Origin of the sequence: Thermoactinomyces sp. CICC 10521 (assembly GCF_016055135.1) — a bacterium.
GTDB classification, from domain to species: domain Bacteria; phylum Bacillota; class Bacilli; order Thermoactinomycetales; family Thermoactinomycetaceae; genus Thermoactinomyces_A; species Thermoactinomyces_A daqus.
Window position 1 is genome coordinate 1 of the sequence record NZ_JAECVZ010000013.1, and the last position, 57,353, is coordinate 57,353.

Sequence of the window (57,353 nt, forward strand, 5' to 3'; positions counted from 1 at the left end):
ATAGGTCACATCAGGTTTACTTTATCTGTATATATCCTAGAAATATACAAAACCCCATTCCTTTTCCGAAGAAAAGGGTGGGGTTTGTCATCAATCTCAGCCGGTGAAAAACCGGCTGTTTTTTTATATCGAGCGTTAAAATTAAGATGACTTGCGAATAAAGTAAATAGAAATGCATTTATCCAGTAAAGGTGTTTTATTCCCGGGGTGGTTTTAAAGCGCCATCGGGGGAAACGGCCTTCGTCTGCGGCGCAATCCCTTTCCGTGAATGTGGCAGCGCGGGCGGGGGACAGCGGGGCAGCATTCTGTTCTTCCCGCATTCGATCAAGGGCACAGATACCCGATTTTCCGCTGTGTTTTCTCGGATTTTTCTGCCGGTTTGTGCCGTAAATCATGAGCAGTGATAATTTATGAAAATTCCATGAAAAGGAATGCTATTTGCGTGAAATGTTTAAAAAAACGTAACATCCAGTTGCCTGAACTCAGCAGATAATAGGAGTACCGGGAAATATTTTTCTTCCCAAAATCCACCATATAAAGAAAAAGACGTACGGTGGATCATCGTTTGTCTGAATCAGATTGAGAGCAATTTGCGCTGAACTGGCGTGTGAAGGATAACAATGAATCAAGGAGATATGGTTAAATGGAAGGAATGAGGCTGGCAGGGAGATACGAGATCCTTCACCTGTTGGGTGGAGGAGGAATGGCTGTAGTCTACAAGGCAAAAGATCTGCTGCTGGATCGGTTTGTGGCAGTAAAAGTGATGAACGACTCGTTGGGGCACGATCCCGACTTTGTGCGACGGTTCATTCGTGAAGCCAAGGCTGCAGGCAGTTTATCCCATGCTAATGTAGTAAGTATTTATGATGTCGGACGTGAAGGGGACATCTTTTACATGGTGATGGAATGTGTAGAAGGGCCGTCCCTCATAGAAGTGATTCGAAAGGAAGGAACGCTTACACCGGAAAAAACGGTGATGATCGCATCCCAAATCTGTGATGCTTTGGCGCATGCACACAAAAACGGAATTATTCATCGTGATATCAAGCCGCATAATATTCTTGTTTCCCCGGATGAGCTGTACAAGGTGACGGACTTTGGCATTTCCTATACTCCGCGCGCTTCCACCATCACGCAAAAAGGATACGTGATGGGCTCGGCGCATTATTTCTCTCCGGAGCAGGCTTCCGGCGGGGAGATCCACTTTTCTTCCGATCTCTATTCGCTGGGGATTGTGATTTATGAGATGCTGACTGGCTCAGTTCCTTTTGACGGAGAAAGTTCCATTTCCGTTGCACTCAAACATATTCATGACCCTGTGCCTGATCCGCGGGAGCTTAATCCGCGAATTCCGGAAGAGTTGTGCCAGGTGATAATGAAGGCACTGGAGAAAGATCCGTTAAAACGCTATCAAACAGCTCAGGAAATGAAACAGGCGCTGCAGCAGGCCGTCATGATATTTAATCCTCCGCAACATGATTACGTTTCCCAGGTTTCCCAGGAAATAAAGCAGCCGCCCCATCGGGGAAGGAAATATTGGCTCAGGGGCGTCGCGGCGGTATCCGGGGTGCTCCTGCTGTTTCTCGGTTACCAGGCATTTGGCGCAGGATATCTGGAGAGTGATCAGCCGACGAACGGCAGTCCCGTACAAGCCGTGCAGCAGGGCAAGCAAATTCCGAAAGAGCATGGAGACCATAAATGGTGGAAGGAGCTGCCCAAAGAGAGCAGAGAGGAAAATGAGGCTTTTCGCGATATCCGGGTATCAGGAAGCAACGGGAATTACAAAGTGACGCTGAAAGTGGGCGATTTTCCGGAAGACACTTTTTACTATGACCTTTTCGTCGTCGACAGTTACAGTTCCCAAAGAGTTGATCAGGGCATTTCCGTTCACATCAAACATAAACCAGACCAACGTTACACGACCAAAACGGTAACTGTAACAATCCCTGAGCAACACCTGCCGGATTGGGGAATTGCCAAGATCATGTTTTACCGGCTGGGAGAAAACGGGAGAAAGATTTATGCCACCGACAATCTGTTGCAGATGTGGGGGCCGCTTCCCAAGTCGGTCGAGGAAAAAAGAGACAGGTCGAGCGCTTTGTGAAAAGATATACAAGGAGTCGCATCAAGCGGCTCTTTTTTGTTTTTGCCCGTTTCTGGACAGACGAGACTGATAATCGATACAATAATAAAAATGACGAAATTTCGGCATATTTGATCACTTTTTGGCAGCTCGCGGATCGAGGTGAAATGGATGCCCATGAGGAATGAACCTGATCTTACCCGGGAAATCGTCTATGAATTTTTGGAGTGCCTGGATGAAGGAATCCATATCGTCAATGCAGATGGAATCACGGTATTTTACAATCGGGTTGCCTCCCGGTTGGACGGACTGTCCATCAAAGAGGTGATGGGGATGCATGTATTGGATGCGTTTCCTTCACTGACGAAAAAGACGAGCACACTGTTGAAAGTCCTGAAAACGGGTGAACCGATCGCCGAGCAGCACCAGACGTATATGAATCGCAAAGGGAAACAGATTAGCACAATCAACCGGACCATTCCGCTTCGCTCTGAAGGAAAGATCGTCGGAGCTGCTGAGATTTCCAAGGATATCACCCAGATCAAAGAGCTGGCGGAGCAAGTTCTTCAGCTGCAGGAAAGAATTCGCGAGCCACGGAGCAGGAAGGCGCAGAAGGAGAGCGCGTACTACTGTTTTGAGCAGATCGTGACGCAAAACTCACTCATGTTGAGGGAGATTGAAAAAGCAAAGCGGGCGGCCAGAACGGATTCCCCTGTTTTGGTAGTGGGGGAGACGGGAACGGGCAAAGAGCTGTTTGTACAATCGATCCACCGTGACTCGCCGAGAATGGGACGCCCCTTTATTGCCCAAAACTGTGCCGCCATTCCGTCCACTCTGCTGGAAGGGATTTTGTTCGGCACGGCCAAAGGGGCTTTTACCGGCGCTGAGGACCGGCCGGGCTTGTTTGAATTGGCAGACGGGGGAACCCTGTTTTTGGATGAGATCCATGCGATGCCGATTGATTTGCAGGCAAAATTGCTGCGCGTGCTGGAGGACGGCGGAGTGCGAAGGGTGGGAGGAACCCGGTTTCATTCCGTTGATGTGCGCATCATCGTCGCGACCAATGAAGACCCGCTGGAGAGTATTGAAAAGGGGCGCTTGCGGCGCGACCTCTTTCATCGGATCCACGTCGTCGGTCTCTATTTGCCTCCTCTCAGGGAACGAAAAGAAGATATTGAATGCCTGACGCACTATTTTTTCAGAAAATTAAAAGGACAATTGCCGACAACGGTTGAGGAAATTGCTGATGAGGTGATGGAAGCTTTTTTCCACTATGACTGGCCGGGGAATGTCAGGGAATTGGAACACACGCTGGAAGGCGCGCTAAATCTGGCAGAAGGGAAGGCAGTGAAACTGGAGCACCTCCCCCCGCATATGCAGAAAAAACAGAAAAAGGAGATGCTTCCGCTCCCAGGCCTTGACGGCAAGAGTTTGCGGGAAGTGCTCGGCGAATTGGAACAAAAGCTGATTTGCCTGGCGCTTGAAGAATCCGGAGGCAATGTGTTAAAAGCGGCCAAACTGCTGGGAATTCCGAGGCAAACCCTGCAATATAAACTGAAAAAGCGCGAAGGTTGATGTCGGTCGGAGATTTCCCCCGATTTTCTTGAATGTGAATGGATGGAATTTCAATCTTCGGGGGGGGTGGTACAGATTGGCCGCGTTTCCTTTCCTGCAAGGCGGCAAGCGCCCGGACGGAAGATTTGTTGCTTGGTGCCTCTTCACTCATGCAAATGCCATATTCTTGGTGTGCCCGATTCCGGGCACTTTTTTTCTGTTTGTGCGCTGAACGGCCGCCGGAAACAGGATTTGGTTATTGGCATGGTTATTGCATGAATAGTGAATGAATCCATCGGGAGGGGGATGGGGGTTTTGGACGGTCAAACAGGACATCCTTACGGACTGCACCGCGTGTTGGCGCCTGAGCGGGTTTTGCCGCAACCAGCCTGGAAACTGGATGCCGAAAGTGATCTTTATGACAATGAGCTCCTGATCGCCGTGGAACGATTAAATATTGATTCCGCATCGTTCATGCAGATGCGGGAAGAGTGCCGCGACGATGTGAACAAGATAAAACAGTGCATATTGGAGATTGTGGCTGAAAGGGGAAAGATGCAAAATCCAGTCACCGGATCGGGCGGCATGTTGATCGGTACAGTGGAAAAAACAGGGCCGCGTTATCCACATCGCCATGTACGGCCGGGGATGAAGATCGCGACGTTGGTCTCCCTGACCTTAACACCGCTCAAACTTGAACAGATTAACCGGGTTCATCTGGAGACGGGTCAAGTCGATGTAAAAGGCAAAGCGGTTCTTTTTGCCAGCGGTCCTTTTGCCATCCTGCCGGATGATCTCCCGGAAGCGGTGGCCCTGGCGGCTTTGGATGTTGCCGGTGCTCCGGCGCAGACAGCTCGACTCATCCGGGGGCGGGAGCGGATTGTGGTGATGGGAGCAGGCGGGAAGTCGGGGTTGCTGAGCCTCTGTCAGGCGTGGAAAAAGGCGGGGACAAACGGGCAAGTGATCGCATTGGAATCCCGGGCGGAAGCTTGCGCCGAAATCAGGCAGCTGGGATTGGCGCATCAGGTGCTGGAGGTGGATGCCACTGATCCGCTCGCCGTCTATGAGGCCGTGTCTGGTGCAACGGCTGGGGAAATGGCCGACCTTACGCTCAATTGTGTCAATGTGCCCGGAACGGAACTGCCGTCGATTCTGGCGACACGGGACGGGGGAACGATTTATTTCTTCAGTATGGCTGTCCGCTTTACGACTGCCGCGCTGGGAGCGGAAGGAATCGGCAAAGATGTGCAGATGATGATCGGGAATGGTTATGCTCCGGGACATGCGAAGTTGACATTGCAAACGCTTCGGGAGTGCCCGCCGCTCCTTGAATTGTTCCGGAAAAGGTATGGAAGCTGCTGACGGGATCATCAGAGAAGGGGGATTTGATCAAAGTGAAACGCGATTGGAAAGAGATTGAGCTGTGGAAAGATGTCACGGAGGAGCAGTGGAATGACTGGCTCTGGCAATTGACGCACACGATCCGCACGCTGGATGACCTGAGCAAGGTGATCAATTTGACCCCGGAAGAGATTGAAGGTGTCGGAATAAGCAAACAGACGATTCCGCTCAACATCACGCCGTACTACGCGCTGCTCATGGATCCGGATGACCCGAAGGATCCCATTCGCATGCAATCGGTTCCCGTCTCTTCCGAGCTGATTCGCACTCGATACGATATGGAAGATCCGCTGTTGGAGGATACGGACTCCCCGGTCAAGGGGCTGACCCATCGCTATCCGGACCGGGTGCTGTTTCTGATCACCAACCAATGTTCGATGTACTGTCGCTATTGTACACGCCGCCGCTTCTCCGGGCAAATCGGGATGGGTGTCCCGAAGAAGCAGATGGACGCCTGTATAGAGTATATCCGCAACACCCCGACGGTCAGGGATGTGCTTCTCTCCGGCGGGGACGGCCTCCTGGTCAATGACCGGATTCTCGAATATTTGCTCAGCAACCTGCGGGCCATCCCCCATGTGGAAATCATCCGTATCGGAACAAGGGCGCCGGTGGTCTTTCCCCAGCGGATTACGGAAAACCTGTGCAACATTTTGCGAAAATATCATCCCGTCTGGCTCAACACCCATTTCAACCATCCCAAGGAATTGACTCCGGAGGCCAGACGCGCCTGCGAGATGCTGGCTGACGCCGGAGTTCCGCTGGGAAATCAATCAGTCATTCTGGCCGGCATCAATGATTGTCCCCATGTGATGAAAAAGCTGATGCATGAACTGGTGAAAGTGCGTGTTCGCCCCTATTATATCTACCAGTGCGATTTGTCAGAAGGAATCGGCCATTTCCGCACACCGGTGTCGAAAGGGTTGGAGATTATCGAATATCTGCGCGGTCACACTTCCGGCTATGCCGTTCCGACCTTTGTCGTCGATGCTCCCGGCGGAGGAGGGAAAATTCCGCTCAGCCCCAATTATCTCATTTCGCAAAGCCCGTCCAAAACCGTTTTGCGCAACTTTGAAGGAGTGATTACCAGCTATCCGGAACCGAGCCAATACAAGCCGCATGATCCCGAGCATTGCGAGTACTGTCAGGCAGCCGGCAGCCAGACAGGGATTGCCGCATTGATGAGCGATCAGCGGATCAATCTTGAACCGAAACAGTTGTCCAGGGAAGACCGTCGCGCCGGACTGGAAGCAGATAAGGAAAAGCTGAAGCAATAGCAGGAGACGTCGCAAAACGATGAAGAGACCGGAAACCGTCGCGATTATCGGAATGTCCAAAAACGCCGGAAAAACAACGGTTCTAAACAGTCTCATCCGGCAGTTGTCCCGGCGAAAGCGCCTGGGAGTGCTGAGCATCGGTGTCGACGGAGAGGAACGTGACGCATGGAGCGGGAGAGAAAAGCCGGCCATTCGCTGTGATGAGGGGATGTTGGTTGCGTCGGCTGCTTCATGCTTTAACCTTTATCCCGGCAGTTTTGAAATGATCGGCTCCTGCGGTTTCCAATCGGCGATGGGGGAGATTTTGCTCGGCAAGGCGCGGCGGGGCAGCCGGATCAAACTGGCCGGGATCCCCGGCACCGGACAAGTGCAGGCAGCCATCCGCAAACTGAAGGGGGCGGGTGCGGAACTGGTCTTGGTCGATGGGGCCTATGACCGCAAGTCTCTTTCCAGCCCGCTCATCAGCGATGCCGTGATCCTCGTCGTCGGGGCCTGTTTGCACCGGAGTCTGCCGCAGGTGGTGAAAAAGGCGGCCGAATTGCTGGCCATTCTCCGCCTGCCTGCTGCTCCGTCCGCCGATCGTTTTTTTCATGAACAGGCGCAAACGGAAAAGAAAGTGATCGGTGTGGTTCAAGGCATGGGAGAACCGCTCCCCTTCTCCACCTTATTGGAATGGAAAGAAAAGAGAGAGGCATTTTCAAGCAAAAATTGGGAAGTGCTCATCATCCCCGGCTCACTGACAGACCGAATGCTCCGCATGCTGATGGAAGAAGGGGTGAAGGCGCGCTTGATCGTGCCGGATGCCACGCATTGCTTTTTTACACACAGCATGTTGCGCCGTTTTTTGCAGTGGGGCGGGGCGGTGGAAGTGGTTTATCCCACCCGGCTCCTGGGGGTGGCCGTGAACCCGGTTTCCCCCGACGGGTACGCGTTTCCTCCTTCGGAAATGAAAGAGCGAATCGCTGCAGTCGCCGCCCCGCTCCCGGTGTTTGATGTTGAACGCGATCCCTTGCTTGAAGGGGGATGGGAAGATGTTTTGCGATAAAGAGACAATGCGTGTTTTGCACTTGAACGAATGCCTGAATGTCTTTCAGCCGGTCACTCCGATGGGCAGAGAGACATGGCGCGAGCTGAAACCGTTTTTGCCCGGTGAGGAAGAAGCGTGGCAACGTTCTTTGGCCGAGCAGGCTGAATGGCAGCGCCTTCTGCCCGACGGGTCAAAGGAGCGCAATCAGGTGCTGCTTCACCTGGCCCGGATGCCGGATCCCGATCCCATCGTTGCGAAATTGAAACAGGGACGAGCGCTTCAGTTGACGGAATGGTTTCATATGAAGGTTTTCCTCTGGCACTTGTTTCGGCTTTCGGACTTATTGCCTCCTTTATGCTTATTGTCCGATGCGGACAGGCGGGATGTGCACACGCTATTGCGCGCGCTCAATCCGGGCGGTCCGCTCGTTCCTTCATTTTGGATTGATGATGCGTACGACCCGGCGCTGGCCGCAAACCGGAAGCTCTTGAAAAAATACGAGCGGGAACGGGAGAAAAGGAAGGAACAGAAAGCGGTCGATCTGGAAACTCGCTATTCCCTTCGCCGCAACCGCCTGGGGGAATGGGTCGTCGAACGCGGTTCCCCCCTCGATCTGGCGTTGCGGGAGGAGGCAGAGCTGATCCGGGTACGGGAAACAGTCTATGATGCCGTCTATCACTTGGCTGAACCGGAGCAGGAATCCAGGGAAGTCGGGGAATTGACGATGCGCGTGGAAGCGTTGGAACGGGAGATCCTTGAACGTTTGACTGCGTTTTTTCTTCCCTATGCGCCAAAACTGGAAGACTGGATCAACCGGGTGGCTCATTTTGATTTGCAGTTGGCGCGAATCCGTGCCGCGGAAACCTGGCGGGGGACGAAGCCTGTTCACGACCCGCACCGGATGGAGATCCGTGGCGGTTTTCACCCGTGGATGGCTCGCATGCTTGAAGCGGAGGGGAAGGAATGCACTCCGATTGACTGTGTACTGCACCAGGGGACGACCGTGGTGATCGGGGCCAATATGGGAGGAAAGACGGCAGCTCTGAAAACGATGGGGATGATTGCCCTTCTTTCACAGTATGGTTTTTTTGTGCCGGCTGCTTCCTGCAAACTCCCCCTGTTCGCCTGGGTCAGGGGAATCATCGGAGATTTGCAGGACGCAGAGGCCGGTTTAAGCAGTTTTGGCTCGGAGATTGCGCGCCTGCGGGACAGTATGGACTTGGGAGACGGCGGACTTCTGCTGTTGGACGAAATCGGAAGAGGAACCAATCCGGCAGAAGGAGCGGCCCTAGCGCGGGCGATTGCCGGACATTTTACCCGGCGCCGGTTGTGGAGCGTTCACGTGACCCATTATCAGGAAGTGCTTGAAGTCAAAGGGGTTCGCGGTTACCGCGTGGCCGGTTTTTCACGGTCACGGGAGCAGCAGGGGAGCCTTTTGCCGGAAGATCTGCAACAGGCAATCGCCGTGGGAATGGACTATCGTTTGCTCCCGCTGAAGCCTGGTGAAACCATTCCGCATGAGGCGCTGTGGATTGCTGAACGTTTGGGGCTTGATCCCGCAATCGTCGAAGAAGCGAAGAGTGGTTTGCGAAAGGAGGAGGAGTCCGGGTGGAAGAAAAATTGAGACTCGACCCGGTTCTGATCAGCAGGGCGAGGGAAGCGGCGGCGGCGATCGCTTCCAGCGTTGACAATTTTATCGCCCGGCGGACGACGGTAGCCGTGGAACGCACCAATCTCCGTTTAATGGGAATCGACGGGGTGGATGCCGACGGTGTCCCCTTGCCCAATGTCGTGGTTGATCACCTGCTCGAAAAGGGAGTGTTGGAGCTGGGGGCGTCCGGATGGGTGGTGAATGCCTCGCTCCAGTTGGGTCTGTCCCCGTGTGACGTGGCGGAAAAAGTGGCATGCGGTTCCCTGGACCTGACGGCGATCGGGCAGTCGGAACCGGCCCGGATCAGGGACGCTGCAAGGCAGCTGGCGCAGCAATGCCTCGACCGGATTCGGAACAACCGCTTGAAACGGGATCAGCTGATCCGGCGGCTGGGAGAAGGGAAAAAGCCGTATCTCTATGTGATCGTGGCCACCGGCGACATTTATGAGGACGTGGTGCAAGGGCGTTCCGCGGCAAGGCAGGGAGCGGATATTATTGCCGTCATTCGCAGCACGGGGCAGAGTTTGCTCGATTATGTTCCGTATGGCCCGACCAGAGAAGGGTACGGCGGTACGTATGCCACCCAGGAAAATTTCCGCATCATGCGCCAGGCGCTCGATGAAGTTGGCGAGGAAGTGGGCCGTTATATCCGTTTGTGCAATTACTGCTCCGGGCTGTGCATGCCGGAGATCGCCGCGATGGGAGCGATGGAGCGGCTGGATGTGATGCTGAACGATGCCCTATACGGGATTTTGTTCCGCGATATCAATATGCAGCGGACGTTGATTGATCAGGCTTTTTCACGAATGATCAACAGTTATGCCGGCATCATGATCAATACCGGGGAAGACAATTACCTGACTACGGCCGATGCGGTCGAAGCGGCGCATACGGTACTTGCTTCCCAGTTTATCAATGAGCAACTGGCGCTTTTGTCCGGACTGCCTCCGGAGCAGATGGGATTGGGTCATGCCTTTGAGATGAACCCCGATCTGGAGGACGGCTTTCTCATGGAGCTGGCGCAGGCGCAGATGGCCCGCCAGATTTTCCCCGACGCCCCGCTGAAATATATGCCCCCGACCAAGCATATGACCGGAAATATTTTTAAAGGGCATATTCAGGATGCGTTGTTCAACCTGGTCAGCATTATGACCGGGCAGGGAGTCCAGTTGCTCGGAATGATGACCGAAGCGATGCACACCCCGCACATCCACGACCGGCAGCTGGCGATAGAAAATGCGCAATATATCTTTCATAACGCCCGCCATCTCGGCGAGGAGATTCTCTTTAAGCCAGGGGGGAGATTGGAACGGCGGGCGCAGGAGGTGCTGTACAAGGCGGCGAAAATGCTGGAGGAAGTGAAGGAGATCGGGTTGTTCTCTGCTTTGGAACAAGGCATGTTCGCCGATGTGAAGCGCTCTTTTACCGGTGGGAAAGGGCTGGCCGGTGTACTCGAAAAGGCGGAGGGTTATTTCAATCCGTTTGAAGAGGAACTGAGAGCGCGGCTCGGTTTGCAGGCAAGGGAGGGGGATCGTGATGAGCGTGGATTTTACACGGGTTAAACCTTACGGGGATACACTGGACGACGGTGCGGTGCAGCTGAGCTTCACCCTGCCCGTTCCCTGTGGCGAAGAGGCGAGGGAAGCTGCCCGCCGGCTCACCGCCAAAATGGGGCTGGATGAACCTCAGGTCTACCATATGAAGGATTTGGGCGAGGGATACACCTTTTTCATCGTTTATGGCAAATGCCGGCATCACATCGATTTCACATCGATTAAGGTGGCAAAGGTGAAAAGCGAGGTAATGGACTTTTACGAAATCAATCGGTTCATCAAGGAGCGGATCGGGCGCAAAATCGTGGTGGTCGGAGCCTGTACGGGTACCGATGCCCATACGGTCGGTATCGATGCCATCATGAACATGAAAGGGTATAACGGGGAATACGGACTGGAGCGATATCCTGAAATCGACGCCTATAACCTCGGCAGCCAGGTGGAAAATGAGGTGCTGCTGGAAAAAGCGCTGGAGTTAAATGCCGATGTGTTGCTCGTATCGCAGATTGTCACGCAAAAGGGGGTCCATATCACCAACCTGACCGAGTTGGTGGAGCTGGTCGAAGCGGAAGGATTGCGGGATCGGTTTATCCTGATCTGCGGAGGTCCGCGCATCACTCATGAACTGGCGCTGGAATTAGGCTATGACGCCGGGTTCGGGCCGGGTACGCTGGCGCCGCAGGTGGCTTCTTACTTTGTGCAGGAAATCCATAACCGGATGACAAGGGGGATTGAAGCAAAATGAAGAAGACAAAACCTGGGAAGAGAACCATTCCCAGGTTTGACGAAAATCGACGGGATTATTTCATGTCCCAGTAGAAGTCTTGGTTGGCATAAGGCACTTCATTTTCGATCGGTTGATCATCAGGGACAATTTTCTTGATGTGGACGACATAATAGGTCTTGAATTCGGGATCATTGATCATGGAAATCTCAATCAGCCCTTTTTTCTCCAGGCTCTCAATCGCCAGCGCCGCTTTTGAGTAAGGATAGTCAAGTACTTTGGCGAGACGGTAATGGGAGGTGACCAATTCTCCCTTGGAAAGAGGAATTTTAAAATCTTCGTCTGTCATGTCCTCGTAGGCGGCGAGACGGCACAGTTCATAATAGACGAAGCGTTCCGCCGCAGGAAGTTTGTCGACAACCGAATATGGAATGCTTAACGTATGAGGTTTCATGCTGTTCTCCTCCCGTTATATGTTTCATTCTAAAAATCAAAGGGCATGCCGCTCGCCTTGATCTTTTCAAAGGCCACGGATAGATGGGGTGCCGCGCCCACGGAGGGATTGGCCGGAGAAGCGGATGCCGAAAGGGGTTGCGGGTTTAGCTGTCCCATACAATAAGCGAACAAAAGATTTTTCACCAATCCGGAAAAATTGATATCCTCCCGGTCGGCAAACCGGAGAAGTTCCAATTCGACCGCATCTTCCGTATTAAAGGAGACCTGGCGCCGTTCCCGTTTCTTGTAGTCTCTCATTCGCCGAGCGTCTCCTTTCCAAGCGCATAATAGCCGAGAGCATTGGCGAATTGGGGGTCTTCAAACGTTGTGGCAAACTGGAAGCCGACACGCTTAAACGGTTCTACCAAATCGTGTGCCTTTCCCCCAATCAGCTCAACCACATCGGTAATATTCCACATCCCGCCCAAATGGCCGACGATCATGGAGGCCATTTCCTCGGGATCCGCTTCCCGCACGTTGTCCCAGCCTTTGGGGATTGTTCCGCTCTCGCGGTCAATGAAGATGCCATCTTTGAACGTGGCGTAGTTGGTCGTTCGTGCCCCCGGGTCGACGATGCGCACCGTTCCCATCCGGCGGTGCACCCAGTAGGCCGCTCCTCCCTCAATTGTAATCGCCGCTTTTGTGATATGCAGTTTGCGATATGTACCATTTAAAATAATTTCATGTTCACCTTCCAACTTCGCCCGCAGCCGTGCACGTTCATCCTCTTTATACATATTGATCGGCACACCTGTCACCAGTTTGACCTCGCCGATTGCCCCTGCCTGAAACAGTGCCGTCAGAACAAGCAACACCGTCTCTATGTTCACCTTGCTCTCCGTCATCATCTGTCTTGTAAACGAGCCTTCTCTTTCCGCAAGCTGCCCGATAAAATAGTCCTTCCCCTGATAACGGATCTCCATATCCTCCTCCAGCGTCTGCACAAATGTGCGTTGCCGGGCTTTTGACACCTTGCTCGGAAACGAGAATTTTCTGTTGCCGGTAATGGTTTTGACATAGGCCCGCCCGGCATCAACTGCGACCAACATGCTTGAACCACCTTCCCAATGTTGAAGACGAATGTCATGACTGTTGTCACAGAACTTCATTAAATGATGACAGCAGTCAGTGCTTCGGTCGTCATAATATAAAAAAGAGAGGACAGAAGTACGTACAAAAGTACACAAAAATGCGATGAGTGATACATTGTACGGACTACTGTCCATTATAGTGGGATTAAAGCGGTATTTATATAGAAATATTTATATAAAAAATGAATTATTCATCAAAACAAAGATGTTTTCCCGCCAAAAACCAAAGCACATTCCAAGATTGAACATCTCGTTTGTCTTTCACTTTTCTCCATCTGTGATCCGAAAGCCCAGTTTGAAATTGATCGATAACATGGGCTGGTTGGCTTCATTCACATGGGTGCACATCATCTTGACCCCCTGATCCCGGCAATGAGAGATAGCGCGAAGTTTGAGCGAAGTTGCGATCCCCATCCCGCGAAACGATTTTTTCACAACGGTGAGGCCGCATTCGGCAGTTTCCGGGGAGATGATCCTGACGCTGCTGAGACCCACCCACTCCTCATTGCAACGGGCAATGAATTGAGTGTGGCGATGTTGCCAGTAATATCGATAAAACAACTTTTCGCAGAAGTCGGAAAACGACTCAAACGGCCCGTCGTGTCCCGGTTCGTCGAGAACGCCTTCGCGTACGAGCCGGTAAAGGCGGTGTCTTGTCTCATCCGTGTCATGAACTTCATTTAAACGAAAAAAGTGAATACCGGCGGGGTCTTCCATACGGGAAAAGGATTCTCTTTGCCAGTTCTGAAGATGAAGGGTCAGTGTTTGTCTTTTCATGGTTACCTCCTGCAAATCAATCTGCCTTTCATGTCATGTCACTCACCAGGTCTTTTCCGGTCAGGCGGCAGGAGCCCTGTGTTCCTAATCTCCACTCGCCACTTTCATAGATTGGGTTGAACACGCCCGAATTGAGATTATATTAACATTTGGGAGTCTGAATATTTGCCGATGATTTTTTTGTTGCAAAATAAATGAATGACTGCTCAGTTTATGTTAAAATAGTGTCGAAATTCATTTGAAAGCGAATTCATTCATTTTCTTTGCAATTGTCATTTTCTGAATTAACATAAATGAGAGAAAGGAGAGAAGATCATGTCGTTTTTGCAAGTGTTCAACCTGATCGCCTTTTTGGCAGTCGCCGCTTATGCTCTGTACTTGGTTGTCAGTGTCATTTACAAGCGCTATCTGTATGTGAAACTGGGGAAGCCGGCTGATTTCAAGCTGGATATGAAAAAGAGCATCAATGAGGTGCTGGTCAATGTTTTCGGGCAGAAAAAGCTGCTGAAGGACAAAAAAAGCGGCCTGATGCACGTCGTCATGTTTTACGGGTTTATCATTATCCAGTTTGGTGCCATTGATCTTTTTATCAAAGGTCTGGCCCCCGGGCATCATCTCCCGGTGCCGGCCTATCCTTTCTTTCAATTCCTGCAGGAGCTGACGACGTTTCTCGTTTTGTTGGCCACAATCTATGCTTTTTACCGCCGTTATATCGAGAAGATCGCCCGTCTCAAACGGGGATGGAAAGCAGGGCTGGTCATTATCTTCCTTACGTTGCTGATGGCATCGATTTTACTTTCGGCTGCCTTTGAGAAAATCTGGCTGGGCCACCCGGCGAACTGGTATACGCCTGTTTCTTCCGTGCTCTCCGCGCCGTTTGCAGGCTGGATGAGCCAAAGTGCAGGTGAGGCGGTGTTTTACGTATTCTGGTGGATGCATGCGCTGGTGCTCTTTTCCTTTGCTGTCTATGTGCCGCAATCGAAGCACTTCCATCTGTTCGTGGCTCCGATCAATGTCTTTTTGAAACGGCAACAGCCGCCGGCAAAACCGTCGCTCATCGACTTTGAGGATGAATCGGCAGAAGAGTACGGGGTAGGCCGGATCGAAAACTTTAACCAAAAACAGCTGATCGATTTGTATGCTTGCGTTGAATGCGGGCGCTGCACGAATGTCTGTCCGGCAGCTGGAACGGGAAAATTGCTGTCGCCGATGGATTTGATCGTAAAGATGCGGGATCACCTGACAGCAAAAGGAGCGGCCATCACTTCCAAAACACCCTGGATGCCTTCCTTCGCCTTCGCTAGTGCCAACAAAGCACTGATGGAAACGGCTGCGAGCAGGGATGATTCCGGAAAGATTGATTACCCGGTCAATCTGATCGGCGATGTGATCACCGAACGGGAACTGTGGGCCTGCACCACATGCCGCAACTGCGAAGATGCTTGCCCGGTGATGAACGAACATGTGGACAAAATCATTGACATGCGGCGCTATCTCGTCATGACGGAAGGAAAGATGAGTCCCGAGGCTTCCCGTACCTTCTCCAATATCGAACGCCAGGGCAATCCGTGGGGGATCAGCCGGAAGGATCGGGCGAAATGGACAGAAGGGGCCGATGTGCCGGTGCCGACGGTAAAAGAGGAAAAAGAGTTTGAATATCTCTTTTTTGTCGGTTCGATGGGCTCCTATGATAACCGGAGTCAAAAAATCAGCCGGGCGCTGGTGAAAATTTTGCATCACGCCGGCGTGAAGTTTGCCATTCTCGGAAACAAGGAGAAAAACTCGGGAGATACGGCCCGCCGCATGGGAAATGAGTTTTTGTTTCAACAGCTGGCCACCGACAATATCGCATTGTTTGAAAAGCATAACGTGAAGAAAATCATTACCATCGACCCGCACGCTTATAATGTCCTGAAAAATGAATATCCGGATTTGGGGCTTGAGGCGGAAGTGTACCACCATACCGAAGTGCTGGCGGATCTGATCAAACAGGGCCGCATCAAGCCGGTCAAAGAGGTGAAAGAGCGGATCACCTATCATGATTCCTGTTATCTCGGGCGTTACAACGGTGTATTCGATCCGCCGCGCTATATTCTCGAGCACATTCCCGGACTGGAATTGGTGGAGATGAAGCGGAACCGGGAAAACGGCATGTGTTGCGGCGCCGGTGGAGGAATGATGTGGATGGAGGAAACCGAGGGCGTGCGCATCAATGTGGCCCGAACCGAGCAGGCGCTGGAAGTAAATCCGACTCTGATCGGCAGTGCTTGCCCGTACTGCCTGACCATGTTGTCCGACGGGACCAAGGCCAAAGAAGTGGAAGACAGAGTGAAAACGATGGATGTCGCCGAAATCCTCGCTCTCTCCATCAATTTTGAGGACGAAGCAGATGTGGTGGAAGGCATTCACTAAGCGGGAGAAAAAGACGCTCTCAGGTATGATGTGAGAGCGTCTTTTTAAATGTGAATTGGATTGGATGAATGCCAAAAAATATGAATAAAATACTTAATCGAAATAATGGAATGAGATTTACTATTGTTAAGAGTAGGGATTTCAGTTAATCTAAAATTGGAGGCGCTTTCATTTGGAGGCGATGTGAACGAACGCTCGGTAGAACAATGCGTGAGGGAGAGTGACCAATGGTGAAAGCGGTAATTTTAGGCGGGGCAAGAACGCCTTTTGGCAAATTTGGCGGTGCATTGAAAGACGTTCCAGCAGTCGAGCTCGGGGGGACGGCGATCCGGGCCGCTCTCGAACGAGCCGGGGTGGAAGTGGAAATGGTCGATGAAGTGATCATGGGGATGGTGCTCCAAGGGGGAGCGGGGCAAATCCCTTCGCGCCAGGCGGCACGTCTTGCCGGTTTGGGATGGGAAGTCGGCACGGAAACGATTAACAAAGTATGTGCTTCCGGGTTGCGCAGTGTTACCCTGGCAGATCAGATCATTCGTGCGGGAGATGCCGGGGTGGTGGTGGCCGGCGGGATGGAGAGCATGAGCAATGCTCCTTACATTTTGCCGTCGGGGCGGTTTGGCCAGCGCATGGGTGACGGGAAAATGGTCGATCTCATGATTCATGATGGTTTGTGGTGCGCTTTTCACGATGTGCACATGATCGTCCATGGCAGCAATACGGCCAAGGAATACAACGTGACGCGCGAAGAGCAGGATGCATGGGCGCTTCGCAGCCATCAGCGGGCGCTTGAAGCCATTAATCACGGGCGGTTTGCCGATGAGATCACTCCGGTAACCGTCAAAGTAAAGAAACAGGAGATCGTCGTTGACCGCGATGAAGCCGTTCGCGCCGATACCACGCTGGAAAAACTGTCCGGGTTGAAACCGGTTTATCTCCAGGATGGCACGATTACCGCCGGCAATGCGCCCGGGGTAAATGACGGTGCAGCCGCTCTGGTGGTGGCCTCAAGCGAGAAAGCACAGGAATTGGGGATCAAGCCGTTGGCAAGCATCCTGGGTCACGCAGCGGTGGCGATGGAAGCGAAGGATTTTCCGATCACCCCCGCTTATGCCATCAAGAAACTGCTGAAAAAGCACGGGCTGACCGTCGCACAAATCGATCTGTTTGAAATTAACGAGGCGTTTGCTGCGGTTGCGCTGGCCAACAGCAAACTGCTTGGAATCGATCCCGGGAAGCTCAATGTAAACGGAGGCGCGGTTGCTTTGGGCCATCCGATCGGCGCCAGCGGAGCGAGAATTTTGTTGACGCTGATCATGGAACTGAAACGCCGCGGCGGCGGATTGGGTGTGGCCGCGATTTGCAGCGGTGCGGCCCAGGGCGATGCCGTTTTGGTCAAAGTCGAAGGCTAAAAGCGAAAAGGTGGGATGAATCGGTGGAAATCAAGCGGATCAGCGTTATCGGAGCAGGGCAGATGGGGAGCGGGATCGCCCAGACGGGAGCGCAGGCAGGCCTGGACGTCACCCTTGTCGACATGGCGGAAGCGCCCTTGCAAAAGGGATTGGAGCGGATTAAGGGGAATTTGCAACGGGCCGTGCAAAAAGGGAAGATTTCCGTTCAGGAGATGGAGGCGGTGCTGGGACGCATCCGTCCGGTATTGAAACTGGAGGAAGCGGCAGCCGAGGCGGATCTCGTCATCGAGGCCGTTGTGGAAAACATGGAGGTAAAGGCGGACGTCTTCCGAAAACTGGATGTACTCTGCCCGAAACATGCGATTTTGGCCAGCAATACTTCGTCGCTTCCGATCACGGAAATCGCTGCTGTCACCAAACGCCCGGAAAAAGTGATCGGCATGCATTTTATGAATCCGGTTCCAGTGATGAAGCTGGTCGAGGTGATTCGCGGTTTGCAGACAGCGGACGAGGTATTTGCCGCAGTAGAGCAATTGGCGAAACGGATGGGGAAAGTTCCCGTCGAGGTGAATGATTTTCCCGGCTTTGTATCCAACCGCGTTCTGATGCCGATGATCAACGAGGCGATTTATGCCGTTTATGAGGGCGTGGCCACGCCGGAAGCGGTTGACCAGGTGATGAAACTGGGCATGAATCATCCGATGGGTCCCTTAACCCTGGCTGATTTTATAGGACTGGATACCTGTTTGTACATCATGGAGATTTTGTATGAAGGTTTTGGAGACAGCAAATACCGTCCGTGTCCCTTGTTGCGCAAATATGTGAAGGCCGGTTGGCTGGGACGCAAGAGCGGGCGCGGCTTTTACACCTATGAATGAAATTGCGTGATGTGGAGCGTGAAGAGCAGTGGACTTGAGGCTGACGGACGAGCAGGCGATGATGCGCAAGATGGTGAGGGATTTTGCGTGTGAGGAGATCACACCTTTGATCAGCCGTATGGAAGAAAACGATGAATTTCCGCGGGCTTTAATTTCCAAGATGGGAGAAATCGGCCTGATGGGGATTCCCGTTCCGGAAGAGTACGGGGGAGCCGGGGCTGACTTTTTATCTTATATTCTGGCGATTGAGGAAATTGCCAAAGTGAGTGCCGCAGTCAGCGTGATTCTGGCAGTGCACACCTCGGTCTGCACTCTTCCCATTTTGAAGTGCGGAACGGAGGAGCAAAAACAGAAATATGTGACGCGATTGGCCAGCGGGGAGCAGGTGGGCGCTTTTGCCTTGACGGAGCCGCACGCCGGTTCCGATGCCGCCCGGATTCGAACCGGCGCGCGCCGGGTGGGGGACAAATACATCCTGAACGGAAGCAAGGTGTTTATTACCAACGCGGAAGCGGCCGATGTTTTTCTCACCTTTGCCGTGACCGATCCGTCCCGGGGCAAAAAAGGCATCACGGCGTTTATCGTGGACAGGGATACCCCCGGTTTTCGGGTGGGGGAAAAAGAGAAAAAAATGGGGCTGCATGGTTCGGGCACTTGCGAACTGATTTTTGAAGAGGCGGAAGTGCCCGCGGAAAACCGGCTGGGAGAGGAAGGAGAAGGATACAAGGTGGCCCTGAGCAATCTGGCCGGCGGAAGAATCGGCATCGCCGCCCAGGCGCTCGGCATTGCCCAGGGAGCGTTCGATGCCGCACTCTCCTATGCAAAGGAACGGAATCAGTTCGGAAAGCCGATCGCCAAGCAGCAGGCGATTCAGTTCAAACTGGCCGATATGGCTACAGAGATCGAAGCGGCCCGCCTTCTGACCTATCGTGCTGCCGATTTGCGCGCACAGGGAAAACACTGTCGCCTTGAAGCTGCGATGGCGAAGAGATTTGCCACCGATGTGGCGATGAAAACAGCGGTCGAAGCCGTGCAAATTTTTGGCGGGTACGGATATACGCGGGAATTTCCGGTTGAGCGATTTTTCCGTGATGCAAAGGTAACGCAAATCTATGAAGGAACCAATGAAATTCAGCGGATCGTGATCGCAAATGAACTTTTGGCATAAGAGGAGGAACCCCCATGCATTTTAAACTGAGTGAAGAACATGAAATGATGCGCAAGATGGTCCGCGAATTTGCGCTGAAAGAAGTCGCTCCGACAGCGGCTCTCCGCGATGAGAAAGAAGAATTTGACCGCTCCATTTTTGACCGCATCGGGGAACTGGGATTGGCCGGGATTCCCTGGGAGGAGGAATGGGGAGGAGCCGGGGCTGATTTTTTGAGCTACGTGATTGCGGTGGAGGAATTGTCGCGCGTCTGCGCTTCCACCGGGGTCACCTTGTCGGCCCACATTTCACTGGCGAGCTGGCCGATTTATAAGTTTGGAACAAAAGAGCAAAAAGAGCGTTTTTTGCGTCCTTTGGCGGAAGGAACCAAGCTGGGGGCCTACGGCTTGACGGAGCCGGGTTCCGGTTCGGACGCGGCGGGAATGAAGACGACTGCGGTAAAAGACGGGGATCACTACGTTTTAAACGGGAACAAGATTTTTATCACCAATGGCGGTGAAGCGGAGATTTACGTCGTGTTTGCGCTGACCGACCCTGCGCTGAAACACAAAGGGACGACCGCTTTTATCGTGGAAAAGGGAACTCCCGGTTTTTCCATCGGCAAAAAAGAGAAAAAATTGGGAATCCGTTCCTCTCCCACGACGGAAATCATTTTTGACAATTGCCGCATTCCGGCTGACCAACGTTTGGGAGAAGAGGGAGAAGGCTTTAAAATCGCCATGATGACGCTTGACGGGGGCCGGAACGGCATCGCCGCCCAGGCGCTCGGCATTGCCCAGGGAGCATTTGATGCCGCGCTCTCCTATGCAAAAGAACGGAACCAGTTCGGGAAGCCGATCGCCAAGCAGCAAGCGATTCAGTTCAAACTGGCCGATATGGCGACACAGATTGAAGCAGCCCGCCTGCTCACCTACCAGGCTGCCTGGCTCGAGTCACAAGGTCTCCCTTACGGAAAGGCATCGGCGATGGCAAAATTGTACGCCGGTGATATCGCGATGCAAGTGACGACGGAAGCGGTTCAAATCTTTGGCGGTTACGGCTACACAAGGGAATATCCGGTCGAACGCATGATGAGGGATGCGAAGATCACGCAGATTTATGAAGGAACCAATGAGATCCAGCGCGTGGTGATTTCAAACCATCTGCTCAGGGAATAGCGGTTTGGCCGGGAGGGACGGAAAGTGGCCGATTTGATCAGGCGCTTGAAAGAAAAGGACAAACGGTACATTGCCCGCGTAATCAGCCGCATTGAAAACGGGGACCCGGAGCGGGAGCAATTGCTTGAGGCTCTTTTCCCGCATACCGGGCAGGCGTATGTGCTCGGCATTACTGGGTCTCCCGGTGCCGGCAAAAGCTCGCTCATGAACGGGTTAATCCGTTATCTCAGACAAAAAGGGATGACTGTGGCGGTCATAGCCATCGACCCGACCAGTCCTTTTTCCGGAGGCGCCATTTTGGGTGACCGCGTCCGCATGACCGGACATTCCCTGGATGAGGGCGTATTTATTCGCAGCATGGGCAGCCGCGGCAGCCTGGGCGGATTGTGCCGGGCGGCAAAGGATGCTGTGAAAGTGCTGGATGCGGCGGGATATGATCTGGTGCTGCTGGAAACGGTCGGGGTGGGGCAGGCGGAATTGGATGTGATGCATGCGGCGGATTCTGTTTCCCTGGTGCTCAATCCGACAGCGGGGGATGTCGTTCAGGTTTTTAAAGCGGGCATTATGGAAATCGCCGATCTTTTTGTGATCAACAAAGCGGATTTGCCGGGTTCGCATCGCCTTGCGGAGGAAATTGAACGCATGCTCGATCTGAAGCCTGATCTCCCCTGGCGTCCTCCCATTGTCAAAACCATCGCGACCAGGGAAGAAGGACTGGTGCTGTTATGGGAAAAGCTGGAGGAGCATCGCCGCTTTCTTGAGCAAACCGGTGAGAGGAGGCGAAGGCGGCAGCGTCAGGCTGAGTTGGAGCTGAAGGAGCTGGTGCAGGATTTGCTCGGGCAAAAACTGGCGGAATCGCTCGCTTCCCCTGACTGGCAGCATGAGCTTTCCCAGGTGGTTTCCCGGCAGAAAAGCCCGATTTCCGCTGCGCGTGAATGGTTAAGGCGTGTCCGATTTGACTAGAGAGGTGAGGAGATGAAAAAGAATTCCGAACTGATTCCCTCGATGATCAAGGATCAGCGCCTGATCGAACAGCGGCGGGCCCAGATCATCGAGGGAGCAGTGCGTTTGTTTGTGGAGAAAGGGTTCCATAAAACGACAACGCGGGAAATCGCGAGAGAATGCGGATTGTCGATCGGGACGATGTATGAATATATTCAGAGCAAGGAAGATGTTTTGTATCTTGTTTGTGAATATATCCATTCGGAATTGGAAGATCGTTTGCGCAGAGTGGTTGCGGAAGAGGATCAGGGAGCCGTTTCTCTCTCCAAGGGATTAAAGCAGCTGTTCAGAGTGATGGAAGAGATGCGGCCGCTCGTTTTGCTGATTTATCAGGAAACGAAATCGCTCCCGAAAGACAAGATGAAATATGTGTTGCGGAAAGAAGAGGAAATCACCGGGATTTTTGAGCGGATTTTGCAAAAAGGGATGGAAGATGGAACGATTCAGATCGATCCTTCCTCCGTCAAACTGATGGCCCATAATATCATCGTGATCGGCCAGATGTGGACGTTCCGCCATTGGGCGGTCGGGAAGCACTATGGGTTGGAGGAATTTACCGAGCGGCAGATGAGCCTGCTTCTCGGCGATCTGACAACGGGAGGAAAGACGGATGGGAAAACCAGCGCAACCTAAGCATGCCATTCGGTTTATAACGGCAGCGAGCCTGTTTGACGGACATGATGCATCCATCAACCTGTTTCGCCGCCTTTTGCAAGATTCAGGTGTGGAAGTGATTCATCTCGGACACAACCGATCCGTCGATGAGATCGTGGAAGCGGCCATACAGGAAGATGTACAGGGAATCGCCGTTTCTTCCTATCAGGGCGGACACACCGAGTTTTTTAAATATATGATTGATTTGCTAAAAAAGAGAGGCGCTGCCCATATCCGCGTCTTCGGCGGAGGCGGGGGCGTTATTATTCCCCGGGAAATACGAGAGTTGGAGGAATATGGCGTATGCAAGATCTTTTCCCCGCAAGATGGCCGCGACATGGGCCTGATGGGAATGATCGAGTTTATGGTGCGGCAGTGCGATTTTTCGACGATTGAGAACGTTTCCTGGGAAATGAATGCCTTGAAAACCGGGGATAAAAAAGAGATTGCCCGGTTGATCACGCTGGTTGAAGAAGCGGCCGAAAATGAGCAATGGCGGCAAACGGCGTCTTCGCTTCTGGAAGAGATCGGGGAGGAAGAGGAAAAGGTGATCCCCGTCGTCGGAATCACGGGAACCGGCGGAGCGGGAAAAAGTTCGTTGACCGATGAGCTGGTACGCCGTTTTCTCGAAGATTTTCCGGAAAAAAAAGTGGCGATCCTGTCGGTCGATCCATCGAAACAAAAAACGGGCGGTGCGTTGCTGGGAGACCGTATCCGCATGAATTCCGTGCATCATCCCCGGGTCTATATGCGAAGCTTGGCCACGCGGCGCACCCGTTCCGAACTGAGCGGAGGGATTCGCGGGGCGATCCGTGTGTTAAAACGGGCCGGCTATGATTTCATCATTGTTGAGACAAGTGGAATCGGGCAGGGAAATGCCGATGTGATTCAGGTCAGCGATGTCTCCGTCTATGTGATGACTTCGGAATACGGCGCACCGTCCCAGTTGGAAAAAATCGAGATGCTGGATTATGCCGATCTGGTCGCCATCAACAAATTTGACCGCAAGGGTTCCGAAGATGCGCTGCGCGACGTGAAGAAACAATACCGGCGCAATCATAAATTATTCGAGGCTCCTGATGAGGAAATTCCGGTTTATGGGACGATGGCCAGCCGTTTCCACGATCCGGGCACCAATCGGTTTTATCGCGCCCTGATCGATAAAATCAGGCAAAAATGCGGAGTCGACTGGCAATCTGAAATGACCGTGAGCGGGGATCTCAACATTCACTATATTATACCGCCGGAGCGAACCCATTACCTGCGCGAAATCGCGGGAACCGTTCGCAAATACCATCAGCAGTCCGAGCGCCAGGCGGAATGGGCAAGCCGTCTCTATCAACTGGAGGGAAGCAAGGCTGTCTTGCAGGATGAAGAAGATGCCTCCGTCCGGGAGAGGCTGGAGCAAAAGATTAAAGAGGTCGAGGCAAAACTCACTCCGGAGAACAAGGAAGCGCTTAAAAACTGGCCGGAAATGATGAAAGCTTATCGGCAGGAGCAGTTCGTCACCCGGATTCGCGGGAAGGAGATCCGTGTTCCCCTGTATACCGAAACGCTTTCGGGGACGATGATTCCCAAAGTGGCTCTGCCCCGTTTTAAGGACTGGGGCGAAATCCTTCGCTGGTTGCACAAAGAAAACCTGCCTGGCTACTTCCCGTTTACTGCCGGGGTTTTCCCGTTCAAGCGAACCGATGAGGACCCTAAGCGGCAGTTCGCCGGTGAGGGATCGCCGGAGCGAACCAACAAGCGCTTTCACTATTTATCGAAAAATGATCAGGCGAAGCGGCTGTCCACTGCTTTTGACAGTGTGACGCTGTATGGGGAAGACCCGGATGAGCGGCCGGACATTTACGGGAAAGTCGGAGAATCCGGGGTCAGTATTTGTACCTTGGAAGATATGAAGAAACTGTACGCCGGTTTTGATCTGTGTGCGCCCAACACGAGCGTGTCAATGACGATTAACGGCCCGGCGCCGATTTTGCTCGCGATGTATTTTAATACGGCGATTGAACAACAAATCGAAAAGTTCCGTTCCACCGAAGGGCGGGAGCCGACGGAGGAGGAAAGGGAAAAGATCAAGCGGGAGACGCTGAAGCGGGTGCGCGGAACGGTGCAGGCGGACATCCTGAAAGAGGATCAGGGGCAAAATACCTGTATTTTTTCCACGGAGTTCGCTTTGAAGATGATGGGTGACATCCAGCAGTATTTCATCGACTACGGCATTCGCAATTACTATTCCGTCAGCATCAGCGGTTATCATATCGCCGAAGCCGGGGCCAATCCGATCACCCAGCTGGCCTTCACCCTGGCCAACGCTTTTACCTATGTGGAATATTACCTCAGCCGCGGGATGAAGATCGATGATTTTGCACCCAACCTCTCGTTCTTTTTCAGCAACGGAATGGATGCTGAGTATTCGGTGATCGGCCGTGTGGCCCGGCGCATTTGGGCCATCGTCATGAAGCACCTCTACGGGGCGGGTGAGCGGAGTCAAAAGTTAAAGTATCATATTCAAACATCGGGCCGCTCCCTGCACGCGCAGGAAATCGACTTTAACGACATCCGCACGACGCTGCAAGCCCTGATGGCTATTTATGATCAGTGCAATTCGCTCCATACCAATGCCTATGATGAGGCGATTACCACCCCGACGGAGGAATCCGTGCGCCGCGCCATGGCGATTCAACTGATCATCACCAAAGAACTGGGGCTGGCCAAGAATGAAAACCCCCTCCAGGGTTCCTTTATAATCGAGGAGTTGACGGATCTGGTTGAAGAAGCCGTTCTCAAAGAATTTGAGCGCATCAGTGACCGCGGCGGGGTGCTCGGGGCGATGGAGACGCAGTATCAACGCAGCAAGATCCAGGAAGAGTCTCTCTATTATGAGACGAAGAAGCATTCGGGGGAATTGCCGATTATCGGGGTCAATACGTTTGAAAACCCCAATCCGCCGGAGGATTATGAGCTTGAACTTTCCCGGGCGACACCGGAGGAAAAAGAAAGGCAAATCGCCAACCTGCGTGCTTTTCAGGAGAAAAATCGCGAAGCGGCTGAAAAAGCGCTGGCCAGATTGAAACAAGTGGCAAGAGAGAATGGGAATCTGTTTGCTGAATTGATGGAAACGGTGAAAGTGGCCAGCCTCGGGCAGATTACCCATGCTTTGTACGAGGTGGGCGGACAATATCGCCGGAATATGTGAACCGGGCCATCAATGGTTCCCTGAGGCTGTCGGGTAAATTTGCGGAACTGAAGGGAAGGGGCTTGGTGCTTTTTTGCCGCGGCTTTTCGATGAAGGAGCGGGGAAGCATCAAGACCCGACGGAATCCTGTTTCAGGACTTTGTAAACATGCTGAGGGCCTTATACAGAGGCCCTTTTTTTGCTGTCAAAACAAAGACAGGATTCAGGCTGACAGGTGTGTTGGCGGAAGATATGAAGGCATAAACAGGGGGAATCACGAATTTGTAGAAGAAAGGGGGCGCTGAATAGCGATAATCCCTTCTTTTGGTTGACTTCCCCCGGTTTTTGGATAAAATAGTTGTACGAGAAAAATAGGGATTCTACGGGACGACCTATATTTGGGAAGGATGTGTCCAGCTTGAGTGACAACCTCGCTTTGGAGAAGATCAGAGAAACCGCCATGGTAGATTTGGCCTACAACCTGTTGAAGGAAAAAGGCGACGCGATGATCTACCGGGAGATCATGGATGAAATCGCCAAGATCAAAGGATTTACCGAAGAAGATATCACAAGATACATTGCGCAGCTCTATACGGAAATCAACATTGACGGCCGTTTTGTCTGTGTGGGACGGAATTTGTGGGGGCTTCGTGAATGGTATCCGATCGAGCAGGCTACGGATTCGGCTGTAGCCGGGAACATCAAAGAGGATGATCTGGACGACGAATTGGACAGTGATCTGTATGAGGATGAGGACGAGGATTACGATCTCGATGCCATGGACGAAGATGATCTCGATCTCCCCTTGGACGACGATGAAGACAATCCGTTCGGGGAATTGGATGATGAGACGGAAAACGGAGACGATGACGAAGAGCTTAAGCCTTGACAAGAAAACGTGCCTACGATAAATTATTTTTTGGGCTCATTATGAACGGATTCAAAAGAGCGCCCCTAAACCGGGGGGCGCTCTTTTCTATTTTTTGATAACTGGGGCATCCTATTTTTGGAGGGAAGATCATTATGGCGAAATATATTTTTGTAACCGGAGGTGTGGTTTCCTCACTGGGCAAGGGAATCACGGCTTCCTCATTGGGACGATTACTCAAGAATCGCGGCCTGAAAGTAACCATTCAAAAGTTTGATCCGTACATTAACGTCGATCCCGGTACGATGAGTCCTTATCAGCATGGCGAAGTGTTCGTGACGGATGACGGGGCCGAGACCGATTTGGACCTGGGCCATTATGAACGCTTTATCGATATTAACCTCAGCAAAAACAGCAACGTGACCACGGGAAAAATTTACTCTGCCGTGATCAATAAAGAACGGCGCGGTGATTATCTGGGCGGAACCGTGCAGGTGATTCCCCATATTACCAATGAAATCAAGGATCGCGTCTTCCGGGCGGCACGGGAAACAGGTGCCGATGTGGTGATTACGGAAATCGGGGGGACGGTCGGCGATATCGAAAGTTTGCCGTTCCTGGAGGCGATTCGCCAGATCAAAAGCGATGTCGGGCGCAAAAATGTAATGTATATTCACTGCACATTGGTTCCGATGCTGAAGGCGAGCGGTGAGTTAAAAACAAAACCGACGCAACACAGTGTCAAGGAATTGCGCAGCATCGGCATCCAGCCCAATGTGATTGTGTGCCGCACGGAACACCCGCTGTCCGAGGAATTGAAGCGGAAGATCGCCCTTTTCTGCGATATCGACCGGGAAGCGGTGATCGAGGCCCGCGATGCGGAAACGCTGTATGAAGTTCCGTTGATGATTCAGGAAGAGGGATTGGACGAAATCGTGGTCCGGCATTTGGGGCTTGAATGCGGAAAAGCGGATATGACCGATTGGATTCGCCTGGTGGAAAAAGTGAAAAACCTGACCCATACGACCCGGATCGCCATCGTCGGCAAATATGTAGCCTTGCATGATGCTTATATGAGCGTGGTGGAGGCACTGCGCCATGCCGGGTTTGAACGGGACACCGACATTGAGGTGAAATGGGTCAATTCCGAAGACGTGACCGAGCAAAATGTGGATGAGTTGCTCGGAGATGTGGATGGCATCCTCGTGCCCGGCGGCTTCGGCGACCGCGGGATTGAAGGGAAACTGGTAGCCACCCGTTACGCCCGGGAGAACAAAATTCCGTTCCTGGGGATTTGCCTCGGTATGCAGATGGCTTGTGTCGAGGGGGCACGCAACGTACTCGGATTGGAAGGGGCGCACAGCTCAGAAATTGACCCGTCCACCCCGTACCCGATTATTGACCTGCTGCCGGAACAAAAAGAAATCGAAGATAAAGGCGGCACGATGAGGCTGGGTCTGTATCCGTGCAAACTGGAGCAAAACAGCCGTGCTCATCAGGCTTACGGGAAAGATTTGGTCTATGAACGGCATCGCCACCGCTATGAGTTTAACAATGAATACCGCGAACAGATGGAGAAAGCGGGATATCGTTTTTCGGGAACCTCACCGGACGGCCGTTTGGTGGAAATCGTTGAGTATGACCACCATCCGTGGTTTGTCGCTTCCCAGTTCCATCCGGAATTCATCTCCCGCCCCAACCGGCCGCAACCTCTGTTCCGTGAGTTTGTCAAAGCAGCATTGAACAGCAAACTGAAAGAACAGGTAAATGTATAAAGTTCACAATGGACGGAGCCCGGATCGTTTTCCGGGTTCTTTTGTGCGGTCATCACTTGTCAGATAATTGTAAATAGTTTAAAATGAAAGATGAAGTGTAGGATCGGCCGCTTTCTTTTAACCAAGCTGAACGTTCGGTTCGGGAGGGATGGACGATGCAGCCGGATTGGGTGAGACAGAGGGAGCCGGAAAAAAGGGTGAAGCGGGAATCTCCCTGGAAACATGTATTTTCCTTCGTTTGGATGATCCTGTTTACGGCGATCGCCTTCTGGATTATCGGGGAGAATAAACTTAGTCTGGAACAGACTTTCTGGATCATCCTGATTTTGGCCATCCTGCAAGTGATCCTGCAACTTTTCACCTTTATGCATCTGGCGCAAAGAGGCTATGGCATCGTAATTCTCTTTTTCGCTCTCGGTCTGTTGATCGCCGTGATTTCAGCGGTGGGAATCATCTTGATGTAATAAAGAAGGCAAAAGGTGGCGATACTGGCAGCCACCTTTTTTGAATGGGTTTCATTTTTCCTTTGCTGCCAGCTCTGTTGAGGGCGGCTTTTTTTTCGTCAAGGCCAGTCCGGCGATCAGGATCACCCCGATGAATGTAAACAGGCTGAAAAAGCGGTACACGGAAAAAATGCCAAAGGCGTCCAAAATCATGCCGCCGATAAGGACGAAAAACCAGTTCCCCAAACCGGACGTCATCGCGGCGTTGAGAGAAACGGCGGTTGTTCTCACTTCGGGGGGCGCAACCGACTGGATGTAAATCAAAGAGGCAGGGAAAAAAATGCCGATCGTCAGCCCCTGTGTCAGGGTGAGAATGATCACCCAGGCCAGCGGCAAGTCAAACGAATAGAAAAACCAGCGAATCGCGCCGATGACACCGGCACAAATCGCCATCAGATGAGGGCCGTGTTTTTCAATCCATTTGCCCGAGGTATTCCAAATCGGGATTTCGCTGCCCGCCCCCAGCAAAAAACAAAAGCCGACCCCGGCCACTGTTCCCCCGATTGCCTGGTAATACAGGCCGAAGTAGGAGTTGTGGGCCAGGAGTGGTCCCATGACGCAAAAACTGGCGGTCAGGAAAATAAGAAAGCGGGGCATTCGCATCAGTTTGACCAGCCCTTTGCCCACTTCGGCCCGCCGGAATTCCCCTTCACGCGGCATGAACCAGGCGAAGATGGCGCTGATCCACAGACTGAAGGCAAAAGCGAAAAAGATGACCTTCAGGCCGAACATTTCCGCCAACGTACCGCTGACCCAGGCGGCAAAAGCGAAGCCGGCTGCACCCCACAGGCGGAATCGCCCGTAATTCAGCCCGTTTTTCGACGTGTAGTTCAGGGTCAGACTGTCGGTAAGCGGGTTGATTGCCGCCTGAAACACGGCCAGCAGGATCGCGGCGGCAAAAATGAGAAAGTATCGGTCGAAAAAGAGAAACAAAAGTCCGAGCAGACCGGTAACGATAATGGAGAGCATGAGCAACTGGCGGGGTTTGCGCGTATAATCGCTTAAAAACCCCCACAAGGGCTGGGTGAACAACATGACAATCGGGCCGATGGAGAGGATCAGCCCGGTTTGGGTTCCGGATAGTTGAATTTCCTCTTTCAGGTACACGCCGAATAAAGTGGAGAATGCACCGAGGGCGAAATAAGCCAGAAAATAAACCAGGGTTATGGATAAAAGAGTGCGTCTTTTTGTTACAGAATTCATGGGTAGTCCTCTCTTTGTCTGATTTGGCAAAAAGTGTTTTTTTATATGGATGTGGAAAAATATATAGTGCATGATCCAACCATCTGTCGGCAGGCAGGTTGCCATGGCAGGGGAGCGAGCTGTGCCGGGGAATTCGGATCCGCAGCCGGCGAAAAAGGCGGTCAACGCCATCAGACGAAAAATTCCCTTCGGTCTCCCTGCAGATCATGAAATGAACATGCCTGATATTTCATCGAGAAAGGATAAGTAGGATGCAGTTGACAACAGCCCAGCCGGAACAACTGGAAGAAATTGTGCACATGTTTGAAGATGTAAAAAAAGTGATGGCGAAGAACAACATATACCAATGGAATCAGGATTACCCCAACCGCGACATTATAAGTGAAGATCTGAGACAAGGTCACTTGTACCTGATGCAAAAAGACGGAAAAGTGGCCGCCGCCGTGACGCTTGACCGGTTTATTCCGCCGGAGTATGACGAAATATCATGGCGCGACCGGTCGGGCCAATATCTCGCTGTTCACCGTTTATGCGTCAACCCGGTTTTTCAGGGGCAGGGGATTGCCAAAAAGCTGGTTCAGGAGATTGAAAACTTTGCCCGTGAAAAGGGGTATACAAGTATTCGCCTCGATACGAAAACAACCAATCAGCGGGCGATGAACCTTTATGAATCTCAAGGTTATGAGAAAAGAGGGGAGTTTTATTTTCCCGATTTTGATCGCCCTTTTGTCGCCTATGAAAAAGTGCTTCACTGAACACAAACGAGCAGCAACCGTGGGACATCCGGTTGCTGTTTTTCTGTGAAAGTGTCGCAGGGCGGGCTGCGGGCAGCACCTCTTCGTTCCCCGCGAGTTTAACGGCCGGTTGAAATGGACGCAAGCCTCCGTTTTCATGATTCATTCTAACATGTTTTATTTTGTGACTCTAAGGATTTTTATAGGTCTTTTTAAAAAACAGTTATTCATTTTCAATTTTATCTGATTGCAAGCAAGTGGCATCTGTCTCCGCCGGGAGGCAAATGCATCAAACGGAGGGGGGATCACGCGGATGGGATTTTTGACCGAAGAGAGTTCCATTTGCGCCCGGAGATTGGGGATGAGGCGGCAAGAGTCCGGGATCAACTTCTCCCTCCGATAGGATGCAACTTCACACGCCGGAATAAATCTAACTAATATAAAGGATTTTTTGTATATAAGTGAGAAAAAGATAGTGAAGACCAAAGGAAAAAGCAACTGAAGTATTATCTCCCGGACCGTCTGCATACATAAGAGTAGAATCAGGGATTTTTTGGCATGTTCGTGCAAAAAGGGGCTATTTGCCCCCGGTTTCAATGAGATAAACCAAGTTTTTCAGTTGCTTTTTTATTTTCACCCGTGCCGACATCAGCATCATCGATGCGACCGCCCGCGACAGCAGGCTTCGGGATGTGATCATGCGTTTGTAATGCAGGCGGCAGCTTTGGGGGGTCAGGGGTTCTAGACGGAAAATCTCTTCATATGGAAGGCGGGAATCGTTGATGCGCACCCCATAGATATTGGGAGAGTAAAATTCGATCACTTCCCCTTCCAGCTCCAGCAGTTGATGATCTTGCCGGAACTGTCTTTTAAATTGGCTTCCCACGGGGTTTTCGGGGTCAAACGGTGTTAACCAAACGGTATCGATCAGTCCGCTTATCCACTTCTTTTGTTTATCGGTATCGTAAATCCAGGAAAATGCTTGATCAATCGAAACGCCTATATCCAACTGTTGAGTGAGGATCATTTTTCCCCTCCGCTTATGTAGTAGTTGAGAAAAGTGAGATTGGTTTTCATCGACTGTTTAATTATCTTATAACACATTTTCACGCGAATGTGTCGCCTGCTTGCCCGACAAAAAACGATCATGTTTTGTCGGAAAAAACCGGAGATGAGGCTTGGCGGACGGGGATGGGGCATCAACGCCATCGGGAATGTCGCTGTAGGGTGTCCCAATCCTTGCTGGCAACAAACTTTTACAGAAAAAGACCGGTGACCGGGTTGCAGGAGGTTATGAGGTGGAGCGTCTTCTGTTTATCGACTTTGAATTTACCATGCCGGAGAAGACGGAAAAAGAGAGGACTCACTTCCCGGAAATCATTGAAGCGGGTGTGGTGCTGGTGGAAGACGGAAAGATTATCCGCCAGTATCGTTCGTTTGTCAAACCGGAAATCAATCCGACCCTGACCGAGAGGTGCAAGCGATTTCTGCAGATTTGCCAGGAAGATGTGGATCAGGGAATTACCTTTAGGGAACTGATTCAAACCCTTCATTCTTTTTATCGGTTGGGTTCAACGGTTGTTGTGACGTGGGGAAACATGGATATGGTCGTCTTGCGCAAATCCTGCCGGTATTGGAATATTCCTTTTCCATTTGAAGGGCGGGAAAGAGATTTGTCGATTGAATACATGCGCTTTTACGGCGAGCGGAATCAGACCGGATTGACCAAGGCGCTTGAGCAATACGGCAAAAAGGAGAAACGAAAACACCATCGCGCTTTGGAGGACGCGCTCATGACGTTTGAGATCTTTCAGTATCTGCAGCGGGATAAACAGTACTTGTACAATAAAGCGAAAAATCGCATCGGGGATTTTGTCGATTTAACCCGCGTCAGGGCTTAAGCGGCGGGAGCCTGTCGCTGATCAGCGCTTGCCTGTCTCCCACCACCGCATCGCTTTTTGCTCCAATTCCTTGATCAAGTCGTTTTTCCCGGAAATGTAATGCTCGATGGAAGCAGGATATTGCTTTGCCAGATTGATTTTCAACTCGGCATAGCGCCTTGCTTCATCGGGATGGGCGCGCAAGTAGTCACGGAAGGCGAGATGCCGCGTGATCTCGGGATTGCCCCGGGCAAAGATGTGAACGTGATGGGTGTGTACCTGCTCGCTTCCCTTAAAAAAGTAGCGTCTGCCCGGAATTCCGTATTCCCCCATCGGCACATATCCGATTGCCTTCATGTTTCCGGTCAGTTTATCGATTTTTTCAATGTCGTTGACAACGGGGATCAGGTCGATAATCGGTTTGGCGGCCAGACCGGGGACCGCGGTGCTGCCGATGTGATGGATGCAGACTGCTTCCGGACCCAGCGCTTCTTTGATTTTTTTCGCTTCGGCGGCAAATTGCTCCGGCCAGCGAGGATTGTAGGGCGTGACGATCACTTTCCGCATGGCTTTCCCCCATTTACCTTAATTACCCAAGTTCATTATAAGTCAAATTTTCCTCTTGATTTGCAGGAAATGGGCAGATCGATAAAAAAATAATAGTCAATATTATCGTTTTCATTTGCCTTTATTCAGGTGAAAAGAAAATTGACGGTGCGGGGGAGGTTTCGCGGTTGGCTCAAAACAAAAAGGTACTGGTCGTGGATGATCAATATGGCATCCGTTTGCTGTTGAAGGAAGTTTTCTCCAAGGATGATCTTGAGTTTTTTCAGGCGGCCAACGGCAAGCAGGCACTTGAAATCATACAATCGGAAAAGCCCGATCTCATATTATTGGATATGAAGATGCCAGGGATGGATGGTCTGGAACTGCTGCGACGGATCCGGCAGTTTGGAAATAAAGCGAAAGTGATCATGATGACCGCTTACGGTGAACTGGACATGGTGGCCGAGGCCAGCCGGCTGGGGGCGGTTACCCATTTTACAAAGCCTTTTGACATTGAAGAACTGCGAATGGAAGTGATTCGGCAACTGGCATCTTAAGAATCGGCAAAGGAGTGGCGAGATGATTGAAGCGAAAATTCGACTGCGCATGAGCCAGACCGATGCGCACTACGGGGGGAATTTGGTTGACGGGGCGCGGGTCATGTCCTTGTTCGGCGATGTCGCAACCGAGATCCTGATTCGGCACGACGGGGATGAAGGTTTGTTTGTCGCTTACGACCTGGTGGAGTTTCTCGCGCCTGTTCATGCCGGCGATTTCATTGAGGCGATTGGCCGTTTGGAAAGGGTGGGAAATACCAGCCGCAAGATTGCTTTTGAGGCATATAAAGTGATTGAGGCCGGGGTTGACCCTGATCGCCCCTACCGGGCTCAGGTGTTGGAGCAGCCCCTTTTGGTCGCTCGTGCTTCGGGCACCTGTGTAGTACCAAAAGGCAGATAGGCTGACTTTTTTGTGTTCGGAGGGGAAAGAGATGTCAAAATTGATGATCACGGCAGCGTTGGTCGGAGCGGAAGTGACGCGCGACGATACTCCATACCTGCCCATCACCCCGGAAGAGATCGGCCAGGCCGCATTGGAGGCGCGGGAAGCGGGGGCGGCAATCGCCCATATTCATGTGCGGGATGAAAACGGGGCGCCATCGCAATCCAAGGAGCTCTATCGCCGGGCGATCGAAGAGATCGAAAAGCGGACTGACATTATTATCCAGGTTTCAACCGGCGGCGCCGTGGGAATGACAGCCGAAGAGAGAATGCAACCGCTGACTTTGCGTCCGGAGATGGCCACATTGACCACGGGAACGGTTAATTTTGGGCAGGATGTGTTTATGAATACGCCGGAACAGTTGCTCGCTTTTGCCGAAGAGTTTGAACGTTACGGGGTCCGTGCTGAATTTGAAATCTTCGATGTGGGAATGATAGCTAACGCGATGCATTTGGTCAACAAGGGTTTTTTCACTGGGCATCTTCATTTTGATTTCGTCATGGGTGTGCCGGGAGCGATTCCCGCTACGGCGGAGAATTTGCTGCATCTGGTGCACCAGCTGCCGGAGGGGGCAACATGGACGGTGGCAGGGATCGGCCGGCATCAGTTGCCGATGGCGACCCTCGGTATTGTCTTGGGCGGTCATGTTCGCGTTGGCTTGGAAGACAACATTTATTATAAAAAAGGGGAATTGGCAACCAATGCGCAATTGGTGAAGCGGGTGGCACGTATTGCCAAGGAACTGGGGCGTGAGATCGCATCACCGGATGAAGCAAGGCAAATTTTGCATTTAACGAAAAGTAAATTTTATTAATGATCGAGATGATTTCTACCCAATTCCAATATCTAGTGCTATAATGACAAAATGATAAAATACAGGTTTAAAAAGGAGGCTTACATATGCCACTCGTATCAATGAATGCTTTTTTGCCCCAAGCGAAAAAAGAGGGTTTTGCCGTAGGGCAATTCAATATGAATAACCTTGAGTTCGTTCAAGCGATCGCCGCTGCAGCCGCAGAAGAGCGCTCACCCTTTATCTTTGGTGCAAGTGAAGGTGCAATCCGCTATATGGGTTTGGACAATGTCGTCGCCCTTGCCAAAGTAGCCGCCAAAGAATCCGGTGTTCCCGTCGCCCTTCACCTTGACCACGGAAGCAGCTTTGATGTCGTGATGAAGTGTATCCGCGCAGGTTTCTCCTCTGTTATGTTTGATGGTTCCCATTATCCTTTTGAAGAAAATATTCGCCTGACCAAAAAAGTCGTTGAAGCAGCCCATGCTGTCGGCGTCTCTGTCGAAGCCGAACTCGGAACGATCGGCGGGGTGGAAGATGATCTCGAAGTAGCCGAAGAAGATGCTCATCTGGCTAATCCGGAAGAGGCCATCCGCTTCTGGGAAGAAACACGCGTCGATGCCCTGGCGATAGCGGTTGGAACGGCGCACGGGATGTACAAAGGGGAACCGAAAATCCGCTATGACATCATTGAAAAAGTGGCGAGCAGCATCGAGGCGCCGATCGTGCTTCACGGCGGTTCCGGCGTTCCGGACGAATCGATTAAAAAGGCGATTGCCGCCGGCGTAGGCAAGATCAATGTAAACACCGAGAACCAAGTGGCGATGGTGAAAGTCGTCCGTGAACTGTTGGATCAAAATCCGAATATGATTGATCCGCGCAAATATCTGGGTCCTGCCCGTGAAGCGATGAAAGAAGTTGTCAAAGGCAAAATGCGCCTGTTTGGCAGCTCGGGCAGGGCATAAGCTTTTAATTTGGTCGCGGAACGATTTACTGGACCATCCGGGCCTGTGATCGACTTATCAGAGTTTGGAGGAATGGATGATGAAATTTTTCCTGGATACCGCGATTGTTGACGAGATCCGCGAAGTGAATGAATGGGGCCTTTTGGCGGGCGTGACCACGAACCCAAGTTTGGTTGCCAAATCAGGGCGCGTCTTTGAAGAAGTCCTCAAGGAAATTCTCGGCATTGTTGACGGCCCGGTAAGCGCCGAGGTGATCAGCCGCGAGGCGCGAGGCATGATTGAAGAGGGAGAACGCTTGGCTCAGTTGTCGGAAAATGTGACGATTAAAATTCCGATGACGACCGAAGGGTTAAAAGCGGTTCACCACTTTGCCAAAAAAGGAATCAAAACCAATGTAACCTTGATCTTTTCCGCGAACCAGGCGCTAATGGCTGCCAGGGCCGGGGCTACTTTTGTCAGCCCGTTTGTCGGGCGCCTGGATGATATCGGACAGGACGGGTTGGAACTGATTCAGGACGTTGCAGAGATCTTTGGAATCCATGGCATTGACACGGAGATCATTGCCGCCAGCATCCGCCACCCGATGCATGTGATACAAGCCGCCCTGAGCGGAGCACACATTGCAACCGTCCCGTTTAAAGTGATCGAGCAAATCGTGCATCATCCGTTGACCGACCAAGGAATTGAAAAATTTGAAGCCGATTGGAAAAAAGCGACGAAAGCGTAACTTTTTTTAACTGGCGGCAGGCGATCAATCCTGTCGCCAGTTTTCCCCTTCCTTTTTTTCCAACATGGCCTTTTATTTTTATACGGGATCCTTCTGATGAAAAGGATTTCCGGCGTCAGAGGCGAAATAACCTTGACGGGGGATGTTTTCGCCCGACCGAATCCTCTCGCTTTTCCCCACACCCGTAATTACTGCCGCCACTTGCCAAATTGTCCCGGCCGATCCGCTTTCATCATGCCACTTTTCCCTGTGCCGTTCCCGCACCGGTTAAATAGGATGTAACATAATCATAAATATGTTACTCTATTTTTGGTAATGTGATACCATGAAGCGAAAGTATAAAAGGCTACGGGAGGTAGGTTAAAGTGGAAAGAAGCTTGACGATGGAAATCGTTCGCGTGACAGAAGCGGCGGCGATTGCTTCGGCTCGCTGGATGGGATTTGGCAAAAAAGACGAGGCGGACAGTGCCGCAACGGAAGCGATGCGTACCGTTTTTGACACAATTCCGATGCGTGGAACCGTGGTGATCGGAGAAGGCGAAATGGATGAGGCGCCGATGCTTTATATCGGGGAACGGTTGGGGCTGGGTTATTTGCCGGAGGTGGACGTGGCCGTTGATCCGCTTGAAGGAACCAATATCGTGGCCAAAGGTTTGTGGAACGCGATTTCTGTGGTTGCCGTAGCCAATCGCGGCTGTCTGCTTCATGCTCCCGATATGTACATGGATAAAATCGCGGTTGGACCCAAAGCGGTGGGCAAGGTGGACATTGACGCCCCGGTGGAGGATAATTTGAAGGCGGTTGCTAAAGCGTCAGGAAAAGATATCGAGGATCTGGTCGCGGTTGTGCTGGATCGTCCCCGCCATGCAAAATTGATTGAGGAGATTCGCAAAGCAGGGGCAAGGATAAAACTGATTCCTGACGGGGATGTGGCTGCAGCGATCCATACGGCTTTCCCCGACACGGGCGTTGATATTTTGTTTGGTTCCGGCGGTGCACCGGAAGGAGTTTTGGCCGCGGTGGCGCTGAAATGCCTGGGAGGAGAAATCCAGGGACGCCTGCTTCCGGAAGATGAGGAGCAGTTCAACCGGTGCGTCAGCATGGGATTGAAAGATCCGAATAAAGTATTGCGCATGGAGGATCTTGTCAAGGGAGATGACGCGATTTTTGCGGCCACGGGAGTGACCGACGGGGAACTCTTGAAAGGGGTTCGCTATCAGGGGAATCTGGCAAAAACCCATTCTGTCGTCATGCGGGCCAAAACGGGAACGGTTCGGTTTATGGAAGGAACACACCGTCTTGAGAAAAAACCGAATCTTATTCTATAATTGAGCCCTCCCCCTGTTTTGGGAGGGGACTATTTTACAAGAATCGAGTGGTGATGCAATCCATGGAGGAGCTCACGCTGAGCGAGCTGGAAAACCGCCGGTTGGTTGATTTGTACAAACTGGCGAAAGAATATCAGATTCCTTATTACTCGCAGATGAAAAAGAAAGAACTGATTTTTGCCATTTTAAAAGCAAAAGCCGAACGCGACGGCCTGATGTTTATGGAAGGCGTTCTCGATGTTCTGCCGGAAGGCTACGGTTTTTTGCGCCCGATTAACTTTCTCCCTTCCTCAGAGGATATCTACATCTCTGCCTCGCAGATTCGCCGTTTCGATTTGCGGACCGGTGACCTGGTCTCCGGTAAAGTAAGGCCGCCCAAAGAAAATGAGCGCTACTTCGGATTGCTCCACGTGGAAGCTGTAAATGGGGAAGATCCCAACGTAGCGGCGGAACGGCTTCATTTTGCAGCACTCACACCGCTTTATCCGCAAGAGCGCCTCATCTTGGAAACGACTCCGGAACGGATTTCCACCCGGATGATGGATTTGATCGCCCCGGTCGGATTGGGGCAGCGCGGCTTGATTGTAGCCCAGCCAAAAGCGGGGAAAACGATGCTTTTAAAGGAAATTGCCAACAGCATCACGAAGAATTATCCCCAAATCGAACTGTTTGTGCTTCTGATCGATGAACGTCCCGAAGAAGTGACCGACATGCAGCGGTCAGTCGATGCGGAAGTGGTCAGTTCCACTTTTGATGAATTGCCGGAAAATCACATTAAGGTGGCGGAACTGGTGCTGGAACGGGCGCAAAGGCTGGTGGAGCACAAAAAAGATGTCGTGATCCTGCTCGACAGTATCACCCGTTTGGCTCGTGCTTACAACCTGGTCATCCCTCCGAGCGGACGCACCTTATCCGGCGGGATTGATCCGGCGGCTCTTCACCGTCCAAAACGCTTTTTCGGTGCTGCCCGCAATGTGGAAGAAGGCGGAAGCTTGACCATTTTGGCCACAGCTTTGGTGGATACGGGATCGCGCATGGACGATGTGATCTACGAGGAGTTTAAAGGAACGGGAAATCTGGAATTGCATCTTGACCGGAAACTGGCCGAACGCAGAGTTTTTCCGGCGATCGACATTCGCCGTTCCGGTACCCGCCGCGAAGAGCTTCTGCTTAGCAAAGGCGAATTGGAAAAGCTTTGGCAACTGCGCAAATCGATCAACGATTCTCCTGAATATGCGGAAGCGCTGATCAAAAAACTCAAAAAAACAAAAACGAATGAAGAGTTTCTCGCTTCGCTGGAACCGAAATCTCTCCGACCGACCACATCTGTTTCCTGAACTGTCATATCACTCAATTTTCCCGCATAAGGATGATACCGGGTTGATTACCCAAATTTCATCTTTATGAGGTGCTGACATGTCTTCCAAACGTGCCTTGTTGGCTTCTTCCCTCGCCATCTCCACAACCGCTTCCTGGGTGGTGGGAAACGATCAGCATCCGGCTTTTGCTGAGGATCACTTGGCTGGAATGGATGCGGACCCCGACCAGGAACATATTGCGCAAGAAGCAGTCATTCAGTATTTAAACCCGATTTCGCAAGTAGCGGAGGGGAACCTGGCCGCCACAGTGGAGACAAAACCACTCACATACCAAGTGAAAAATGGGGATACCTTGTCCTCGATCGGCCGTTTTTTCGGAATGCCCTATGAGGATCTGGCCCGATTTAACCGCTTGGAAAATCCCGACTTTCTGGAAGAGGGGCAACAGCTGAATATTCCGCTGGTTCGCAAATGGGTACGTCTGAAGTTTGGCGATACGGCAGAGCGGTTGGCCCGGGAGTACAAAACGACGAAAGAGCTGCTTCTCCATCTCAATCCCGATTTGGATAAAGCGACGTATGCAGGTCAATTGGTGGCTGTGCCGCAAAAGGTGGAGATTCCCAAACAATCGTCTCCGGTCCCTGTGGAGAAAGAGAACCGGAAAAACCAAATGAAACTGGTGAAAGGCTCGGTTGTTCCCTTTCAGGGGTCTTATGTGTTCCGGTGGCCGATCACCGGGCAAATCACCAGCAATTTTGGCTGGCGCCATGGCCGGATGCACAAAGGGATAGATATTTGGAATGCGGCCAAGTCACAGACGGAAATCCATGCAGCGCTCGGAGGAACCGTCGTTCGCGCAGGTTACGCCGGTACTTACGGAAATCTGGTTGTCATCGATCACGGAGGTGGTTGGGTCACCTACTATGCGCATTTAAGCCGTATTATGGTGAGCAAGGGGGAAAAGGTCTCCACCGGGCAACAACTCGGATACATGGGGCAGACCGGAAGAGCGACGGGTTATCATCTTCATTTTGAAGTTCGCAAAAATGGCAAGGCTATCAATCCACTCCTTGTTTTGAAATAATCGATTGATTATTCCATATTGATTATCCCGAAAAATTATTAACCGATTCTGATCCGGATCCCGGCAGGCAGACGCCCGTCGCCTCCCGGCTGGGATGGCTGGGATGTCCGCTTTTGCCGTGGATCAGGCGTATTTTCCTGTTTAGCCGGACAAGGTGGTGGCTTTTGCCATGGGCGGCCACCTTGCGATGCTCTGTTAAACATGCTATAATACTCCAGTGATTCGAATAGATCGATTTTGTTTTTTACAGGCCAGGAAAAGAGGTGAGAATCATGAAAGCAGGAATTCATCCGGCATACAAATTGGTTACTGTCACCTGTGCGTGTGGAAATACATTTGAAACCGGATCGACCGTGGAAAACTTGCGCGTGGACATCTGTTCCGAATGCCATCCGTTCTACACCGGCAAACAAAAAACAGTGAATGCGGGCGGTCGTGTCGATCGTTTCAAAAAGAAATACAACCTCAAATAAGCAGTTTGACACTGAAGAGTCTCCAGGCAAGCGACCGTATTGGCCTTGCCTTTTATTTTTATCGTGAATTGTTATCTTTTGGCGCTAAATGTAAAAAGTACTCATACTTTCTTCTTTGCTCTGTGATAAAATAGTTACGGTTTGGATTGTCGGGATCGCATCCAGTTTCTGAAACGCTGGGTGCTTTTTTTACGGGTAAAACTGCATAGGGAGGAACATCAATGACAGACAGAATTATTGGCAGGGAGCGGGAAGGCTGGATTGAAGTGATTTGCGGGGGAATGTTTTCCGGGAAGAGCGAAGAGCTGATTCGCCGCATCCGCCGTGCCAAAATCGCCCGGTTAAACGTACAGGCGTTTAAGCCGGCCATTGATGACCGTTACCATAGCGACGCGATTGCTTCTCACAATGGTCTGATCGCCGATGCGCGGCCGGTGTCCAAAGCGGAAGAGATTCTCTCATGCCTTGCGGAGAATACCGATGTCGTCGCGATTGACGAAGTGCAGTTCTTTGATGATGCCATTGTGGAAATCTGCCAACAATTGGCTGATCGCGGAATCAGGGTGATTCTGGCCGGACTGGACCAGGATTTTCGCGGAAAGCCGTTTGGACCGACGCCTGTGTTGCTTGCCGTTGCCGAATATGTGACCAAATTGCAGGCGATTTGCGTAAAATGCGGAGCTCCTGCCAGCCGTACACAACGTTTGATCGACGGCCTTCCGGCTGCAGATGACGAGCCGGTCATCCAGGTGGGGGCGCTGGAGCAATATGAGGCGCGATGCCGCCATTGCCATGAGTTGATTTCCCATCAATAAACGGAGTGGACCGCCTTACATAAAAAATCTCAACCGGGCCTGAAGAAAGCCAGTGCGGTTGAGATTTTTTTCTGTGGAAGTGCAGCAGGCCCGGGCAGCCGGGCGCATCCTTGCCCCCTGCGTTTCCAATCGTCACTGAGGGGGGAAGCTTTTTCTTCTGAATTCACTTTAAGCTGAGGATGCCCAGGCTGATATTGTACGTGGCATGAATGATCATGCAGACGGTTGTATTGTAGCGGTAACGCACCAGGCTCAGGACGAGAGCCAATAGGAAAACAACCAGAGTTGCCGCGCTGATGCCGTAATTGGCATGAACCAGTGCGAATAGGATGCTGGTATAAACGAGGCCGAACCGCGGCAAGAGGGCGCCGCGGAAGATGATCTCTTCCCCCAAGGCGGCTGCCAGTCCGAGTGTCAGAATCCCGGGAATGGACGTAAACAGCGGTCCGAGCAACTTATTGGTCAAATCCTCCACGTGGGGATCACCCATCCATCCCTGTGTATAAGCGAGGTTTTCCACCAGATTGGAGATTACCATCATCACCAGCCCGATCGCCAGTCCAATCAACAATTCCCGGGTCGTGATCTTTTTCAGGCCAAGCCGGTCCAGCGTTTGGCTGAGCGTGCGCCGGCTGAGCCAGCCCACCCCGATCAATCCCAGAAAGGCGAGCAGGATATCCTGAGACCAGAGCATGGCGAGAACACCGGAAGACGACTGCGGCTGGCTGGTCTTGCTGAGTGTGTCCAGCCCGACTCCCAATGTGACGATCATTTGCATGAATACGAGCATGCTCATGGACAGGGAAAAGGAATGGATGCGATTATCGGCATCGATTGGAAGGAGCCGGGAGACCCAGCGGCGCATTACAGGGATAAAAATCAATAAGCCGAGGAGGGACGGCAGCCAAAGGCCCAGTCCGATCAGTTGCATTTTCCGGATCAGGTCGCCAGAAGGGACTTGGCCCAGCAGTTCTAAATAGGAGTCCCCGCGCAAATGGATCATCAAACCGATCAAAAAGCTGGCAGCATAGCCAAATCCGATGAGGAGATAGCCGATCAGCGCGATTTCCCGGCCTGATTTCGGCTGGAGCGGGGTTCGTTTCTTCTCTGAGAGATTGATCACATAAAACAGAGCGATAATGGGGCCGAAAGTATAAAGGTTGTTCAGCACATTATTGATTACCTCAGTCATATGATGGCTCCTTATGCTGGGAAATGTCGAGTTTTTCTTCCATCATAACATTATTATAAGGAGAATACCTCCCTTTCTTCCAAAGAACTTCAATCTTGTGGTAAAATCAAATGACGTGAGCAAAACGTTCGGAGGAAAGGACTTTCCCTTCAAATAAATTGTCAGCCGAAGCCGGAAGAAGAACTCCGGCAGCGAAAAATGGGAGTGAGCAAAAGTGTTAGATCGTTTGGAGGCGATTCACAAACGGTATGAAGAGCTGAGTCAGTTGCTCTGCGATCCCGAAGTGATCGGCGATGCCAAAAAGCTGCGGGAATATTCCAAGGAGCAGGCCGGATTGGAAGAGCAAAATCAGGCTTATCTGGAGTATAAGCAAGTGGTGGAACAACTGGAAGACGCCAAAACGATGCTGGAAGAAAAACTGGACGATGAAATGCGCGACCTGGTAAAAATGGAGATTGAGGAGCTTTCCGAGCGCAAGGAAGCATTGGAAGAGCGCATTCGCATCCTTCTTTTGCCCAAAGACCCCAATGATGAAAAGAACGTCATTGTGGAGATTCGCGGCGCGGCCGGAGGGGATGAGGCGGCTTTGTTCGCGGCCGATTTGTACCGCATGTATACGCGTTATGCCGAGCGGCAGGGCTGGAAAGTGGAAGTGCTGGAAGCCAGTTCAACCGGCCTTGGCGGGTTCAAGGAAGTGGTTTTCTCCATTCAGGGGCGCGGTGCATACAGCCGGCTGAAGTATGAAAGCGGGGCCCATCGCGTGCAGAGGGTGCCGGAAACCGAGTCGGGTGGAAGGATTCATACCTCGACGGCGACCGTAGCTGTCCTGCCGGAAGCGGAGGAAGTGGAAGTGGAGATCAATGAAAAAGATCTCCGCATCGACACTTTTTGCTCCAGCGGACCGGGCGGACAGAGTGTGAACACGACAAAATCCGCCGTTCGGGTTACGCATATTCCGACCGGAATCGTGGTATCCTGTCAAGATGAAAAATCGCAAAACAGCAACAAAGAGAAAGCGTTGCGGGTGTTGCGTGCACGCTTGTTTGACCTCAAGCAAAAAGAGGAGATGGAAAAGCTGGCGAGCGCACGCAAATCTGCGGTGGGTACCGGTGACCGCAGTGAGCGGATTCGTACGTATAACTTCCCGCAAAGCCGGGTGACCGATCACCGCATCGGTCTGACGCTTCATAAGCTGGATCTGGTTCTGGATGGGGATCTGCAAGAAATTATCGATGCATTGATTCTTCACGAACAGACAGCACTCCTGGAAAAGGCGGGAGTCGATTAAACATCCGGCCTTGTGAAGGGAAAGGGGCAAAAAACTGATGGGCATGAATGTTCGGGAAGCCTTCCAGCGGGCTTCCTCTTTTTTGCGGGGAGCGGGGGTTGAGTCCCCGGAGTTTGAAGCGGAACTCCTTTTGCGGCGTTTTCTTGGGGTGGATCGTGCCCGTTTCTTTCTGCTTTTCCGCGACCCGTGGCAAGAGGAGTGGACCGCTCCGTTCCAAAATTGGCTGAACCGGCGGGCTGCCGGAGAGCCGCTGCAATATATCATCGGGGATCAAGAGTTTTACGGGCGGCTGTTTCAGGTAAATCCCTCGGTTTTAATCCCCAGGCCCGAGACGGAAGGATTGGTGGAAACCGTACTGGAAGAGGCGGAGCGTTTCTTGGGGAAGCGGGCTCTGCATGTCGTCGATGTGGGAACGGGGAGCGGGGCGATCGCCATCACCCTGGCCTTGGAAAAGCCGGAATGGCAGGTGACAGCCATTGATCTTTCATCGGAGGCGTTGGCCACTGCCAAAGACAATGCGCACCGCCATGGGGTTAAGGAGAAAATCACGTGGATTCACGGCAGTTACTTGACTCCCCTGCTTCCTGATCTGCCGACGATTGACGTTCTCGTTTCCAATCCGCCGTACATTCCTTCCGCCGTGATCCCCGCTTTGGAAAAACAGGTGCAGGCGTTTGAGCCGCGCCTTGCCCTGGATGGCGGTGAGGATGGATTGGAGCCTTACCGCGTTCTTACGGAGCAATTTGGAAAGTGGAGCGGCAAGCGGTTGGTTTGTTTTGAGATCGGCGCGGATCAGGGCGGCGAAGTGGCCGGATTGGTGAAAAAGATTTCCGGAGCCGAGCGGGTGGAAATAAGACAAGACTTGGCCGGCCGGGATCGGGTGGTAATCGGATTCATCAGCGGCTAAGTGAATTTTTTGAAAAAATGAGATTAAATTGTGCCCTCCTTGTCCATACTTTGGATAGGAACAAGGAGGGCATGAACGATGCGAAAATGGACTCATATTTTCATGTTATTTTCAGCGGTTTTTGCTTGGGTTTTTGCCTATGTGGCTGAAGGGTCCGGCCAGTTGGAATGGAACAGCCGGCCGGAAGCGGGAGCCGTTTCGCCTTCGGCTCCGGAAATCCCAAAACAAGCGATTCGCCTGCGGATTTTGGCCAACAGCGACAGCGTCGGTGACCAATGGTTAAAACGCCGGGTGCGCGATGCGATTGTGCGGGAGATCGGGACGTGGGCGCTGAAACCGAAAAACATCGAAGAAGCGCGCCGGGCGATTCGTGAGCGTTTGCCGCTCTTGCGCCGGATTGCCGAACAGACGGTGCATCATTACGGTTATTCCTATCCGGTAAAAGTCGACTTTGGCCAGGTTCCCTTCCCGACGAAATTGTACGGAAACAAAATTTATCCGGCCGGAAATTATGAAGCATTGCGGATTACCATCGGAAAAGGGCTGGGGAGCAACTGGTGGTGCGTCCTGTTTCCGCCGCTCTGTTTTATCGACATGTCCAACGGGGATGCGATCGACGGCAAGGAAACCACACAAACGCTGTCTGCCTCTGCCGCACAGGATGTTTATGTGGAAATGAACGGGCAGGCGCGGGAAAAGTCATCGGCTGAAGGAAAATTGCAGGTTCGTTTTTTGCTGCTGGATCAGCTGGCCAAATGGTGGCATTGGTGAGCGGGGGATGAACAGCCGGCGGTTCTAGAAATCCGCTTCCTGTCATACCGCTATAGTAGGACAAGCGGAACAGGAGGAAACGGATATGTTTGTGATTCGCCGGGCGGGAGAACACGATCTTTTTCGCATTCGCCGGTTGATTAAAGATGCGGGGTTGAATGATAAGGGGATTGAAAGTAATCTGCTCCATTTTTTTGTCGTGGAAACGGCAAGTGATCAGGGAGAGTCCCCGCAGATGGTGGGCGTTGTCGGCATGGAAGTGCATGGTTCGATCGGGTTGCTTCGGTCGTTTGTGCTGGAGAGGGCTTCCTGGATTGGCAAAGTGGGGATCAAGATGATGGAGATTTTGCTCGCTTACGCGAAAAAGCTGGGATTGACGCACGTTTATCTGCTGGCCGGGGCTTCCACTTCTTTTTTCTCCGAACTCGGCTTTGTCGAAGTCGCGTTTGCCGACCTGCCCGAGGTGCTGAAGGAATCCGAACATTTTGAGCGCTCGCTTTATAAAGGGACGCCGATGGTTTATACCCGGTTTTCCGGGGATCAGTCGTAAACCGGCTCCGGCTCGGCGACCGGATTGTGGTATGATAGTTGAACAACAGAACGGGGCAAAGGGTAAAGGGGAATCAAAAGTGAATCACAAAGAAACAGAATGGGCCCGTGTGGATGGATCATTAACAGTTGAAGCGCTAAGGCAAACAAGGGAAATCCGGGAAGGAGCAAGGATCCTTCGCGAGGGAGGGCTTGTCGCGTTTCCGACGGAGACGGTGTATGGATTGGGAGCAGCAGCCACGCTCAAATCGGCCGTAAACGGCATTTTTTCGGCCAAAGGGCGCCCTTCTGACAACCCCTTGATCGTTCATGTCGGGGAGAAGAACCAGGTCAGCCTTGTGGCCAAAGAGGTATCGCCGTTGGCTCAGTCCCTGATTGACCGTTTTTGGCCGGGGCCGCTGACCATCGTCGTGCCTCACCGGGGAAATCTGGCTGAAAATGTGACGGCGGGCTTAAGTACCGTCGGCATTCGCATGCCTGATCATCCGACGGCGCTCGCCCTGTTGCAGGAGACAGGGCTGCCGGTCGCGGCTCCCAGCGCCAACCGTTCGGGACGTCCGAGCCCGACTGAGGCCCGGCATGTGTTTGAAGATCTGGCAGGGAGAATCGATCTGATTCTGGACGGCGGCCCGACCGGGGTCGGAGTGGAATCGACCGTCGTCGACGTTAGCACGGAAGTCCCGGTCTTGTTGCGACCTGGCGGGATTACCTTGGAACAGCTGACAGAGGCGGTTGGCCGGGTCGAGGTGGATCCCGGACTCCGTTCCAAAGACGAAGTGCCGCGCGCTCCGGGGATGAAGTACCGCCATTATGCACCAAGGGGGCAAATGTGGCTGATCCGCGGGGAGCTTTTGCCGATGCACGGAAAAATGAGGAAGTTGGCGCAGGAATATCAATCACAAGGCAAAAGGGTCGGGATTTTGACGACGGAGGAATATCGCCGCGATTTTTCTGCCGATGTTGTGATTGCCTGCGGCCGGCGGGAAAACCCGGCCAGTGTCGCGCGGAATCTGTATCATGCCTTGCGGGAATTTGATGATCGCGGAGTCGAAGTGATTTTGGCCGAGGCTTTCCCGGAGCATGGGCTTTATCATTCCGTCATGAACCGCCTTCTGAAAGCAGCCGGCGGAAATGTGCTCGATGTGGGAAGCACGGTTAAACCGGATTCCGGACGGATTTGACCAGTGAGGGATCTTGCGGTTGCTTTCGGTCCGGTGTTCATATCTTTGTGTGCGGGATCACGAACCAAGTGCTCTTTGGGGCATTTGGTTCTTTTTTGTGTCTGCCCGGCATACGATGTGACAAGCAGGACCTCGGGACAGGGGAGGAAAAGGAATGGATCTTTCGATGGCGCAATGGGGGCAGATCTTGACATTAACCATGATTGCGGTTGCTCTGGGGATGGACGCTTTTTCACTCGGGGTCGGTCTCGGCATGAGGCGTTTATCATTCTGGCAGATGACGTCACTAAGCCTGTCCATTGGTCTTTTCCATGTAATAATGCCCCTGTTGGGCATGATGATGGGACAATTTCTGGGAACCGTGATGAAGGGCATCGCCGTGGTTGTAGGAGGCGGAATGCTTTGTTTTTTGGGACTGAACATGCTGATGAATGTGATTCGCCGGGAAAAAGAAACCCGGATTTATATTCAGTCCTTGATCAACATATTTTTGTTGTCGCTCAGTGTCAGTGTTGATTCGCTGTCGGCCGGACTCAGTCTCGGCTTGTTTCATTCCGATCTGCTGCTGACCTGTTTGATGTTTGGCTCTGCCGGGTTTGCGATGTCCGGCGGCGGGCTGATGCTCGGACGGTTTATCGGGAACTGGGTGGGAGGATACGGTGAATTATTTGGAGGAATCATTTTAATTATCTTGGGCAGTAAATTTATATTTTAAATTTTCGTGCATCGTCGCAGGCATGGTTTTTGTTGCCCCTGATCCTCCCTTTCAGTAAAGTAGAAAATAGGAGACAAATTCCAGTCATCGCAAAAAAAGGACCGGCAAATTCGGCCTTTTCTCAAGCGGATTATTCTTGAATTGGACAAAGATACGTATAGCATCCATCTGTTCAACTGATACTGAAGAACAGATGAAATGGGGTGAACGGAATGAAGAAGATCCTTTTCGTTTGCACGGGGAACACCTGCCGGAGCCCGATGGCCGAAGCGCTTTTGAAAAAAATTGCGCAAGAGGCCGGGATCGAAGTGGAGGTCAAATCGGCCGGCGTTTCGGCGATGGAAGGTTCGCTGGCAGCCGAACAGGCATCTCAGGTTCTGATGGAGCGGGGAATTGAACATTCCCATCGGTCGCAGATGCTGAGCCCGGAATTGGTGCGCTGGGCAGATCTCATCCTGACGATGACCGCCCGGCACAAATTTGATATTCAATATAATTATCCGGAGAGTGTCGATAAGATTTATACCTTGAAAGAATATGCGAATCAAAATACGAAGGTCATGGAATTGTATCAGCAATTGGATCGTATCTATGTGGAAATGGAAAACAAACGAGTTGAGATCCGTGCCCGCTATTCCCTGACACCGGACAAGCCTTGGCCCAAAGAAGCGGAAGAGGCCTGGCGAAAAGAGATTGTACCGCTGCGAAAGCGGGAACAGGAGCTGCTGATTCTCCTGGAGCAAAAGAGGGACAACGTCGATGTGAGCGACCCGTTTGGCGGTTCCGTCGATGTTTATCGTCAGTGTGCCGACGAATTGGAACGAGAAATTCGTAAAATCGTTGCCAAGTGGAATCGCTCTTCCGATGCCCGCTGATGTGTGGTTAACTAATAGAGGGAAGCCTGAGGAGATTTGGAAGGGGAGTCGGGCACCCCGGCCGGCAACAGGAACGCGGCAGGGCCTGACGCCCGCACTGCGACTCAGTCATAGAAAAAGGGAGGAGAGAAACAGATGCGCATTATACTCGGTTCCGATCATGGCGGGCTGCGCCTGAAAAAAGAGATCAAAGAGCTGTTGACCGAACTGGACATCGCCTATGAAGATGTGGGATGTGATTGTGAAGAATCCGTCGATTACCCCGATTATGCCTACCCGGTCGCCAAAAAAGTGGCTGAAGGGGAATTTGATCTCGGCATTTTGATCTGTGGCACGGGAATCGGGATGTCAATTGCCGCAAACAAGGTTAAGGGAATCCGCTGTGCTGTTGTTACCGATGAATTTTCGGCAAGAATGGCGCGGGAACACAATAATGCCAATATCCTGGCACTCGGAGAACGCGTGGTTGGCCCTGATCTGGCCAAATCGATCGTGCGCGCCTGGCTTGGTGCAGAGTTCCAGGGAAACCGCCATGCCCGGCGCCTGGAAAAAATCAGCCAACTGGAAGGAAGTCTTTCTTGATGGAATTCGCTTCACTGAAAAACGAGGTAAAGGAGATTTTGCACGACTTGCTGGAAGCCATGCCCCTGACTGAACGGCATCTGGTGGTGTTCGGTGTGAGCACGAGTGAAGTGGCAGGCAAGCGGATCGGTACGGAAGGAAGCACGGAAATCGCTGCCCGGATCTTTGCCGGCATTCGCGAAGTTCAGGCGGAATCCGGTTTTCAGCTCGCCTTCCAATGCTGTGAGCATCTGAATCGTGCCCTGGTGGTGGAGCAGGAGACCGCAGAGCGATTTTCGCTGCCCGAAGTGACGGTCATCCCTGTTCCCCATGCCGGGGGAGCGATGGCATCCTACGCCTTTCGCCATTTGGAGCATCCTGTTTTGGTGGAAAAAATTCAGGCGGATGCCGGTGTCGATATCGGGGATACGCTGATCGGAATGCACCTGAAACCGGTTGCGGTTCCCGTTCGTCCCCGCTTGAAAAAGGTGGGGCAGGCACACGTCACCATGGCGAAAACCAGGCCCAAACTGATCGGCGGGGCCAGGGCTGTCTATTTGTTGGAAGCTGAAGAGGAAGGTTCCGCAAAGTAACCCGGGTTTGTTAGAATAGAGGAAATGGTCTCAATGGGGGGAGCAGTCGATGGAACATTTACGTAAAAGAGATCCGCAAGTGGCTGAGGCAATCAGACAGGAGCTGGGGCGTCAACGGAATAAAATCGAATTGATCGCTTCAGAAAATTTCGTGTCCGAAGCGGTCATGGAAGCGATGGGAACCGTGATGACCAACAAGTATGCGGAAGGTTATCCGGGTAAACGCTATTACGGCGGATGCGAGTATGTGGATGTGGTGGAAGAGCTGGCACGCCAGCGGGCTAAGGAACTTTTTGGTGCCGAGCATGCCAATGTGCAGCCGCATTCCGGCGCTCAAGCCAATATGGCAGTTTATTTTTCCGTGCTTGAACCGGGAGATACCGTTTTGGGGATGAACCTGGCGCACGGCGGTCATCTGACGCATGGAAGCCCTGTCAACTTTTCGGGCAAAATGTATCGTTTTGTCGCGTATGGAGTCGATGATCAAACTCACCTGATCGACTATGATAAAGTTCGCCAGCTGGCACTTGAGCATAAGCCGAAACTGATCGTTGCCGGTGCCAGTGCTTATCCCCGTGTAATCGATTTTGCCCGGTTCAGGGAAATTGCCGACGAAGTGGGCGCTTACCTGATGGTGGACATGGCTCACATCGCCGGATTGGTGGCCACGGGAGACCATCCGAATCCGGTGCCCTACTCCGACTTTGTTACGACCACGACACACAAAACACTGAGAGGCCCCCGCGGCGGAATGATTTTGTGTCAGGAAAAATACGCAAAGTTGATCGATAAAACGATTTTCCCCGGCGTGCAGGGCGGACCGTTGATGCACGTGATTGCCGCAAAGGCGGTTGCATTGGGAGAAGCGCTTACAGATGAGTTTAAAACGTATTCCAAAAATATCATCAATAATGCGCGGCGGTTGGCGGATTCCTTGAAACAACAAGGATTCAACCTGGTTTCGGGGGGAACGGACAACCATTTGATCCTCATTGATGTCCGCAACTTGGGCCTGACCGGGAAAACGGCGGAACATCTGTTGGATGAAGTCGGCATCACCACCAACAAAAATACGATTCCCAACGATCCGGAAAGCCCGTTTGTCACCAGCGGAATCCGCATCGGTACCGCTGCAGTTACCTCACGTGGCATGGATTTGCCGGCCATGGAGGAAATCGCCGGCATCATGGCTCTTACCTTGAAAAATCCGGAAGACGGGGCTGCGCATGAGGAAGCGCGCCAGCGTGTGGCCCGCTTGACGGAAAAATATCCGCTTTATCCGGACTTGCGAATTTAACTTTTCATCCGGCCTGAGGGATCACCGCAGGAAATGGAAGGCGTCAGCAAGAACAGCAGATGCCTTCTGTTTCCTGTTTTTTTGTGCGGTGCATTTGCGGTGCTTCGTGTCCCCCCTGATCGTTCAATTTTTCCCGGGTTCATCCCAGGATTGCGCCGAAATGATATGAATGTCTTTTGGGCCGGTGAAATGCGTTTTTCCTGTTTTTACACCCGGCAGAAAAAATATACCAACCTTTGGCAATGATAAATAAGGGAAATGCTTGAGGGACGACAGGGAATATGGTTAGATATCATAGGGACAAAAATAATTGTCATCTGATGACAAAGAAAGTGGGGAACCGAACGTGAGCAATGTCTATGTATTCGACCATCCGTTGATCCAGCACAAACTGACCTTTATCCGTGACAAACATACGGGAACGAAAGAATTCCGTGAGCTGGTTGATGAAGTGGCCGCCTTGATGGCCTATGAAATTACCCGCGATATGCCGCTCAGAGAGGTGGAGGTCGAAACACCGGTCACCACGGCGAAGTGCAAGGTTCTGGCCGGGAAAAAGCTGGGCCTTGTGCCGATTTTGCGGGCCGGGCTCGGGATGGTAGACGGGATTTTGAAATTGATTCCCGCAGCCAAAGTGGGCCATATCGGGCTCTACCGCGACCCTGAAACACTAAAACCGGTGCTCTATTATTCCAAGATGCCGTCCGATATCGGCGAACGGGATCTGATTGTGATCGATCCGATGCTGGCAACAGGAGGTTCCGCTTCGGAAGCGATCCGTGCCCTGAAGGAAATGGGGGCGAAAAATATCAAGCTGATGTGCCTGATCGCCGCACCGGAAGGGATTGAGCGCGTGCAGGCAGATCATCATGATGTCGACATTTATGTCGCGGCGGTGGATGAGGGTCTCAATGAAAAAAGTTATATCGTACCCGGGCTCGGTGATGCAGGAGATCGGCTTTTTGGTACGAAGTAAATTTATATAAAAGGCTGCCGGCATGATGGATCGCGAGGAGGCGGACAGCGGGGACTGGTTAGAAAACGAACTGGATTTGTAAAATTAAAACGGGCACTTCCTTGAAACAACAAGGATTTTCAAGGGGAGACCAAACGATTTGCCGCAAATGTGACAATTTGTTCAAAACTCTTTTCGGGAAAGCGTTGACAACACCGTTGACCCTTCGTTACTATAGGCAGGGGGAAGGACAGTTCCTGATGCCAATCATGATTAAAATTTTATTCCGAGGCGGTCTTCTTTCCCTAAATGTTAAAGGTCCAACGGGGGATCTCATGAATAACACTGGAAATCCTTGGCGGATTGTTGGAATGATTGGTTCTGCAGGAATGGAAATCATCTTCCTCACAATCGGTGGGGCTTGGTTGGGAAACAAGCTGGATGCCGTTTGGGGAACCAAACCATTCATGCTGCTCGCGGGAGTACTGCTCGGATTGGTGTTTGGTTTTATCAGTTCATTTTTCACCATTAAAGCAATGACAAAGGAATGACTCCTCATGGATCCCATAACAACCATTCGTCGTCGAGTGGTGTTCCTCACTATTGTATTCCTTGCTATTTTAATGATCATCTGGTTTTTTACCCCGCAGAAGAGATTAGTCGCCGGTTTTTTTCTCGGTCTTTGTGTAAGTTTGTACAATATTCTGTACATGTCGCGCAAAGTGCGCATCGCCGGTGAGCGAGCCATCCTCACCGGAAGCACCAGAAACCGGGGAACCGGCATGGTCAATCGCTATCTCATGGTTGCCCTCGCGATCATCATCGCCATTGAATATCCGGGATGGTTTGATGTTCGGGCCGTTCCGTTCGGGCTGCCAATTTGCTATATACTCATCATTCTACTTGAGTTTTGGGAAGCAAGGCGTCTCAACCACCAAATCAGAAAGGGGTGAATCTACGGAGAATGGAGAATACTCCCAAGCTTACATTTCACTTGGCAGGACTGCCCATCACTTTTGACGTTACCGTAATGATCGGAACGACCGTCACCTGCGTTGCCGTTTTCCTCATCGCTTGGCTTGCAACGCGGCGCCGTGCCCTCGTGCCTTCCGGCATCCAGAATGTGGTGGAAATGCTCGTGGAGTTTACCCGCGGCCTTGTGCGTTCCAATCTGGATGCGAAAACGAGCGAAAAATTTTATAGTTTTGCCTTTACCCTCTTTTTCTATCTTCTCATTGCGAACCAGCTTGGACTTATGTTTAACATCGTGACGGAATCCGATCACGTCTCGGCAGCATGGTGGAAGTCGCCGACAGCCGATATCAACGGTCCTTTGGCCATGGCATTTGTGATTACCATTGTCGCTCATTTCTTAGGAATCAGAAAATCGCCGAAGAAATACGGAGCCCACTATTTCCAGCCGTTTTGGTGGATGTTTCCGCTGCATCTCATCGATGAGATCGCCAAACCGCTTACGCACGGAATGCGTCTTTGGGCCAATATCTTTGCCGGGGAAGTACTGGTCTTTGTCCTGCTGAAAGCGGCATGGGTCGGTATCCCGCTCAACGTCATCTGGATTGGGTATTCCGTCTTTGTCGGCATCATCCAAGCGTATGTATTCACAATTCTGGCGATGGTTTATATGTCGCAGAAATTGTCTACCGATCATTGATAAAAAGATCGAAAAACTGTCAATAAGAATCAGAGGAGGAAACTGAAATGGATTTGGGTGTAATAGCTGGTGCAATTTTGATGGCTTGCGCTGCCATCGGTGGTGGGATTGGTAACGGTCTGGTATTTGGTCGCTATCTGGAAGGGATTGCCCGTCAACCGGAACTCCGCGGATTGCTGTTCGGGCAAACCTTTATCGGAATCGCGCTGGTCGAAGCGTTGCCGATTATCGCCGTTGCGTTCGGGATCATGAAGTTGCTCGGCATCCTTTAATCGGCTTTTTCTCTGGCGGACGGGGATCCATCATTTTTTTTCCCCGTCCGGTTGCGATTCAAACCAGGCATTTGAAGGTTTTTGCTTTTGAGATAGATTTGGCATGATCGGAAGGGAGTGAATGGGATGCACTATGAAAGTGGGATTCATATCGAGATCGGCACCATTTTGTTTCAATTAGCCGCATTTATTATTTTAATGCTTCTTGTAGGCCGCTTCGCTCTTCGCCCGATGCTGCAGACGATGAAACAGCGCCAGGATCATATTGAAGGCCAGATCAAATCGGCGGAAGAGAGCCGCAAAGAAGCGGAAAAGCTGCTGGAAGAGCAGAAGGCAGAGCTCAGCCGCACCCGCCAGGAGGCGAAAGAGATCATTGAGCGCGCCAAAGCGCAAAGCGAGCGTGAGGCCGAAGAAATCATCAAAGGAGCGCATGAACGGGCAGAACGGATGATTCAGGAGGCGACGGCCGAAATCAAGCGTGAGAAGGAAAAGGCCTTGGCCAGCCTGCGCGAAGAGGTTGGGACGCTCTCCATCCAATTGGCATCCAAGCTGTTGGAGAAAGAATTGGATAAAAAAGGGCAGGCCAAACTGGTCGCAACCTATCTTGAAGAGGTAGGAAGATTACAATGAGTTCAGTTGTAGCGAAACGGTATGCCAAAGCGTTGTTTGAAGTGGCCCTGGAGAAAAATTGCCTTGACCAGGTGGGAACCGACCTGGAGCAGATTGCCCAAACATTTGCCTCCGTACCCGAGCTGAAAACGTGGGTACAGCATCCCACAACTGCCGCGGAACAGAAAAAAGAAGTGTTTGCACGCATTTTTGCAAATCTGAACGAATACACGAAAAACTTTCTCGATCTGTTGGCCGATCGCCGGCGCGAAAGCATTGTGCAGGACGCCTTCGCTGAATACAAGCGCCTGGTGAACGAACACAAAGGAATAGTCGAAGCAGTTGTCACGACTGCGTTTCCGCTTACCGCCACAGACCGCAAAAAACTGGTTGCCGCTTTTGAGCCGATCGTCGGCAAAAAGCTGGATATTACCGAAAAGGTGGATTCTGACATCCTGGGCGGAGTGATTGTGCAAGTGGGAGACCGTTTGTACGACGGCAGCCTGCGTACCAAGTTGAACCGGTTCAGAGAACGATTGAGCGGAAACAGAGTCGGATAGATCAGAGATGGGAAGATTGGGGTGAACGAATATGAGCATTAAGCCGGAAGAGATCAGCTCTCTCATTAAGGAGCAGATCGAAAATTACCGGGCTGAAGTGGAAGTAACCGATGTGGGCACCGTCATCAGTGTGGGGGACGGGATCGCCCGGGTTCATGGCCTGTTGAATGCCATGGCAGGTGAGCTTGTCGAGTTCAGCAACGGCGTGATGGGGATGGTGCTCAACCTTGAAGAGAACCATGCCGGGATCGTTATTTTGGGGCCGTTTGCCGATATTCGTGAAGGAGATCAGGTGAAGCGGACCGGCCGTCTGATGGAAGTGCCGGTAGGTGAGGCGTTACTGGGCCGCGTCGTCAATCCGCTCGGGCAGCCGCTCGACGGAAAAGGACCGATTGAAACGACCGAATTCCGTCCGGTTGAATCTCCTGCACCTGGCGTTATTGACCGGAAATCAGTGCATGAGCCGTTGCAAACCGGGATTAAGTCGATTGACTCGATGGTGCCGATCGGCCGCGGTCAGCGGGAGCTGATCATCGGGGACCGGCAGACCGGGAAGACGACGATTGCCATCGATACGATCATCAACCAAAAAGACCAAAACATGGTCTGTGTCTATGTAGCCATCGGACAAAAGCAATCCACGGTAGCCAATGTCGTTGAAAAGCTGCGTCGTTTCGGGGCGCTTGATTACACGATCGTGGTCGTGGCCAGCGCATCCGATCCTGCACCGCTTCTGTTCCTGGCACCGTATGCGGGTTGTGCGATGGGTGAGTACTTCATGTATAAAGGCGGACACGTTCTGTGCGTTTATGACGACTTGTCCAAGCAGGCGACGGCTTACCGTGAGCTCTCGCTCCTGCTTCGCCGTCCGCCGGGCCGTGAAGCTTACCCGGGGGATGTATTCTACCTGCATTCCCGCCTGTTGGAACGTGCGGCCAAATTGTCCGATGCCCGTGGGGGCGGTTCGTTAACGGCATTGCCATTTATCGAAACGCAAGCCGGGGATATCTCCGCCTATATTCCGACCAACGTCATTTCGATTACCGACGGTCAGATCTTCCTGGAATCGGATTTGTTCTATGCCGGGGTTCGTCCTGCGGTAAGTACCGGTACTTCGGTCTCCCGGGTCGGGGGTTCGGCACAGATCAAGGCGATGAAAAAAGTATCCGGTACCTTGCGTCTTGATTTGTCCCAGTACTTCGATTTGGCGGCATTTGCCCAATTCGGCTCCGACCTCGACAAAGTGACCGCTGCCAAACTGGAGCGCGGTAAGCGGACCATTGAGATTTTGAAACAGGATGAGCATCAGCCGATGCCTGTGGAGAAACAGGTTATTTCCCTCTACTTGGTTACCAAGGGCCACCTCGACGATATCGCGGTTGAAGATGTACGCCGCTTTGAAAGTGAATTCCATGCCCACTTAGACAGTCACCACGAAGAAATCCTCAAGGATATCCGTGAAAAGAAAGAGATGACCAAAGAGACGGAAGAGAAGCTGATCCAGGCGATTGAAACCTTTAAAAAAGGCTTTATCAAATCGGACAAATGACGATCATTGAGACGGCAGGTGCGTCCGGGTTGGAATGAACCGGCCCGGGCCATTGCCGGGTAACGGAAAGGCGGTGAACTGATGGGGCAATCGATGCGTGACATTAAACGGCGGATTCGCTCGTTCGAGAAAACCAGACAGATTACCAAGGCGATGAAAATGGTGGCGGCATCCAAATTGCGCAAGGCTCAGGAACAGGCGGAATCGTCACGGCCTTATGCGGAGAAGATGCATGATGTGATCGTCAATGTCGCCAGGGGAACAAAAGGATATAACCATCCCATGCTCGTTTCCCGCCCGGTGAGAA

At 52.0% G+C, this 57,353-nt stretch carries 59 protein-coding genes (1 of these 59 running past the window's edge); 50 read left to right on the forward strand and 9 right to left on the reverse strand.

Features of this window, described 5'->3' with window-relative positions; genetic code table 11:
• Positions 1 to 643: 643 nt before the first annotated feature.
• The 8 genes from I8U17_RS10485 (at position 644) to kamE (ending at position 11,291) form a co-directional block, all read left to right on the forward strand.
• Entirely contained in the window at positions 644 to 2,104 is a 1,461-nt protein-coding gene (locus tag I8U17_RS10485; protein WP_052154096.1) for a protein kinase domain-containing protein, read from the forward strand.
• 156 nt (positions 2,105 to 2,260) lie between these two features.
• Positions 2,261 to 3,658 (forward strand): sigma-54 interaction domain-containing protein, encoded by a 1,398-nt coding sequence (locus tag I8U17_RS10490; RefSeq protein WP_309485160.1) that lies wholly within the window; start codon positions 2,261 to 2,263, stop codon positions 3,656 to 3,658.
• Between the two features lie 294 nt (positions 3,659 to 3,952).
• Positions 3,953 to 4,999, forward strand: coding sequence for an L-erythro-3,5-diaminohexanoate dehydrogenase (gene kdd, locus I8U17_RS10495; protein WP_232331029.1), 1,047 nt, complete (start codon positions 3,953 to 3,955; stop codon positions 4,997 to 4,999).
• 23 nt (positions 5,000 to 5,022) lie between these two features.
• Entirely contained in the window at positions 5,023 to 6,315 is a 1,293-nt protein-coding gene (gene kamA, locus I8U17_RS10500; protein ID WP_052154095.1) for a lysine 2,3-aminomutase, read from the forward strand.
• A gap of 19 nt (positions 6,316 to 6,334) precedes the next feature.
• Entirely contained in the window at positions 6,335 to 7,360 is a 1,026-nt protein-coding gene (gene kamB / locus I8U17_RS10505) for a lysine 5,6-aminomutase reactivase subunit KamB (RefSeq protein ID WP_198059372.1), read from the forward strand.
• A complete protein-coding gene (gene kamC / locus I8U17_RS10510; RefSeq protein ID WP_033100443.1) occupies positions 7,347 to 8,966 on the forward strand; it encodes a lysine 5,6-aminomutase reactivase ATPase KamC in 1,620 nt (539 codons plus the stop codon). The genes kamB and kamC overlap by 14 nt, the downstream gene beginning before the upstream one ends.
• Positions 8,951 to 10,555 carry a lysine 5,6-aminomutase subunit alpha gene (gene kamD, locus I8U17_RS10515; protein WP_198059373.1) on the forward strand — a complete coding sequence of 535 codons (1,605 nt, stop codon included), beginning with the start codon at positions 8,951 to 8,953 and terminating at the stop codon, positions 10,553 to 10,555. The genes kamC and kamD overlap by 16 nt, the downstream gene beginning before the upstream one ends.
• Entirely contained in the window at positions 10,530 to 11,291 is a 762-nt protein-coding gene (kamE, locus tag I8U17_RS10520) for a lysine 5,6-aminomutase subunit beta (RefSeq protein ID WP_033100442.1), read from the forward strand. The genes kamD and kamE overlap by 26 nt, the downstream gene beginning before the upstream one ends.
• 55 nt (positions 11,292 to 11,346) lie before the next feature.
• Here kamE and I8U17_RS10525 read toward each other — a convergent pair whose 3' ends face one another.
• The 4 genes from I8U17_RS10525 to I8U17_RS10540 form a co-directional block, all read right to left on the reverse strand.
• Positions 11,347 to 11,724 carry a hypothetical protein gene (locus I8U17_RS10525; protein ID WP_033100441.1) on the reverse strand — a complete coding sequence of 126 codons (378 nt, stop codon included), beginning with the start codon at positions 11,722 to 11,724 and terminating at the stop codon, positions 11,347 to 11,349.
• 29 nt (positions 11,725 to 11,753) lie between these two features.
• Positions 11,754 to 12,023, reverse strand: a complete 270-nt coding sequence (locus tag I8U17_RS10530; protein ID WP_033100440.1) for a hypothetical protein — start codon at positions 12,021 to 12,023, stop codon at positions 11,754 to 11,756.
• On the reverse strand, positions 12,020 to 12,814 hold the full coding sequence (locus I8U17_RS10535; protein WP_033100439.1) for a ParM/StbA family protein: 795 nt from the start codon (positions 12,812 to 12,814) through the stop codon (positions 12,020 to 12,022). Before I8U17_RS10535 ends, I8U17_RS10530 begins: the two co-directional genes overlap by 4 nt.
• 303 nt (positions 12,815 to 13,117) lie before the next feature.
• The gene (locus tag I8U17_RS10540) at positions 13,118 to 13,633 is read right to left on the reverse strand and encodes a GNAT family N-acetyltransferase (protein WP_198055565.1); all 516 of its coding nucleotides are present in this window, start codon (positions 13,631 to 13,633) and stop codon (positions 13,118 to 13,120) included.
• 315 nt (positions 13,634 to 13,948) lie between these two features.
• Between I8U17_RS10540 and I8U17_RS10545 the strand changes: the two genes are divergently transcribed.
• The 11 genes from I8U17_RS10545 (at position 13,949) to I8U17_RS10595 (ending at position 28,598) form a co-directional block, all read left to right on the forward strand.
• Positions 13,949 to 16,045, forward strand: coding sequence for a (Fe-S)-binding protein (locus tag I8U17_RS10545; protein WP_033100437.1), 2,097 nt, complete (start codon positions 13,949 to 13,951; stop codon positions 16,043 to 16,045).
• Positions 16,046 to 16,272: 227 nt separating this feature from the next.
• Complete coding sequence (locus I8U17_RS10550) at positions 16,273 to 17,454, forward strand: acetyl-CoA C-acetyltransferase (RefSeq protein WP_198059374.1); 1,182 nt, start codon at positions 16,273 to 16,275, stop codon at positions 17,452 to 17,454.
• A 23-nt stretch (positions 17,455 to 17,477) separates the two neighbouring features.
• The gene (locus tag I8U17_RS10555; protein ID WP_198059375.1) at positions 17,478 to 18,332 is read left to right on the forward strand and encodes a 3-hydroxybutyryl-CoA dehydrogenase; all 855 of its coding nucleotides are present in this window, start codon (positions 17,478 to 17,480) and stop codon (positions 18,330 to 18,332) included.
• A gap of 28 nt (positions 18,333 to 18,360) precedes the next feature.
• Positions 18,361 to 19,500: an acyl-CoA dehydrogenase gene (locus I8U17_RS10560; protein ID WP_198055561.1), complete on the forward strand. Its 1,140-nt coding sequence runs from the start codon at positions 18,361 to 18,363 to the stop codon at positions 19,498 to 19,500.
• Positions 19,501 to 19,514: 14 nt separating this feature from the next.
• Complete coding sequence (locus I8U17_RS10565) at positions 19,515 to 20,657, forward strand: acyl-CoA dehydrogenase (protein ID WP_033100433.1); 1,143 nt, start codon at positions 19,515 to 19,517, stop codon at positions 20,655 to 20,657.
• Between the two features lie 24 nt (positions 20,658 to 20,681).
• Complete coding sequence (meaB, locus tag I8U17_RS10570; protein ID WP_033100432.1) at positions 20,682 to 21,620, forward strand: methylmalonyl Co-A mutase-associated GTPase MeaB; 939 nt, start codon at positions 20,682 to 20,684, stop codon at positions 21,618 to 21,620.
• Positions 21,621 to 21,632: 12 nt separating this feature from the next.
• Entirely contained in the window at positions 21,633 to 22,292 is a 660-nt protein-coding gene (locus I8U17_RS10575) for a TetR/AcrR family transcriptional regulator (protein WP_033100431.1), read from the forward strand.
• Positions 22,270 to 25,512 carry a fused isobutyryl-CoA mutase/GTPase IcmF gene (icmF, locus tag I8U17_RS10580; protein WP_198059376.1) on the forward strand — a complete coding sequence of 1,081 codons (3,243 nt, stop codon included), beginning with the start codon at positions 22,270 to 22,272 and terminating at the stop codon, positions 25,510 to 25,512. Before I8U17_RS10575 ends, icmF begins: the two co-directional genes overlap by 23 nt.
• 397 nt (positions 25,513 to 25,909) lie before the next feature.
• Entirely contained in the window at positions 25,910 to 26,380 is a 471-nt protein-coding gene (rpoE, locus tag I8U17_RS10585; RefSeq protein ID WP_232331030.1) for a DNA-directed RNA polymerase subunit delta, read from the forward strand.
• A 134-nt stretch (positions 26,381 to 26,514) separates the two neighbouring features.
• Positions 26,515 to 28,134: a CTP synthase gene (locus I8U17_RS10590; RefSeq protein WP_198055559.1), complete on the forward strand. Its 1,620-nt coding sequence runs from the start codon at positions 26,515 to 26,517 to the stop codon at positions 28,132 to 28,134.
• Between the two features lie 155 nt (positions 28,135 to 28,289).
• Positions 28,290 to 28,598: a cytochrome C oxidase subunit IV family protein gene (locus I8U17_RS10595; RefSeq protein WP_198055558.1), complete on the forward strand. Its 309-nt coding sequence runs from the start codon at positions 28,290 to 28,292 to the stop codon at positions 28,596 to 28,598.
• Positions 28,599 to 28,649: 51 nt separating this feature from the next.
• On the opposite strand, the gene I8U17_RS10600 is transcribed toward I8U17_RS10595, so the two are convergent.
• Entirely contained in the window at positions 28,650 to 29,840 is a 1,191-nt protein-coding gene (locus I8U17_RS10600; RefSeq protein ID WP_052154092.1) for an MFS transporter, read from the reverse strand.
• Positions 29,841 to 30,091: 251 nt separating this feature from the next.
• Between I8U17_RS10600 and I8U17_RS10605 the strand changes: the two genes are divergently transcribed.
• Positions 30,092 to 30,595 (forward strand): GNAT family N-acetyltransferase, encoded by a 504-nt coding sequence (locus tag I8U17_RS10605; RefSeq protein WP_033100427.1) that lies wholly within the window; start codon positions 30,092 to 30,094, stop codon positions 30,593 to 30,595.
• 556 nt (positions 30,596 to 31,151) lie between these two features.
• On the opposite strand, the gene I8U17_RS10610 is transcribed toward I8U17_RS10605, so the two are convergent.
• Positions 31,152 to 31,601 carry an SRPBCC family protein gene (locus I8U17_RS10610; protein ID WP_033100426.1) on the reverse strand — a complete coding sequence of 150 codons (450 nt, stop codon included), beginning with the start codon at positions 31,599 to 31,601 and terminating at the stop codon, positions 31,152 to 31,154.
• A gap of 271 nt (positions 31,602 to 31,872) precedes the next feature.
• Here I8U17_RS10610 and kapD point away from each other — a divergent pair, with 271 nt between their 5' ends.
• Positions 31,873 to 32,475, forward strand: coding sequence for a 3'-5' exonuclease KapD (kapD, locus tag I8U17_RS10615; RefSeq protein WP_033100425.1), 603 nt, complete (start codon positions 31,873 to 31,875; stop codon positions 32,473 to 32,475).
• 21 nt (positions 32,476 to 32,496) lie between these two features.
• Here the strand turns inward: kapD and I8U17_RS10620 are convergent, their stop codons facing one another.
• Positions 32,497 to 33,021, reverse strand: a complete 525-nt coding sequence (locus I8U17_RS10620; RefSeq protein WP_198059377.1) for a GrpB family protein — start codon at positions 33,019 to 33,021, stop codon at positions 32,497 to 32,499.
• Between the two features lie 167 nt (positions 33,022 to 33,188).
• On the opposite strand from I8U17_RS10620, the gene I8U17_RS10625 reads away from it, so the two are divergent.
• From I8U17_RS10625 to I8U17_RS10660, 8 genes are all read left to right on the forward strand, one after another.
• Positions 33,189 to 33,557: a response regulator gene (locus tag I8U17_RS10625; RefSeq protein WP_033100423.1), complete on the forward strand. Its 369-nt coding sequence runs from the start codon at positions 33,189 to 33,191 to the stop codon at positions 33,555 to 33,557.
• A 22-nt stretch (positions 33,558 to 33,579) separates the two neighbouring features.
• Positions 33,580 to 33,957 carry a 3-aminobutyryl-CoA ammonia lyase gene (kal, locus tag I8U17_RS10630; RefSeq protein ID WP_198059378.1) on the forward strand — a complete coding sequence of 126 codons (378 nt, stop codon included), beginning with the start codon at positions 33,580 to 33,582 and terminating at the stop codon, positions 33,955 to 33,957.
• Positions 33,958 to 33,988: 31 nt separating this feature from the next.
• Complete coding sequence (gene kce, locus I8U17_RS10635; protein WP_033100422.1) at positions 33,989 to 34,813, forward strand: 3-keto-5-aminohexanoate cleavage enzyme; 825 nt, start codon at positions 33,989 to 33,991, stop codon at positions 34,811 to 34,813.
• Between the two features lie 86 nt (positions 34,814 to 34,899).
• Positions 34,900 to 35,754, forward strand: coding sequence for a class II fructose-1,6-bisphosphate aldolase (fba, locus tag I8U17_RS10640; protein ID WP_033100421.1), 855 nt, complete (start codon positions 34,900 to 34,902; stop codon positions 35,752 to 35,754).
• A gap of 79 nt (positions 35,755 to 35,833) precedes the next feature.
• Positions 35,834 to 36,481 carry a fructose-6-phosphate aldolase gene (fsa, locus tag I8U17_RS10645; RefSeq protein ID WP_198059379.1) on the forward strand — a complete coding sequence of 216 codons (648 nt, stop codon included), beginning with the start codon at positions 35,834 to 35,836 and terminating at the stop codon, positions 36,479 to 36,481.
• A 365-nt stretch (positions 36,482 to 36,846) separates the two neighbouring features.
• Positions 36,847 to 37,809, forward strand: a complete 963-nt coding sequence (gene glpX, locus I8U17_RS10650) for a class II fructose-bisphosphatase (protein WP_033100419.1) — start codon at positions 36,847 to 36,849, stop codon at positions 37,807 to 37,809.
• Between the two features lie 62 nt (positions 37,810 to 37,871).
• On the forward strand, positions 37,872 to 39,146 hold the full coding sequence (gene rho / locus I8U17_RS10655; RefSeq protein ID WP_198059380.1) for a transcription termination factor Rho: 1,275 nt from the start codon (positions 37,872 to 37,874) through the stop codon (positions 39,144 to 39,146).
• Between the two features lie 79 nt (positions 39,147 to 39,225).
• Complete coding sequence (locus tag I8U17_RS10660) at positions 39,226 to 40,212, forward strand: M23 family metallopeptidase (protein WP_052154091.1); 987 nt, start codon at positions 39,226 to 39,228, stop codon at positions 40,210 to 40,212.
• Between the two features lie 38 nt (positions 40,213 to 40,250).
• On the opposite strand, the gene I8U17_RS10665 is transcribed toward I8U17_RS10660, so the two are convergent.
• Positions 40,251 to 40,415 carry a hypothetical protein gene (locus I8U17_RS10665; RefSeq protein WP_160173826.1) on the reverse strand — a complete coding sequence of 55 codons (165 nt, stop codon included), beginning with the start codon at positions 40,413 to 40,415 and terminating at the stop codon, positions 40,251 to 40,253.
• Between the two features lie 69 nt (positions 40,416 to 40,484).
• On the opposite strand from I8U17_RS10665, the gene rpmE reads away from it, so the two are divergent.
• Complete coding sequence (gene rpmE, locus I8U17_RS10670) at positions 40,485 to 40,685, forward strand: 50S ribosomal protein L31 (RefSeq protein ID WP_033100418.1); 201 nt, start codon at positions 40,485 to 40,487, stop codon at positions 40,683 to 40,685.
• 221 nt (positions 40,686 to 40,906) lie between these two features.
• The gene (locus tag I8U17_RS10675) at positions 40,907 to 41,500 is read left to right on the forward strand and encodes a thymidine kinase (protein ID WP_033100417.1); all 594 of its coding nucleotides are present in this window, start codon (positions 40,907 to 40,909) and stop codon (positions 41,498 to 41,500) included.
• Between the two features lie 163 nt (positions 41,501 to 41,663).
• Here I8U17_RS10675 and I8U17_RS10680 read toward each other — a convergent pair whose 3' ends face one another.
• The gene (locus I8U17_RS10680; RefSeq protein WP_033100416.1) at positions 41,664 to 42,692 is read right to left on the reverse strand and encodes a CPBP family intramembrane glutamic endopeptidase; all 1,029 of its coding nucleotides are present in this window, start codon (positions 42,690 to 42,692) and stop codon (positions 41,664 to 41,666) included.
• A 214-nt stretch (positions 42,693 to 42,906) separates the two neighbouring features.
• On the opposite strand from I8U17_RS10680, the gene prfA reads away from it, so the two are divergent.
• The 19 genes from prfA to atpG form a co-directional block, all read left to right on the forward strand.
• Positions 42,907 to 43,980 carry a peptide chain release factor 1 gene (gene prfA / locus I8U17_RS10685; RefSeq protein WP_198055551.1) on the forward strand — a complete coding sequence of 358 codons (1,074 nt, stop codon included), beginning with the start codon at positions 42,907 to 42,909 and terminating at the stop codon, positions 43,978 to 43,980.
• A gap of 37 nt (positions 43,981 to 44,017) precedes the next feature.
• Positions 44,018 to 44,887, forward strand: a complete 870-nt coding sequence (gene prmC, locus I8U17_RS10690) for a peptide chain release factor N(5)-glutamine methyltransferase (RefSeq protein WP_033100414.1) — start codon at positions 44,018 to 44,020, stop codon at positions 44,885 to 44,887.
• 78 nt (positions 44,888 to 44,965) lie between these two features.
• Positions 44,966 to 45,658 (forward strand): stage II sporulation protein R, encoded by a 693-nt coding sequence (gene spoIIR / locus I8U17_RS10695; protein ID WP_232331031.1) that lies wholly within the window; start codon positions 44,966 to 44,968, stop codon positions 45,656 to 45,658.
• Between the two features lie 85 nt (positions 45,659 to 45,743).
• On the forward strand, positions 45,744 to 46,208 hold the full coding sequence (locus I8U17_RS10700) for a GNAT family N-acetyltransferase (RefSeq protein ID WP_033100413.1): 465 nt from the start codon (positions 45,744 to 45,746) through the stop codon (positions 46,206 to 46,208).
• A 109-nt stretch (positions 46,209 to 46,317) separates the two neighbouring features.
• Positions 46,318 to 47,388: an L-threonylcarbamoyladenylate synthase gene (locus I8U17_RS10705; RefSeq protein ID WP_483316477.1), complete on the forward strand. Its 1,071-nt coding sequence runs from the start codon at positions 46,318 to 46,320 to the stop codon at positions 47,386 to 47,388.
• 154 nt (positions 47,389 to 47,542) lie between these two features.
• Positions 47,543 to 48,103 (forward strand): manganese efflux pump MntP, encoded by a 561-nt coding sequence (locus I8U17_RS10710; RefSeq protein ID WP_033100411.1) that lies wholly within the window; start codon positions 47,543 to 47,545, stop codon positions 48,101 to 48,103.
• 212 nt (positions 48,104 to 48,315) lie between these two features.
• Complete coding sequence (locus I8U17_RS10715; protein ID WP_033100410.1) at positions 48,316 to 48,978, forward strand: low molecular weight protein arginine phosphatase; 663 nt, start codon at positions 48,316 to 48,318, stop codon at positions 48,976 to 48,978.
• A 135-nt stretch (positions 48,979 to 49,113) separates the two neighbouring features.
• Positions 49,114 to 49,560, forward strand: coding sequence for a ribose 5-phosphate isomerase B (gene rpiB / locus I8U17_RS10720; protein WP_198059382.1), 447 nt, complete (start codon positions 49,114 to 49,116; stop codon positions 49,558 to 49,560).
• Positions 49,560 to 50,132, forward strand: coding sequence for a TIGR01440 family protein (locus I8U17_RS10725; protein WP_033100408.1), 573 nt, complete (start codon positions 49,560 to 49,562; stop codon positions 50,130 to 50,132). The genes rpiB and I8U17_RS10725 overlap by 1 nt, the downstream gene beginning before the upstream one ends.
• A 49-nt stretch (positions 50,133 to 50,181) precedes the next feature.
• Complete coding sequence (locus I8U17_RS10730) at positions 50,182 to 51,429, forward strand: serine hydroxymethyltransferase (protein ID WP_033100407.1); 1,248 nt, start codon at positions 50,182 to 50,184, stop codon at positions 51,427 to 51,429.
• 346 nt (positions 51,430 to 51,775) lie between these two features.
• Positions 51,776 to 52,405 (forward strand): uracil phosphoribosyltransferase, encoded by a 630-nt coding sequence (upp, locus tag I8U17_RS10735; protein WP_033100405.1) that lies wholly within the window; start codon positions 51,776 to 51,778, stop codon positions 52,403 to 52,405.
• A gap of 239 nt (positions 52,406 to 52,644) precedes the next feature.
• Complete coding sequence (locus I8U17_RS10740) at positions 52,645 to 52,935, forward strand: AtpZ/AtpI family protein (protein ID WP_033100404.1); 291 nt, start codon at positions 52,645 to 52,647, stop codon at positions 52,933 to 52,935.
• Between the two features lie 6 nt (positions 52,936 to 52,941).
• Positions 52,942 to 53,337, forward strand: a complete 396-nt coding sequence (locus I8U17_RS10745) for an ATP synthase subunit I (RefSeq protein WP_081943769.1) — start codon at positions 52,942 to 52,944, stop codon at positions 53,335 to 53,337.
• Between the two features lie 11 nt (positions 53,338 to 53,348).
• Positions 53,349 to 54,056: a F0F1 ATP synthase subunit A gene (gene atpB / locus I8U17_RS10750; protein WP_033100402.1), complete on the forward strand. Its 708-nt coding sequence runs from the start codon at positions 53,349 to 53,351 to the stop codon at positions 54,054 to 54,056.
• 47 nt (positions 54,057 to 54,103) lie between these two features.
• Complete coding sequence (atpE, locus tag I8U17_RS10755; RefSeq protein WP_198055550.1) at positions 54,104 to 54,328, forward strand: F0F1 ATP synthase subunit C; 225 nt, start codon at positions 54,104 to 54,106, stop codon at positions 54,326 to 54,328.
• A 126-nt stretch (positions 54,329 to 54,454) separates the two neighbouring features.
• A complete protein-coding gene (gene atpF, locus I8U17_RS10760) occupies positions 54,455 to 54,958 on the forward strand; it encodes a F0F1 ATP synthase subunit B (RefSeq protein WP_033100400.1) in 504 nt (167 codons plus the stop codon).
• Positions 54,955 to 55,497, forward strand: coding sequence for a F0F1 ATP synthase subunit delta (locus I8U17_RS10765; protein ID WP_033100399.1), 543 nt, complete (start codon positions 54,955 to 54,957; stop codon positions 55,495 to 55,497). Before atpF ends, I8U17_RS10765 begins: the two co-directional genes overlap by 4 nt.
• Before the next feature lie 31 nt (positions 55,498 to 55,528).
• The gene (atpA, locus tag I8U17_RS10770; protein WP_033100398.1) at positions 55,529 to 57,046 is read left to right on the forward strand and encodes a F0F1 ATP synthase subunit alpha; all 1,518 of its coding nucleotides are present in this window, start codon (positions 55,529 to 55,531) and stop codon (positions 57,044 to 57,046) included.
• An 81-nt stretch (positions 57,047 to 57,127) separates the two neighbouring features.
• Positions 57,128 to 57,353, forward strand: the beginning of a protein-coding gene (gene atpG, locus I8U17_RS10775) for an ATP synthase F1 subunit gamma (protein ID WP_033100397.1). The gene runs 656 nt beyond the window's last position; only the first 226 of its 882 coding nucleotides appear in the window; it begins with the start codon at positions 57,128 to 57,130; its stop codon lies off the right edge, out of view.

Coding starts and splice junctions, on each gene's coding strand:
- I8U17_RS10485 (WP_052154096.1), top strand. CDS start 644: ATGGAAGGAATGAGGCTGGCAGGGAGATACGAGATCCTTCACCTGTTG.
- atpF (WP_033100400.1), top strand. CDS start 54,455: ATGCACTATGAAAGTGGGATTCATATCGAGATCGGCACCATTTTGTTT.
- I8U17_RS10550 (WP_198059374.1), top strand. CDS start 16,273: ATGGTGAAAGCGGTAATTTTAGGCGGGGCAAGAACGCCTTTTGGCAAA.
- prmC (WP_033100414.1), top strand. CDS start 44,018: ATGGGCATGAATGTTCGGGAAGCCTTCCAGCGGGCTTCCTCTTTTTTG.
- I8U17_RS10530 (WP_033100440.1), bottom strand. CDS start 12,023: ATGAGAGACTACAAGAAACGGGAACGGCGCCAGGTCTCCTTTAATACG.
- I8U17_RS10595 (WP_198055558.1), top strand. CDS start 28,290: ATGCAGCCGGATTGGGTGAGACAGAGGGAGCCGGAAAAAAGGGTGAAG.
- I8U17_RS10680 (WP_033100416.1), bottom strand. CDS start 42,692: ATGACTGAGGTAATCAATAATGTGCTGAACAACCTTTATACTTTCGGC.
- fsa (WP_198059379.1), top strand. CDS start 35,834: ATGAAATTTTTCCTGGATACCGCGATTGTTGACGAGATCCGCGAAGTG.
- I8U17_RS10590 (WP_198055559.1), top strand. CDS start 26,515: ATGGCGAAATATATTTTTGTAACCGGAGGTGTGGTTTCCTCACTGGGC.
- kal (WP_198059378.1), top strand. CDS start 33,580: ATGATTGAAGCGAAAATTCGACTGCGCATGAGCCAGACCGATGCGCAC.
- I8U17_RS10565 (WP_033100433.1), top strand. CDS start 19,515: ATGCATTTTAAACTGAGTGAAGAACATGAAATGATGCGCAAGATGGTC.
- I8U17_RS10490 (WP_309485160.1), top strand. CDS start 2,261: ATGAGGAATGAACCTGATCTTACCCGGGAAATCGTCTATGAATTTTTG.
- I8U17_RS10605 (WP_033100427.1), top strand. CDS start 30,092: ATGCAGTTGACAACAGCCCAGCCGGAACAACTGGAAGAAATTGTGCAC.
- I8U17_RS10740 (WP_033100404.1), top strand. CDS start 52,645: ATGCCAATCATGATTAAAATTTTATTCCGAGGCGGTCTTCTTTCCCTA.
- I8U17_RS10700 (WP_033100413.1), top strand. CDS start 45,744: ATGTTTGTGATTCGCCGGGCGGGAGAACACGATCTTTTTCGCATTCGC.
- I8U17_RS10710 (WP_033100411.1), top strand. CDS start 47,543: ATGGATCTTTCGATGGCGCAATGGGGGCAGATCTTGACATTAACCATG.
- fba (WP_033100421.1), top strand. CDS start 34,900: ATGCCACTCGTATCAATGAATGCTTTTTTGCCCCAAGCGAAAAAAGAG.
- I8U17_RS10665 (WP_160173826.1), bottom strand. CDS start 40,415: ATGTTTAACAGAGCATCGCAAGGTGGCCGCCCATGGCAAAAGCCACCA.
- I8U17_RS10620 (WP_198059377.1), bottom strand. CDS start 33,021: ATGCGGAAAGTGATCGTCACGCCCTACAATCCTCGCTGGCCGGAGCAA.
- atpB (WP_033100402.1), top strand. CDS start 53,349: ATGGAGAATACTCCCAAGCTTACATTTCACTTGGCAGGACTGCCCATC.
- I8U17_RS10540 (WP_198055565.1), bottom strand. CDS start 13,633: ATGAAAAGACAAACACTGACCCTTCATCTTCAGAACTGGCAAAGAGAA.
- atpA (WP_033100398.1), top strand. CDS start 55,529: ATGAGCATTAAGCCGGAAGAGATCAGCTCTCTCATTAAGGAGCAGATC.
- I8U17_RS10715 (WP_033100410.1), top strand. CDS start 48,316: ATGAAGAAGATCCTTTTCGTTTGCACGGGGAACACCTGCCGGAGCCCG.
- kamE (WP_033100442.1), top strand. CDS start 10,530: ATGAGCGTGGATTTTACACGGGTTAAACCTTACGGGGATACACTGGAC.
- icmF (WP_198059376.1), top strand. CDS start 22,270: ATGGGAAAACCAGCGCAACCTAAGCATGCCATTCGGTTTATAACGGCA.
- I8U17_RS10610 (WP_033100426.1), bottom strand. CDS start 31,601: ATGATCCTCACTCAACAGTTGGATATAGGCGTTTCGATTGATCAAGCA.
- I8U17_RS10675 (WP_033100417.1), top strand. CDS start 40,907: ATGACAGACAGAATTATTGGCAGGGAGCGGGAAGGCTGGATTGAAGTG.
- I8U17_RS10745 (WP_081943769.1), top strand. CDS start 52,942: ATGGATCCCATAACAACCATTCGTCGTCGAGTGGTGTTCCTCACTATT.
- rpmE (WP_033100418.1), top strand. CDS start 40,485: ATGAAAGCAGGAATTCATCCGGCATACAAATTGGTTACTGTCACCTGT.
- I8U17_RS10545 (WP_033100437.1), top strand. CDS start 13,949: ATGTCGTTTTTGCAAGTGTTCAACCTGATCGCCTTTTTGGCAGTCGCC.
- I8U17_RS10535 (WP_033100439.1), bottom strand. CDS start 12,814: ATGTTGGTCGCAGTTGATGCCGGGCGGGCCTATGTCAAAACCATTACC.
- I8U17_RS10660 (WP_052154091.1), top strand. CDS start 39,226: ATGTCTTCCAAACGTGCCTTGTTGGCTTCTTCCCTCGCCATCTCCACA.
- spoIIR (WP_232331031.1), top strand. CDS start 44,966: ATGCGAAAATGGACTCATATTTTCATGTTATTTTCAGCGGTTTTTGCT.
- I8U17_RS10575 (WP_033100431.1), top strand. CDS start 21,633: ATGAAAAAGAATTCCGAACTGATTCCCTCGATGATCAAGGATCAGCGC.
- atpE (WP_198055550.1), top strand. CDS start 54,104: ATGGATTTGGGTGTAATAGCTGGTGCAATTTTGATGGCTTGCGCTGCC.
- kamB (WP_198059372.1), top strand. CDS start 6,335: ATGAAGAGACCGGAAACCGTCGCGATTATCGGAATGTCCAAAAACGCC.
- I8U17_RS10730 (WP_033100407.1), top strand. CDS start 50,182: ATGGAACATTTACGTAAAAGAGATCCGCAAGTGGCTGAGGCAATCAGA.
- I8U17_RS10765 (WP_033100399.1), top strand. CDS start 54,955: ATGAGTTCAGTTGTAGCGAAACGGTATGCCAAAGCGTTGTTTGAAGTG.
- kce (WP_033100422.1), top strand. CDS start 33,989: ATGTCAAAATTGATGATCACGGCAGCGTTGGTCGGAGCGGAAGTGACG.
- rho (WP_198059380.1), top strand. CDS start 37,872: ATGGAGGAGCTCACGCTGAGCGAGCTGGAAAACCGCCGGTTGGTTGAT.
- I8U17_RS10725 (WP_033100408.1), top strand. CDS start 49,560: ATGGAATTCGCTTCACTGAAAAACGAGGTAAAGGAGATTTTGCACGAC.
- I8U17_RS10600 (WP_052154092.1), bottom strand. CDS start 29,840: ATGAATTCTGTAACAAAAAGACGCACTCTTTTATCCATAACCCTGGTT.
- kamC (WP_033100443.1), top strand. CDS start 7,347: ATGTTTTGCGATAAAGAGACAATGCGTGTTTTGCACTTGAACGAATGC.
- rpiB (WP_198059382.1), top strand. CDS start 49,114: ATGCGCATTATACTCGGTTCCGATCATGGCGGGCTGCGCCTGAAAAAA.
- I8U17_RS10525 (WP_033100441.1), bottom strand. CDS start 11,724: ATGAAACCTCATACGTTAAGCATTCCATATTCGGTTGTCGACAAACTT.